Genomic DNA, 54,332 nt, shown 5'->3' with positions numbered 1-54,332 from the left:
TCCGACAAGAGCTTTGGGGGGGGGGGGGGGGGGGGGGGGGGGGGGGGGGGGGGGCCGCGCGGGGGGGGGGGGGGGGGGGGGGGGGGGGGGGGCCCCCCCCCCCCCCGCGCGCCGGCGCGGGGGGGGGGGGGGGGGGGGGGGGGGGGGGGGGGCGGCCCCCCCTTGGCCATAGGCGATGATAGTGCGGGATTCAGCGGGGAAGTGTTCGGGTTTCCGCAGGCGTTGTGCGCTGTTCCGCAGAAGCTTGCGCTACTGCGGCGCAGAACCTTTCGAGACGCCGGCGGGACAGCGCCCCCCTCTGCCCTACCGGGCATCTCCCCCACTTGGGGGGAGATCGGCTGTCGTCCCGGCTTTCGCCAATTTTCCAACATCGCAGCAGGAGCGCAGCGCCGAAACTGCCAATCTCCCCCCTCGTGGGGGAGATGCCAAGTTTTGGCAGGGAGGGCAGGACAGAGGGGGGCGCGAAGGATCGCCAGCCTTCCTGGTTCAGAGCTCGGCGTATAGCCGGGCGGCGTTTTCATAGGTGAAGCGCAAAGGCACCGAGCCCACGACCTGCCATGCATCGACCGTCTCGCCTGCCATCAATCGGCAGGCGCCGTCGGTTGTGGTGACGGCGCCGCCATAGAGCCGGTTGGCAAGGTTGAGGATGGCGGTCTGGTGCATCGCCGTGCTGCCGCTGCCGCAGGCGTCCTTGACCAGCAGCACCCGAAAGCCCGATGACACCGCATCCCTGACGGTGGCGTCGATGCAGGCCTCGGTCCATACGCCGGCAACGACCAGCCACTCGATGCCTTCGGCCTTGAGCCGGCCGGCGGCAGGGCCCGCACCGAAGGCGCTGGCCTCGGTCTTGACCAGCATCATCTCGCCGTCGACCGGCGCCACTTCCGGACAGATCGCCGTCAGCGGATCGTCCTTGTCGGAGAAGGCCGACCTGCCATTGGCATCGACCGGATGGAACCGCCGCGCCTCCCTGGTGAGATCGACGATATAGGCCGAATGGTAGAGCAGCACATCGTTGGCCCGTGCCGCCGCCTGCAGGCGCTGGACGTTGGCGAGGATGTCGGCAAAACCCTCGACCAGATAGCGCTTGTCCTGCCGGTGCTCCTCCTGGAGGTCGACGAACACCGCGGCCACCGTGCCGCGTCTGATCGAGACCGGGCCCTTCATGCAGACACCTGAACGAAAGCATGAGCGCTGCGGTTAGTCCCGACGATTTGCGATACCGCACCTCGATTGGTGGTGGATGCTGGGATCAAACTTCTTTCTCCAGAAAGTCGTCCTCATAGGGAAAGCGCGACAGAAGCTCGGTGCCGGTTTCGGTGACCAGGATCTCGTCCTCGAGCTTGACGCCCTCGCGTCCGCCTTTCTCGCCGATATAGCTCTCGACGCTGACCACCATGCCGGGCGCGACAAACCCGTCGCGGCCATAAGTCTCGTAGTCCATGGCGTGCGCGATGAACGGCGTCTCGCCATGCATGCCGACGCCGTGCATGACAGACGTGTAGCGCTGGTCGACGAAGCGGTCCGGGATCTTCCAGGCCTTTTCGGCAATTTCGCGAAACGCCATGCCCGGCCTGACGATCGAGATGTTGTGCTGAACCTGGTCGTGGGCCATGCGGTAGAGCGATTTCTGATAATCCGTCGGCTTGCCCGGCCCGCAGCGGAAGGTGCGCGAGAAGTCCGAATAGTAGCCGTAGCAGCCGATCGTATCGGTATCCAGCGCCAAAAGTTCGCCCGGCCTGATCTTGCGGCCGCTGGCTTCGTTGAACCACGGGTTGGTGCGCTGGCCCGAGGTCAAGAGCCGGGTTTCGATGAACTCACCGCCCTGGCGGATCACCTCGTGATACATGATGGCGAACAGGTCGTTCTCGGACACGCCGGGCTTGATCGCCTCGCGCACCGCATAGACGGCCGCCTCGGCGCCGGCCATCGACACCTGCAGGCATTTTACCTCTTCGGGCGTCTTGACCGCCCGCACGGCAAGAATTTCGCCCTGGCAATCCCGGACCTCGCAGCCGCGCTTTTCCAGCGCCAGCGCCTGCAGATGGCCGCAGCGGTCGAGGCCGAGCTTCATCGAGCCGCCGCCATGCGCCTTGAGCAGCTCCGTTATTTCGTCGGCGAAGGGGCCGGCGGTCTCGTCGTCGCGGCCCGACACCGAAGACCACACCAGCCTGGACGGCCGCGCCTCATCGATCGTGTCGAGCACCATCGAGACATGATAGCTCTGCGGATATTCGAACAGCACGATCGGCCCTTCGGTCGGGATGAAGAAGTAGCGGGTCGAATTGCGCAGGAAATAACCGAACATGTTGCGCGAGCCGGTGGCGTAGCGCTGGTTATAGGGATCGAACAGCACGACGCCGCCATAACCGGACTCGCGCATCCAGGCGCGCAGCTTGGCCAGCCGGCCCTTGCGCAACGCGTCCGCATCGATGAAGGACGGCTCGGTGTCGGACAGCCACATGCCGCCGGCCGGATCCGCCGCCGCCGGGTGGCGCATGCGGTCCTTGAAGTCGACGTCCTCAGTGCTGTCGGGGTCGAACACCACGATGCTCATGGGGTGCCTCCTGGAAGCGGGGAAGATGAGCCATGCACCGCGAAGAGGCTGTGCGGGATACCGCAGATATTGTGCGGGATGCCGCTTGAAGTCTTTCCGTAGCGCTCTACGGCGCCCCCCTCTGTCCTGCCGGACATCTCCCCCACTTGGGGGGAGATTGGCAGCTTCGGCGTTCCGCTCATTCCTGCAACGTTGGCGATTGGCGAAATCAGCGGTGACAGCCGATCTCCCCCCAAGTGGGGGAGATGGCCGGCAGGCCAGAGGGGGGCGCTGTCCCGCCAACGCTCGCAAGCCCTACTGCCGCCGCATCACCTTCGGCGCATGCCCATGCTCTTCCCTGAACGCCCGCGCAAAGCTCGACATCGAAGCAAAACCGCAGGCCAGCGCCACGTCGCGCACCATCAGTGTCGAATGCGCCAAAAGGTCGGCGGCGCGCTTCAGCCGCAGGCGGCGGTAATAGCCGTTGGGCGAGACGCTGAGCTCGGAGCGAAAGTTTCGTTCGAGCTTGTCGGAGGAGACGCCGAGCTTTTCCGCCAGCGCCGCCATGCCGAGCCGCTCCTCCACCGCATCCTCCATGATGGCGATGGCCGCCAGCACCAGCTCGTTCTGGACGCCGGTGCGTAAGCGCAGCGGCATCAGCTTGCGGTCGAGGCTGGAGCGCAGCGGGCTGTGCACGAACCATTCGGCGACGCCGGCCGCGAGTTCGGCGCCATAATTTGATGTGATGATCTCCAGCATCATGTCGAGGCTGCCGACGCCGCCGGCCGAGGTGAAGCGCTTGCGGTCGATGACATAGAGATCGCGCCTGAGCTCAATGTCCGGAAACGCCTCGGTGAACGCCGCCTGGCTGGTCCAGTGCAAGGTGCAGGCATGACCGTCGAGCAGGCCGGCCCGCGCCAGGAAGAAGGCAGCATCCGCCACCGCGCCGATATGGGCGCCGCCGCGCAGGCTCCTGCGGATCCAGCTCACCGCGTCCTCAGCCACGAGATGATCGGCATCGCCGCCCGAGCAGACGACGATGCGGTCGACCTTCGGCGCATCGCCGGCAAAAAAGCCGGGCTGGATAACGACGCCGTTCGAGGCCTCGACCGGGCCTGCGGCGGCGCCGACGATGATCCAGCGGTAGCAGTCCCGCTTTGCCAGGACGTTGGCCGCACGCAGCGGCTCGATCACCGAACTGAACGCCATCATCGGAAAACCGGGGAAGACCAGCACCGCGAAGGTGAGCGGGGTGTCGTTTGCCGTCGGCTGGTCTCGCTCTCGAGTGGTCATGACTTCAACCGTGCCTGTGGGCAATTGCAGGGAAGGCCACAATTCCGCCGGATGCCACTCAGGTCAACGGGCGGTGGTAGGTCAGTTTGAAAATTCCACCGCGCCTATGCGTTGTCGCCTATCGGGCTGAACTCCTAAATGCTTGCCGAAGCATTGGAGATAGTGACCGGCGCTCTGCGCGTCCCATACAAACAGCAGGTTTGGTTTAGGTAGCTACAATTAGCTTCTTGACCTGTTTACGGTCTTCCGGCGACCATTGCTTCGGGTCTTCCCCATGAGCGATCGCACCGTGAAGTTCGACATGCTTCATCACTTCCGCCTCGGTCTCTGCCGTGAACATCGCTGGACAGGCCTCGTTTCCCGGATAATCCCTGCAACGATACGAGTAAGCCATGACTTTCCCTCCAGGTTGCCCCCGATAGCAAAGCGAGGGTACGTCGCCTTTGTCAATTCACAGTTGGATGCGCCAGTCAGCCGGGAAATTTCAAACTGACGCCACTATCCAACAGGGCACGGACCCCCCTTCAACCCCCCAGCGCCTGATCCAGATCCGCGATCAAATCATCGCCGTCCTCGATCCCGGCCGACAACCGCACCAGCGAATCGGAAATCCCGATCGCAGCTCGCTTTCCCGCCGGGATCGAGCCGTGGGTCATCAGCGCCGGATGCTCGATCAGGCTTTCGACGCCGCCGAGGCTTTCGGCCAGCGTGAACAGTTGCGTGTGCTCGAGGAAGCGTTTGGTGCCGGCGAGGTCTCGGTCGAGCTCGACCGTGATCATGCCGCCGAAGGCGTGCATCTGCTTTCTGGCGATGGCGTGCTGCGGATGGCTGGGGAGACCGGGATAGATAACGCGGCGGATGTCGGTACGGCGCTCCAGCCAGTGCGCGATCTTCTGGCCGTTCGACGAATGGCGCTCCATCCTGAGCGCCAGCGTCTTGAGGCCGCGCAGCGCCAGAAAACTGTCGAACGGTCCGGAAATGGCGCCGATGGCGTTCTGCAGGAATTTCAGCCGGTCGGCGAGATCCTTGTTGTCGCCGACCACGGCGACGCCGCCGACCATGTCGGAATGGCCGTTGAGGTATTTCGTCGTCGAATGCACCGATATGTCGATGCCGAGCTCCAGCGGCCGCTGCAGGTAGGGGCTGCAAAAGGTGTTGTCGGCGACCGAGAGCACGCCTTTGCGCCTGGCCAGGGCTGCGACCGCTTCGAGATCGACGACGCGCAGCAGCGGATTTGTCGGCGTCTCGACCCAGAGCAGCTTGGTTTCCGGGCGGATCGCCGCTTCGACCGCGGCCAGATCGGTGAAGTCGACGAAGTCGACCTGCAAATTGGCCGAGCGCTTGCGCACCCGCTCCAGCAGCCGGAACGTGCCGCCATAGATATCGTCGGTGGCAACGACATGGGCTCCGGAATCGAGCAGTTCGAAGATCGTGGCGATCGCCGCCAGCCCCGAGGCGAAAGCGAAGGCGGCTGCGCCGCTTTCGAGATCGGCCACCGCGCGCTCGAAGGCAAAGCGGGTCGGGTTCTGGCTGCGGGCATATTCAAAACCCTTGTGCACGCCCGGGCTCTGCTGGCCGTAGGTCGAGGTCGCATAGATCGGCACCATCACCGCGCCGGTCGTCGGGTCGTGGCTCTGGCCGCCATGGATGGTGCGCGTCGAGAAGGCCAGGCGGTTGCTGCCCGAAACGGTGGCTTTGATGGTCATCTTGCGCGGCGCCTCAGATGGTTGATCAGGTCGATGCGGGTAATCAGGCCGATGAATTCGTCGCCGTCGAAGACAATGGCGACCTCGTTGCGGTCGAACACCGGCAGCAGCGCGTCCAGCGTCTGGCTGGCCTGCAGCGTGTGCAGATTGGAAGTCATCGCCGTGTGCACCGGGGCCTTGAAACGGTCCCAGCGGCTGTCATAGGGGCCTTCGACGTGGGCGAGGATATCGCTTTCGTCGACGATGCCGACCAGCTTGCCGTCGTCCAGCACCGGCAGCTGCGAGACATCCGAACGGCGCATGCGGCCATAGGCGTTGAGCAGGCTTTCGTCCGGGCCGACAGACACGATGTCGCCGGTGCGGTGCGTGCGCATCACCAGGTCGCGCAAATCGCCATGCTGCTCGTGCTCGGCGAGGCCCTGCTCGATCAGCCAGAAATCGTCGAACACTTTCGACAGATATTTGTTGCCGCTGTCGCAGACGAAGGTGACGACCCGCTTCGGCACGGTCTGCTCGCGGCAATAGCGCAGCGCTGTCGAAAGCAGCGTGCCGGAGGACGAGCCGGCGAGGATGCCCTCCTTGGAAAGCAGGTCGCGCACCGCCAGCATGCTCTGCTTGTCGGGGATCGAGTAGGCCTTCTTGACCAGCGACAGATCGGCATTGGGCGGGACGAAATCCTCGCCGATGCCCTCCACCGTCCAGCTGCCGGCCTCTTGCATCTTGCCGGTCTTGATCAGGGGCGCCAGCACCGAACCGACCGGATCGGCGAGAATCATCTCGGTCTTCGGCGAGGTTTTTGCGAAATAGCGGCCAAGCCCGGTCAGCGTGCCGCCCGAGCCGACGCCGACGACCACTGCATCGACGTCGCCGTCGAGTTGCGAATAGATCTCCGGACCGGTCGTGGTTTCATGGGCGTCCGGATTGGCCGGATTGGCGAACTGGTTGGCATAGAAGGCGCCGGGCAGCTCGGCGGCGATCTTTTCGGCCATGTCCTGATAGTATTCGGCGTGGCCCTTGCCGACATCGGAACGGGTCATGCGCACTTCGGCGCCGAGCGCCCGCAGATGCTGGATCTTTTCGCGCGACATCTTGTCGGGCACGACCAGGACGATGCGATAGCCTTTTGGAATGCCGACCTGGGCGAGGCCAAGGCCGGTGTTGCCGGCGGTCGCCTCGACAATGGTGCCGCCGCGCTTCAGCTTGCCCTGTTTTTCGGCGTCGGCGATCATCGACAGCGCAATGCGGTCCTTGATCGAGCCGCCGGGATTCTGGCTTTCGAGCTTGATGAACAGCCGGCACTTGCCGATGTCGAATTTGGTCAGCTCGACAACCGGCGTCTGCCCGATCAGGTCGAGAACCGATGCATAGGGCGGACGCAGGCGGGACATTGCCCTGTCCGGGAGGGCGATCTTGTGCACGCTCATGCTGATGCTCCATGGTCAAGCGACCGCCTTGGGCAGGCTGTCAGCCTATCTTCTTTTCCAGCCGTTTGCAGTCTGAAAGAAGATAGATCGTGCCAATTCATTGGCCAGACGGGGAATGGGATTCCGTAGGGCCGCTCCGTCACACCAATCACGATAGGTCGCGGGACAGCACCCCCCTCTGGCCTGCCGGCCATCTCCCCCTCAAGGGCCCCTCAAGGGGGGGTGATCGGCAGTTTCAACGTCTCACCTCTTCTTCAACGCTGGAGATAGGCGAAGGCCGATGTGAAGTCCAATCTCCCTCCTTGAGGGGGAGATGGCCGGCAGGACAGAGGGGGCGCCGTAGAGCGCCGATCTCAGCAGCCTCACCCCAGCAACCGCTTCCCCAGCCTTGCGCACTGCACGCGAATATCCGGTATGGCGTCGATCTCGAAGAAGGTGCCGCGGGTCAGCGGCCCGACCGCCAGGATCTTGGCCGAGACGGTGCCATCGCTGGCGATGACCTCGCAATTGTCCGATACGTCGAGGCCAAGCCGCAGCGGATCCGGCCGGGCCAGCCCGCGGTCGACCAGCGACCGCACCACGCTGTTCGACGTTGTCGAGATGTCCCTGGCGATGCCGGTGCAATCGTAGATGCGGGCAACGTCGAACGTCTCGATGTTTTGCGTGTGGCGCGACTGGACCTGCACGCTGAATTCGTCGCCCGCCGTGATGCCGACGACGCGCCCGGCGACAAGCCGGATGCGGCCCGACTGCACCGCCTCGGTGACACGGGCATAGACTTCCGGCGCCATGCGATGGCGGTGGATGTCCCACCACGCCTTGGTGTGCTCGACAAAGCGGCGCTTGGCCGAAGACGGCCAGTTCTGCCAGATCTTCTGGTTGAACGGCCTGAGACCGTCGACGACGTCGCGCCAGTCGATGCCGGCCTTCTGGTTTTCCCGGATCAGGTCGCGGAACCAGCCGACGAAATAGGAGAGCTGGGTGCCGAGCGGAATGTCGGCGACGTCGAGCTTGATCGGATTGCCCTTGCGGTGCGGCGAAGGCAGCAGGCCGCGCCGCGACACCGCAATAATCTCGCCGCGATGGCCGCGTTGTTCGAGCGACAGGAAGGCATCGACCATGCTCAACCCCGTGCCCAGCACCAGGACCCGGGCTTCCCCGTCGAGCCCGGTGTCGGCCTCCGATCCCATCCTGATCGTATGGCCGTGGCCGGCACCTGGCTCCTCGTCATGTCCGGTCGCCAGCACGGCAAGGTGGGCGACGACGCTGGTGCCGTTGGCCAGCGCCACCTCGACCCCGGACCCGGTCGGCGAGATCGACAGGCTCTCCTCGCGGATCAGGCGAAGACGCGCCGTCTCGCGCGCCTCGAGCTCGTCCAGCAGTTCCTTCAGATAGCGGGCGTAGACGCTGCGCGGTGCGTAGACCGGCGCCTGCTCTGGCGTTGCCAGGCCGCGCTCAAGCAGCCAGCGCCAGAAATTGCCGGGGTCGTCGGCATAGGCGCTCATGCCGGCCGCGCTGACATTCAGCACATGCGCCGACAGCAGCGTGGAATAGGCGATGCCTTGGCCGAAATGTGGACGCTTTTCGATCAGCGTGACACGAAGATCGGGATTGGGCGACTTCAACAGATGCGCGGCAAGCACGACGCCGCTGGCGCCACCGCCGACGATAATGATCGAATTCGGGAGGGTCGAATTGGCACGGCCGGTCATGCGCGCACCAAGTGCCTGAGGAGCCGTCGGTTCCGGCTCAGGCCTGGATTTTCAACGCAGCCGAAAGCTCGTCGTCGCCGGCGATATCGCGCATCTCGGCGAGGCTGCGCTGATCCAGCACCTCGGCGATCGCTTGCCGGACCTCCAGCATCAGATGTCGGACTTGGCATGTCGCCTCGTTGCAGTCTTCACAGCGCTGATACCGGGTGCGGCTGGCGCAGGGAATTGGGGCAAGCGGTCCGTCGAGCACGCGCACGACGTGGCCGATCTTGATTTCATCCGCCGGCCGCGCCAGGCGGTAACCGCCCTCCTTGCCCTTGCGGCTCTGGACGAAACCGGCATTGCGCAGTTCGCCGAGGATGGCGTCGAGAAATTTCTTCGGAATGTTGTTTCCGGTGGCGATATCGGCAACGAAGGCGAGCTGACCAACCGGCAGCCGCGCCAGATGGACGAGCGCCTTGAGGCCGTACTTGCCCTTCTTTGTGAGCATGGACCGAACGTTTCTCTGTCATGCAATGGCGCAAGGCCACCGGTTGCGAAACGCCTGGCGTACGTCCCCACCGCGTCCGCGTCCAGGCTTTCAAGAACATAAATTCTAGTGACATGATATACAAGACGGGCACCATTGATTTTGCTTGAGTTTCAAGCCGCTGCGACGACTTGCCGGACGTTTTTCCTCCTGAAGCCGCGAGGCACGCCAATGGGGGACAGCCAGCGCTCGACACTCATGCGGGTGATCGCCGCGATATGGACATCGCACATCGTTCTCCCAATTCCTGTAATGTCGATAAGACTACTATACTTAGCCCGAATACAGGAACCGGTTTTCAAATCGTCGGCCATTCGCAGCATTCATTTGCCGAAGCTGTGCGCAAAACAGAAAATGCGTGTTTGCGGCGGGCCGCGCATTCGCCGGTCGACCGAGACGCCGCCAGGGTGGTTCGAGTGTCAGGGGAGCGAACGGTTCGCCCACACCAGGCCGCCTAGGCCAACCAGCGCAGTGACGATGCCGATATAAAGCCATTGCGACTGGCCGGTCATGAAGCTGCCGCCGACGAGGCCGATGCCCTGCAGCGACCACAGCGCACCGATGGCGAGCACAATCAGCGCCAGCAGATTTTTGATCAATCTCATCATCGGGATTCCCTTCCCAAGTCGATCGTCAATTCCGCCATGGCCGCGATGGCAAGGCGAAAGGAAGCGACCCGATCGCTGTCACATCTACTTGCATGATAAAGCCGGGTCTTGCCGGAAACACCCCGGTGCTGGTGCGAAGACCACCAGACATACATCGGCGCAATCCCGACATTCCATGACAGACTGTTTCCCGCCGACTCCAAACGTGTACTGTTGTCATGGAACCGCCAGACGACTGCCGCATTTGGTGCCACATTCCATCCGTAACGGCCGGGTCTGTCAAACGGAGCCCCTTGCCACAGATGAAGAAACCCAACCGGACCGCGCTTGTCGCGGCGGCGATAGCGGCTGGCCTGATGGTCGGCGCATCCACCTCCCCTGCCGCCGCGCAATGCGGCCGCGCCTCCTGGTACGCGCTGACCTCGAAGACCGCTTCCGGCGAGCGGATGAACCCGTCGGCGCTGACCGCCGCGCACCGCACGTTGCCTTTTGGCACCAGGCTGAAGGTCACCAACCGCAAAAACGGCCGCAGCGTCGTCGTGCGCATCAACGACCGCGGCCCGTTTATCAAGGGTCGGGTGATCGACCTGTCGAAGGGCGCCGCAGGGCGGCTCGGCTTCATCAGCTCGGGCCATGCTGCTGTGTGCACCGACCGCGTGTAATGCCACGCGGCTTTGCGGATGAGGGGCAGCGCAAACCTGAAGCGATTGCCCATGCTCTCTCCGGCATCTTTCGCAGCTGCACAATAAGCCGGCTGCCGCCGTTCAAAACCGTTTTTCAACGCCTTAGACAAAAGTATAAGCATAAATCAATTCAATTGACGTATTGCATCGCAGCAGTTTGTTGTTAACCTTTGCGCGAGAGATTCAAGGCTCGGCACTGCTGTCGTCCCTTTGGTCGCAGCAGCGGAGTTCTCGATGTTCTACCAGCTCTACGAATTGAACCACGCCGCCGTTCAGCCGGCCCGCGTCTATGCCGATGCGGTGCGGATGTTCTACACCAATCCGCTCAATCCGTTTGCGCACACGTCCTGGGGCCGCTCAGTCGCGGCGACGGCCGAATTGTTCGAGCGCACGACGCGCCGCTACAGCAAGCCGCAGTTCGGCCTGACCAGGACCGTCGTCGACTGGAAAAGCGTCGCTGTCACCGAAAAGACGGTGTGGTCGCGGCCGTTCTGCAATCTGCTCCGTTTCGAGCGGGCGGTTCCCGCCGGCCGCCGGCCTGATCCGAAGCTGCTGATCGTGGCGCCGATGTCCGGCCACTACGCGACGCTGCTGCGCGGCACGGTCGAGGCGATGCTGCCGCATGCCGACGTTCACATCACCGATTGGGTCGACGCCCGCATGGTGCCGCTCAGCGAGGGCAGCTTCGACCTCGACGACTATATCGACTACATCGTCGACATGCTGCATGCGCTGGGCCCGGACACCCATGTCATGGCGGTGTGCCAGCCTTCGGTCCCGGTGCTGGCGGCGGTGGCGCTGATGGAAACGCGGGGCGACCCGTTCGTTCCCTCGACGATGACGCTGATGGGCGGGCCGATCGACACCCGCCGCAATCCGACCGCGGTCAACCTTCTGGCCGAGGAAAAGGGCACCGGCTGGTTCCGCGACAACGTCACCATGCAGGCGCCGTGGCCGGTGCCGGGCTTCGGCCGCGAGGTCTATCCCGGCTTCCTGCAGCTTTCGGGCTTCATGAGCATGAATCTCGACCGCCACATCATCGCCCACAAGGACTTCTTCATGCACCTGGTGAAGCATGACGGCGACAGTGCCGAGAAGCACCGCGACTTCTACGACGAATATATGGCGGTGATGGATCTGACAGCGGAGTTCTACCTGCAGACGGTCGACACCGTGTTCGTACGCCATGCTCTGCCCAAGGGCGAAATGATGCATCGCGGCGTCGCCATCGATCCCGCCGATATCCGCAATGTTGCGCTGTTCACGGTCGAGGGCGAGAACGACGACATTTCCGGCCTCGGCCAGACCCAGGCCGCGCACGACCTCTGCATCAACATCCCCGCGGACAGGCACGCCCACTACATGCAGCCGGCGGTCGGCCATTACGGCGTCTTCAACGGCTCGCGCTTCCGCTCCGAAATCGTGCCGCGCATCGTCGACTTCATCACCAGCTATGGCCGCCAGACCCGCGTTGCGGTGAGGCCGAAGCTGGTTCGCACCGCCAAAAAGTAAAGATGTCCCGGATGGCAGCCGCCGTTCAAGTCGACCTGTTGCACAATAGCCGCGCTTTCGGCGGCGCGGGTAACCATATCGCAAAACTGGCCGTTGGTATAATTGACAGGGACTGTAGATCGCCCTTAACGTTTCATTAACAACAAGGGACGAGGGGGACAATGATTTCCTCACCAATGGCGAGAGGGCTGCGCGTGTGCGCCCTGTTAGGGCTGGCACTTGCGACAGGCTGGTCTACGGCGGCTTCGGCAGCCGGACCAATGGCAACCGGCGGCCCGACATCGCAGCCGATCGGCCATTACGATTTCTGCAAGACCAGTCCGGCCGAATGCTCGATCCACCCGGGCAATCTCGCCCCCGCCACCATGACAGGCGCGCTCTGGCGCAAGATTCTCAGCGTCAACGCCAGGGTCAACAACGCCGTCAAGCCGATAAGCGACATCGATATTTACGGCAAGGACGAGGTCTGGGCCTACCCCGTCAGGGGCGTTGGCGACTGTGAGGACTATGTCCTGGAAAAGCGCCGCGAATTGAACCGCTTGGGCGTGTCCTATGCCAATCTTCTGATGACCGTCGTGCGCAAGCCGGACGGCGAGGGCCATGCCGTGCTGACCGTGCGCACAAGCAAGGGCGACTACGTCCTCGACAATCTCGACGGAAAGGTCCGCTCATGGGACCGGACCGGCTACCGCTTCCTCAAGCGGCAGGCGATCGACAATACCGGTCGCTGGGTGTCGATCCGTGATGGCCAGCCGGTTCTGGTCGGCGCGGTCCAGTAAGCTTGCGAACCCGTGAGGGGCTGCCGCTGTCGTCGTGGCGCAATGATGCACCGTTAAAGTCCGGGATCAAACACCTACGTCCGCCCCAGCGCGGCGCGGATCGATGCGGTGATGCGGCGAAGCTCCGCCTCGTCGAGTTTTTCGATGTTTTCCGCCAACACATTGGCAAGCTCGGTGGCGGCGGGGCTGAGGCCTGACGTGTCGAGTTTTACCCGTGGGTGCGAGGTCTCGGCCAGCCGCGCAAGTTCTTCGGCATCATCCCAGATGACATTGAAATAGCCGATGATCTTCTGGATCAGCGTCCAGGTCGGCGCGCCGCGGCGGCCGTGCTCCAGCGCCGACAGATAGGCGGCGCTGACGCCGATCGCCCTGGCCATGGCCTTTTGGCTGACGCCGCGTTCGCTGCGCAGGGCGCGAAGCTTTTCGCCGAACGGGGTCACAAGTCCATCCTCGTCGGGTGCACCCTCATGCGCGCATCCGCATCAGCGCGTGCGCCGCAGGCGGATATAGAGCGCGCCCGAGCCGCCATGCTTGCGGGCGGCGTGGTCGTGGCTGGAGACCAGCGGTCTGAATGCGGGTGTCGACAGCCAGGCCGGCACGGCGCGCCGCAAGATGCCGTCGCCGCCGGACGAGGAGCCCTTGCCGGTGATCACCAGCACATAGCGGATGCCGCCGGCATGCGCCCGATGCAGGAAGGAGAACAAAAGCGAATAGGCTTCGTCCTGGCTCAGGCCGTGCAGATCGACGCGGCCTTCGATCGGCAGCCGGCCCTTCGACAGTTTTTCCAGCGTCGGCTCGTCGAGCGCATGCGAAACATGCTGCGTCCTGGCTTTCGTGGCCGCAGCAAGAGCCATCGCCTGGTCACGCAGCATTGGCTTGGTGTCATCAGCGATGTCCGGGCCAATATCCGGGATGTCGACGGCGGCCTTGCCCTTCAGCGGCTTGGCGGTGCGCGCCACCAGGTTCCACAGGACCCGGTCGTCCTCGCTCAGCCTGTCGATGCGCCGGGTCATCGGCCCGCTCCCGGCACAAGCCGACGCGGGATCAGCGCGTAGAAATCGGCGGGGTTGCGGACAACGCCGGCGATCTCGCCGGCCGCATCTCCCGTACCAGTGAACAAATCGCCACGCGCCTGGCCGGTGATCGCCGAGCCGGTGTCCTGCGCGATCATCAGCCGCCGGAACGGCTTGTTGTCGAAAGCGGCCAGCGACGGCCCATCGATGTAGAACGGCGTGCCGAATGTATGCAGCAGACGGTCGACAGCGACGGAGCGGCCCGGCGTCAGCGGCACCTTTGCGGCAGCGATCGGCCCGAGTTCCGGGTCGTCGGCCGCCGCCGCCTCGCTGGCGGAAATCTCGCGGAAAAAAATATAGGAGCGGTTGCGCCACAGGATCTCGTCGATGCGTTGCGGATGCGCCTTGAACCAGGCGCGGACCGACTGCATGGTCACCGCTTCCAGCGGGATTTCGCCTAGCTCACTCAGGATCTTGCCCGGTCCGGTAAAGCGCTGGCCGGATTTGGCGGCATAGGTGACGCGGCAAAGCCGGCCGTCGGTCATGGTGAGCCGCGCAGAACCCTGTACGTGGACGAAGAAGGCATCGACCTTGTCGGCGAGCCAGGCGATTTCCAAACCCTTGCCAGCCAAATCCTTGACGAGCGCGCCGCGCTCGATCTCGCCGCGGTCGAAATACTCGACCGGTCCGTCCGGCGTGGCGCGGCCGAAGGCGAGATAGGGATCCATACCGACCGGCCGGTTGGCGTCGTCGATGTCGACGAGATCGGCCGGACGTGACAGCAGCGGCACCGTAAATCGTTCGGTTCGCACCGGCGAAGCGTCGACCACCGGTTCATAGAAGCCGGTGACGAGGCCGGCGCCGCCGCTTTCCGCCGCTATGTGCGCCGGGATGAAATGCCGCTCGAAGAAGGCGCGGGCTTCGCGCCGGTCGGTTGGCGACACGGTGCGGGCTGCAGCATAGGCCTCGGCGAAGGCATTGAAGTCGACACCGAGCCCGCCGGAGCGATAGGGTTTCGCCAGGACATGAAAAGCCGAACGCCGGAAAGCGGCGAACGCAGCCAAATGGTCGTCCTTGTCCCAGCCGGGCAGATCGTCAAAGGATTTTTCGCGGAACGCCTGAGAAAGCGACACGACAGACCCCGCCGTGGTCCGGGCTCAGTCTTCTTCTTCGGTGGCGACGAGCTTCCAGTTCGGGTCGCGCGAGCGCGTATCGCGGGCGAAGGTCCAGACGTCCTTGACCTCGGCGACGGTTTCGGGATCGCCGTCGATGACGGCGCCGGCCTTGTCGCGCGTTGCCGAAATCAGTTCGCTGACGATGCGCAGCGTGATATGCGCCTCGCTGCCCTTCATCTCGGCGGAAACGATGTCGGCCTTGTCGATGCCGACGAAGGAGGACTGGATCTTTTCCGACTTCGCCTCGCGGTCGCCGATCGCCGCGACAAAGCCGTCATAGACCTCGCGCGACAACAGGTTCTTCAGCGTCTTGCGATCGCCATCGGCATAGGCCATGACGATCATCTCATAGGCCATCTTGGCGCCGTCGACGAAGGTCTTGGGGTCGAATGCCGGATCATTGTCCTTGATCGTGCGCAGGCCCTTGTTGAGATCGGTGTCAGGCTTGGCGAAGGCGTCGATCGCCGCATAGGCGTCGATTGCCGGCTCTCCCGGCGCTCGCTTGCGCGGCAGCGAGACCACATTCTCGGGTTTTTGGGCGTCGTCGCGGGTGCGGCCCGCCGTATAGGGATCGAACGGCGGGCGCTCGCTGCCGGTGCGGCGGCCGAGCACATTGCGCAGCTGGAAAAAGATCACAACCGCCGCAACCAGAAAGAAAATCGTGCCGAAGTCGAAGAATCCCATATCTTCCGCCAATCAATCCCTACTCCGGCCGGACCGCCCGGCCAGGCAATGGCTGCGGTCGCATAGCGTTCAACATCCAAAGCATATAGAACGCAAGCTGCAATCATTCAAATTAAAGGCAGCCATACCTATCTAAAAGGTTCAGTGCCAGCGGCGATTGCCCGCCTGCCGGCAAAACATCGAAACGATCGGTCAAGATTTGCGCATTTCGCTGCTTCCCCTGTTCATCCTCGCGCTTCCGCTGCTGGAGATCGCCGGTTTCGTAGTTGTCGGTCGCCAGGTCGGCGCCCTGGCGACGGTCGGCCTGGTGCTGGCTTCGAGCATCGCCGGCGCGCTGTTGTTGCGATACCAGGGGTTCGGCGTCATGTCCCGGGTCCGTGCCGAAATGGACGCCGGACGTGATCCAAGCCGTCAGCTCGCGCATGGCGCCATGATCGTGCTGGTGGCGATCCTGCTCATCATTCCCGGCTTCATCACTGACATTTTAGCCATTCTGCTGCTGCTGCCGCCGGTCCGCGACCTAGCCTGGCGCCGGCTGAAAGGCCGCATCGTAATGGCCACCAGTTTCGGCACCGGCGGATTCCGGGCCCGGCAACGCGACAAGACCATCGACCTCGACGACAGCGACTATTCGCGCGGCGACGAGCACGGCCCGGATCCCAATTCCCCCTGGCGCCGCCTCAAGGACGAGTAGCCCGGCGCAGCTCTCCCTTCTCCTCTTGTGGGAGAAGGGAAAGCAAAGCGCGCAAACCTTGTCTTGTCATGCCGGCCATGGTAGCGAACGCCCGATTTCAATCCGGTCAGCAACGCTGCCGAGGCAAAAGGACAAAGGCTTATGGCCAGCAAAGACGACGCGCCGACCGGCGCGGCCAGTGGCAACGGCGACGCGACGCAGCCTTCACTCAACGTGCTTGCCCAATATGTGAAAGACCTTTCCTTCGAAAGCCCCGGCGCGCCGAATTCGCTGCGCGGCCGCGACAAGGCTCCCGGCATCGCCATCAACGTCAATGTCAACGCCAACCCGCTTTCGGACAAGCAGTTCGACGTCAATCTGACGCTGAACGCCAAGGCGTCCTTCGACAAGGAAGTGCTGTTCAACGTCGAGCTGGTCTATGGCGGCGTGTTCGCCATCAGCGGCTTCCCGCAGGAGCACATGCTGCCGTTGCTGTTCATCGAATGCCCGCGGCTGCTGTTCCCGTTCGCCAGGCAGATCATCGCCGAGGCGACGCGCAATGGCGGCTTCCCGCCGCTGATGCTCGATCCGATCGATTTCGCGCAGATGTTCCAGCAGAAGCTGGCCGAGGACCAGGCCGCCAGCAACGTCAAGGCGAGCTGAGAAGGCTGCAGAGCAGACATTGAAAAACCCGGCGCGAAGCCGGGTTTTTTTCTTTGGGACGCCGGCGGGACAGCGCCCCCGCCAAAATCGCTATGCCGCAGAACTCGCTTCCCGAGCGACGCGCAGCCAGAGCGCCTTTTCGCCTAATGTGCCAACCATGCTCGCGTGCGCGGCGCGCTCTGCTTCGGTCAGGCGAGACGGCAGCGCTATCGGCCGCGCGGCGATGCTGATGTCGATGTCGTCGACGTTTCTCCTGCCGCCGGCCGGCGCCGTGGCGCTGTCGAGGATGAGCGCCGCCTGCTTGCCGCCGATGAGCTCGATATAGACCTCGGCCAGCAATTCCGAATCGAGCAGCGCGCCGTGCTTGGTGCGGCGGGCATTGTCGATGCCGTAGCGCCGGCACAGCGCGTCCAGCGAATTGGGCCCCATCGGATGCTTGCGGCGCGCCAGCGCCAGCGTGTCGACGACAATTCCGGGGTCAACGACCGGGTGGCCAAGCCGGCCGAATTCGACATTGAGGAAGGCGATGTCGAAGGTCGCATTGTGGGCGACCAGCTTGGCGCCGTCGATGAAGGCAAGGAACTCCTCGGCGATGTCGCTGAAGGTCGGCTTGCCCATCAGGTCGGCGGCGCTGATGCCATGAACGGCCTGTGCCTCGGCATGGATCGATCGTCCCTGCGGATTGATATAGTGGTGGAAGGTGCGGCCGGTCGGGAAACGGTTGACCAGCTCGATGCAGCCAAGCTCGATGACGCGGTCGTCGCGGAAATCGAGGCCGGTGGTTTCCGTATCGAAGATGATCTCGCGCATCGAATCAGTCCGTTGGGTCCGGCGTTAGTCCAGCCGAATCATGATGGGAACAAATTGGCAACATATTACGCCGGGCGCAAGCGCCGTTAAGCAGGCTTGCCGGCTTTATCCCCGACCAGTTTCGCGACGATCGCATTGACCGCCGCGCGCGCCGCATCAAAACCTTGTCCGGTGTCGATGACGAAATCGGCGCGCTCACGCTTTTCGGCGTCGGGAACCTGCCTGGCCAGGATCGACGCCAGTTTCTCCTCGCTCATGCCCGGCCGCGCCAGCACGCGGGCGCGCTGGGTGTCGGGCGACGCGGTGACGACCACGACCTTGTCGACACGGTCGCGGCCGCCGGTTTCGAACAGCAGCGGGATGTCGAGAACGACAAGCGGCGCGCCGGCGGCCCGGTGTCTGGCCAGGAAAGCGTCGGCGTCGGCGCGGACCAGCGGGTGGATGATCGCTTCCAGCCGTTTCAGTGCGGCTGCATCGCCGAGCACCCGCTCGGCCAGCCTGGTGCGATCGACCGAGCCGGAATTCGTCGTTCCGGGAAACGCCGCCTCGACCAGCGGAGCCGCCTTGCCGGCGTAGAGGCGATGCACCGCCTCGTCCGAATCGTGGACAGGCACGCCGGCCTCGGCAAACATCTTGGCCGTCGTCGACTTGCCCATGCCGATCGATCCGGTGAGGCCGAGCACGATCATGTTTTTTACTCCCTGGCGCCGAGATCGGCGACGATCATCTGCCGCAATTCGGCAGTGACCTCGGGCCTGATGCCGAACCAGCGCTCGAAGCCGGGCACCGCCTGGTGCAGCAGCATGCCGAGCCCGTCGACGGCTTTCAGGCCGCGCGCCTTGGCGGCGGCCAGCAACGGCGTTTCCAGCGGCACATAGACAATGTCGGTGACGATGGCATGGTCCGGCAACCTGGCCGGATCGGCGGACAGGCCTTCATTGCCGTGCATGCCGAGCGCTGACGTGTTGACCAGCAGGCCGGCATCGGCAAGCAGGTCGTCGGTCGCCGCCGTGCCGTGGGCCGAGACCCCGGCGCCGAAGCGGTGGCGCAGCTCCTCGGCTCGGGCGAGCGTCCGGTTGACGATGCGGATGTCACTGATGCCGCGCTGCTTGAGCGCATGGATGACCGCGCGGGCGGCGCCGCCGGCGCCAAGCACCACCGCTGGGCCGTTTGCGGCCCAGCCCGTCGCATGCTCGTCGAGATTGGCGGAAAAGCCATGGGCGTCGGTGTTGCCGCCGTACAAAATTCCGCCCTCGAGCCACAGCGTGTTGACGGCGCCGATCTGTTCGGCCGCGTCGTCGCGGCGCGCCGCCAGCGCGAAGGCGGCCTCCTTGTGCGGGATGGTGACGTTGCCGCCACGATAGCCATTCGCCTCAAGTGTTTCGACGAATTCGGCAAAAGCCTCCGGCGCAACGTCGATCGCCCGGTAGCTGCCGTCGATGCCGTATTTCGCCAGCCAGTAGGCGTGGATCTTCGGCGACCGCGAATGCGCGACCGGATGACCGGTGACGAAGGCCATTTTCGCGGCCTCAGCCATCGATGGCTCCGAACTCGCGCAGCTTGGCCAGGACAGGCAGAAGCGGCAGGCCAACAATGGTGAAATAGTCGCCCTCTACTCTTTCGAACAGCTGGATGCCCTCGCCTTCGATCTGGTAGGCGCCGACGCTGGACAGCGCCTTGGCGCCGACCCGCGCCAGATGGCGGCCGATGAAGGCCGGATCGAGCTTTCGCATGGTCAGGCTGGCGACGCCGACATGCCGCCACAGAACTGCGCCGTCGCGGGCCAGCACCACGGCGCTGTTGAGTTGATGGGTCCTGCCCGACAGCGCCAGGAGATGGCGGCGGGCGGCTTCCATGTCGGCCGGCTTATGAAACACTTCGTCGCCGAGCGACAGCGTCTGGTCGCAGCCGAGCACCAGGGCGCCGGGCTTTCGTTCGCTGACTTTGGTGGCCTTGGCCTCGGCCAGCACCAGGGCGACGTCCTCTGGCGAGATACCGCTGCCCTGCAAGGGTGCTTCGAGGGCGCGCTCGTCGACTGCCGCCGGAACCGCCTCGACCGGCACGCCGGCATGGACAAGCAACGCCTTGCGGAACGGGCTGCCCGAGGCAAGGATGATTTTTTCGGTCATTTTTATCGCCTGATCTTTCCTTCTCCCCTTGTGGGAGAAGGTGGATTGGCGCGCAGCGCCAAGACGGTTGAGGGGTGTTGGAAGGATCGCCGTCGGTGCCAAGCTGGAACACCCCTCATCCGACCTCGCTTCGCGAGGCCACCTTCTCCCACAAGGAGGGTTTTGCACAGAGATTCTGTTCACGAGACGTCTCAGAATCAGACGCGAACAAACCAGAATCGAAGACGGAACCTTGTTCTTCTGTGCAAAGCCCTCACAAGGGGAGAAGGAAAGGACCGCCCACAGCACAATCGCCCGAAGCCTAGCGCGTCTTTCCGCGCAGGGCAACGATCGCCGCCGCCGTCTCCTCGATCGAGCGGCGGCTGACGTCGATCATCGGCCAGCCGTGCCGGGTGCAGATCTGGCGGGCGTAGGCGAGTTCCTCGCTGATCGCCGCGCGGTCGACATAGTCGGTCGGCTCGTAGGCGCTGGTGTTGCCGAGGATGCGGTTCTGGCGCACCTGCGAGATGCGCTCGGCGGTGGCGATCAGCCCGACGATCAGCGGCTTCGTGGCGTTGACCAGGCTTTCCGGCACCGGCACGCCGATCACGATCGGGATGTTGGCGGTCTTGATGCCGCGATTGGCGAGATAGATGCTGGTCGGCGTCTTCGAGGTGCGCGAAATGCCGACCAGCACAATGTCGGCATCATCCATATTGGCAGGCAGCTGGCCGTCATCATGCTCCATGGTGAAGTTGAGTGCGTCGATGCGGCGGAAATATTCGGCGTCCAGCACATGCTGGGCGCCGACGCGGCGGCCGGCCGGCGTGCCGAGATAGGACTGGAACACGGTCAGCACCGGTTCCAGCACGGAGACGCAAGGCAGGCCCATGGCGGCGCAGCGTTCGTCAATGCCGCGGGCGAGCTTCTGGTCGACGACCGTATAAAGGATGATGCCCGGCTCCTCCTCGATGTCCTCGAACACTTTCGTCACCTGCTTTTCGGTGCGGATGAGTGGGTAGATATGCTCGATGGCGCGCGCATCCTTGTATTGCGCCGAAGCCGCGCGCCCGGCCGCCAGCAGCGTTTCACCGGTGGCATCGGAAATCAGGTGAAGGTGAAAGAAGCTCTGGGGTTTGTTCACAGGGGTACGTTCCAACTTGTGGGCCGATGTGGATAAGGTCGGTCGGAAAGATCGGCCGGTTCGGGGCGACTGTATCAGATGCCGGTTTGTCCACAATTCGATGCGCTGCCGGCTTCGTCGGGCGGCTGGGGACAAGTCCGGGGACGGCCTTTTTTGACTCGGTCTCATCCACAGGGCCATTTTCTCCAGGCGGACGGTAACGCATTGTTCCCAGTCGGGAATTTCCAACTGTCCCCAAACTCCTCCTATCCGGCAGAAGAAGCACGCGACAATATGCTGGCTGGCTTTTTCCGGGGCAAGGCGGGACAGCAGACAACCACCGATACCAACAGACTCTTAGAATCATAAGATTCCTAGAAATAGAATATTTAATTATAGAGAAGCCTGGAGAGGCGAGCGCTGAATGCCCGAAAACCGCATCATGCTGGACGTGTTGAGAGGCAAGACGGTATCTCCGCCGCCGCTCTGGATGATGCGGCAGGCCGGCCGCTATCTGCCGGAGTATCGCGAGACACGCAGGCGGGCCGGATCGTTCCTCGACCTTTGCTATAATCCCGATCTTGCCGTGGAAGTGACACTGCAACCGATCGAGCGTTTCGGCTTCGATGCTTCGATCCTGTTTTCCGATATCCTTGTCGTGCCGCATGCGCTGGGCCGCGACGTGCGCTTCGAGGAGGGCCGTGGGCCGCTGTTGACGCCGATCTCGGCGACGGAGATTGCAGCTCTCGACGGCGAAACGTTTCACGTGAATCTCGAACCGGTCTATGAGACGGTCAGGCGATTGCGGACAAAACTGCCGGATCAAACGACGCTGATCGGCTTCTGCGGCGCGCCGTGGACGGTGGCGACCTATATGATCGCCGGCCACGGCACCTCGGACCAGGCGCCAGCACGGCTGTTTGCCTATCGCGAGCCGGCGGCTTTCCTGCAATTGCTGAAAGTGCTTGCCGATCACTCGGCTGCCTATCTGATCCGACAGATCGAAGCCGGCGCCGATGTGGTGCAGATCTTTGACTCGTGGTCCGGCGTGCTCGACGAAGTTTCTTTCGAGGCGTTTTGCGCCAGGCCGGTGGCGGAGATCGTCAGGCAGGTCCGGGCCGTCCATCCCGACATTCCGATCATCGGCTTTCCCAAGGGCGCCGGCGCCCATTACCGCAGCTATCGCCAAAAAACCGGCGTGACCGGGCTGGGGCTCGACTGGACCGTGCCGTTGACGACGGCGAAGGAACTGCAGCGCGACGGCGCTGTGCAGGGCAATCTCGATCCGTTGCGGCTGGTGGCCGGCGGCAAGGCGCTTTCTGACGGTGTCGACGCAATCCTGGAAGCACTGGGCGATCGACCGCTAATCTTCAATCTCGGCCATGGCATCACGCCGGAAACGCCGATCGCGCATGTCGAGGCGATGGTGAAACTGGTGCGGGCGCATCGATGACCGACATGAACAACGCCAACAGTGGTGCGGGCAGCAGCGGTGGTGCAGCGATGCGTCGAGCAGCGATCGCCATCGTCATCTTCCTCGTCCTGGCGGCGCTTCTGTTCCAGTTCGGGCCGGATGATTTCTATCCCTGGGCAAAGGCGATCCATGTCATCGCCGTCATCTCCTGGATGGCGGGCATGCTCTATCTGCCGCGGCTGCTGGTTTATCATGCCGATGCGGAAAAGGGCTCCGTCCAGTCGGAGACCTTCAAGGTGATGGAGCGCCGGCTGCTGCGCGGCATCATCAATCCGGCCATGATCATCACCTGGGCGTTCGGCCTCTGGCTGGCCTGGAAAGGCTTTGGTTTTCAGGGTGGCTGGCTGCATGCCAAGATCGCCGCGGTGCTCGGGCTCTCGGCGGTTCATGGCTATCTGGCCGGCGCGGTACGCAGATTCGCCGAGGACCGCAACGAAAAGCCGGCTCGGCACTGGCGGCTCGTCAATGAGATCCCCACATTGCTGATGATCGTCATCGTCGTGCTGGTCATCGTGAAGCCATTTTGACGATTTGTGTCTGTTTCGGGCGTTTGCGCTGCCCCTCACCTGCCTGCCGGCATTCTCTCCCCGTATAGTGACGGGGAGAAGGTCCCGGCAGGGGGTTGAGGGGCGGTCCCGAGATTCGCAATTGATCGCTTCCAAGCGGCTTGCTCTTTCAGTCGACCAACGATAAAAGACGGGTCTTCCTTCCCGTCATGCGCCGCCCCATTCATCGCTTCGGCCGCGCCCGGCATTTGTCGCATCCCGCCGATATTTTCCCCATACTTACTCACTCAGAGTCCGTCTAATGATGCAAGAAATGAAACTCACAGAGTTCAAGAACAAGAAACCGCCAGAGCTGATCGCTTATGCCGAATCGCTCGAGGTCGAGAACGCCAGTGTGATGCGCAAGCAGGAGCTGATGTTCGCGATCCTGAAGCGGCTGGCGACCCAGGATATCGAGATCATCGGTGACGGGGTCGTCGAAGTGCTGCAGGACGGTTTTGGCTTCCTGCGCTCGGCCAATGCCAATTATCTACCGGGTCCGGACGATATCTACATCTCGCCGTCGCAGATCCGCCGGTTCTCGCTGAAGACCGGCGACACCGTCGAAGGCCCGATCCGCAGCCCGAAGGAGGGCGAGCGCTATTTCGCGCTGCTCAAGGTCAACACGATCAATTTCGACGACCCGGAAAAGATCCGCCACAAGATCCATTTCGACAATCTGACGCCGCTTTACCCGACCTCGCGGCTGAAGATGGAAATGGACGTTCCGACCTCGAAGGACATCTCGGCCCGCGTCATCGACCTGGTGGCGCCGCTCGGCAAGGGCCAGCGCGCCCTGATCGTTGCGCAGCCGCGCACCGGCAAGACGGTGCTGTTGCAGAACATTGCCCATTCGATCACCACGAATCATCCCGAATGCTACCTGATCGTGCTGTTGATCGACGAGCGGCCGGAAGAAGTCACCGACATGCAGCGCTCGGTGAAGGGCGAGGTCGTCTCCTCGACCTTCGACGAGCCGGCGGTGCGCCACGTCCAGGTCGCCGAAATGGTGATCGAGAAGGCCAAGCGCCTGGTCGAGCACGGGCGCGACGTCGTCATCCTGCTGGATTCGATCACCCGCCTCGGCCGCGCCTACAACACCGTGGTGCCGTCGTCCGGCAAGGTGCTGACCGGCGGCGTCGACGCCAATGCGCTGCAGCGGCCGAAGCGCTTCTTCGGCGCCGCCCGCAACATCGAGGAAGGCGGCTCGCTGACCATCATCGCCACCGCGCTGATCGACACCGGCAGCCGCATGGACGAGGTCATCTTCGAAGAGTTCAAGGGCACCGGCAACTCGGAAATCGTGCTCGACCGCAAGGTGGCGGACAAGCGCATCTATCCGGCCATGGACATCCTCAAGTCCGGCACCCGCAAGGAAGATCTTTTGGTCGCCCGCCAGGACCTACAAAAAATCTTCGTGCTGCGCCGCATCCTGGCGCCGATGGGCACCACCGACGCCATCGAGTTCCTCATCGACAAGCTCAAGCAGACCAAGACCAACGCGGATTTCTTCGATTCGATGAATACGTAAGGGGCTGGCGCCTCTTGCCTTCTCGCCCTGTGGGAGAAGGTGGATCGGCGCAGCATCCCTCTCCTATCCGCGCCGCAACCGACGCTCGAGTTCCTCGGCGTCAGTTATCACCGGCAAGCAGGCCTGCCCCGTGCACAGCCAGGCGCCGGGCTTGCTCGTTGGCGGCAGAACGCCGCCTGGCAGCATCGGCAGGTTTGTCGCCGATCCGACCGGCACGATCGTGTCGATCCGACGCGGGTCAGGATTTCGATTCGCAACCGGAACAAGCCCCGGATTCTCTGGGCTATCCACCAGCACCAGCTTCAACGGCTCGAGCGCCAAGGCACAGGCGTTGACGATTCCCGCCTGGCCATAGGCTTGACGCGCCGCCCGGCCGGCCGCGTGTTCGGCGATCCTCCAGGTCTTTTCCTGCAATTCGAGATCGCCGGAAAGCGACGACAATCGAACCATGGCCTCGATGACCTGGCCGGTGGCTGAAGGAATGGCCTCGTCGGCATCGCCCCTGATGCGGATCGGCACGTCGCTGCTGTCCGACGCGGTCAGGTAGTAGCCGGTGTTGTTCTCATCGCTATGCCATTGGTCGAACTGCGCGATGAATTGGCCAGCCAGTTCGGCATAAGTCGATGTGCCGGTGGCCTCGAATAGCGAGATCGCGGCGTTGGCCATGGCGGCGTAGTCGCTCGACAGCGCCGGAAACAGCTTCCTTGCGCCAAGCATCGAATGCGGCAGGCGGCCGTCTCGGCCAGCGCTGGCAATGGCAGCAAAGGCCTGTTCCGCCGCCTCGCGATCCGTTTCAGGGCGCGCCCGGCTTCGGCGAGAGCCGCGATCACCAGACCGTTCCAGTCGGTCAGGATTTTTCCGTCACGCCCGGGCCTGACGCGCTGCTCCCTGGCCGCCAGCAGTTTTTCTGTGAGCGGAATGAGCCGGTCGCGATCGGCGACGCTTTGTGTTTGCTGGGCCGCAGTCTGGTGGATGATCGGCTTGCCCTCCCAGCCGTGCGGGCTGGAAAGCGTGACGTATTGGAAAAACAACGCCGATTCGTCACCGAGAGCAGTTTCGATCTCATCCCTGCTCCAGGTGTAGAACAGCCCCTCCTCACCCTGGCTGTCGGCGTCGAGGCTGGCGGCGAAAGCACCGCCATCGATGCGCATCTCGCGCAGCAGCCAGTCGATGATCTCTTCGATTCGTATCCGGAACAATTCATTGCCGGTCGCCGCAAAAGCCCAGTTGCACAGCCGGATGAGCTGCGCGTTGTCGTAGAGCATCTTTTCGAAATGCGGCACCAGCCACTCGGCATCGGTCGAATAGCGGCTAAGACCGCCGCCGACATGGTCATAGATGCCGCCCGCCAGCATCTTTTCGAGGCTGAGCAGGACAGCGTCGCGGTGGGCTGTGGCGCCGTCGCGCAGCCAGGACAGCCACAGCGTCTGCATGAACGGCGCATTGGGGAATTTGGGCGCGCCGCGCAGACCGCCCAGATCCCTGTCGATCATGCCGTCGACGCCGTTGGCGAGTGTCGCGAGCGTGTCGCGGTCGAGCACCGCCTTGGCATGGCTGCCGGCCAGCCGCGCCTCGACATGCGTGGTCAGGCCGGCGGCGCTTTGGTTAACGCTTTCTTTCTTCTCCCGCCACGCCTTGTCGACCGCCTCCAGCACCTGGACGAAACCCGGGCGGCCGTAGCGGGCCTCGCGCGGAAAATAGGTGCCGCCCCAAAAAGGTTTTCCGTCCGGCGTCAAAAACATGGTCAGCGGCCATCCGCCCTGCTCGCCCATCGCCGACAATGCCGCCATATAGATCTGGTCGATGTCCGGCCGCTCTTCGCGATCGACCTTGATATTGACGAACAGACGGTTCATGACGGCGGCGACGTCGCCGTTCTCAAAACTTTCGTGCGCCATGACATGGCACCAGTGGCAGGCGGCGTAGCCGACCGAGAGCAGGATCGGCCGCTCGAGCGCCCTTGCTTCGGCGAGCGATGCCGGCGACCACGCCCGCCAATGCACGGGGTTGCCGCTGTGCTGCTGCAGATAGGGGCTGGCCTCTTCGGCAAGCAGGTTTTTCGCGGGCAACGTCACTGTTGATAACTCGGCAATCTGTTGGTGAACAAGCGAAGCTAGGGCGGTTGTGCTGGGTCGGCAAATGATTTCAGGTAATTCCATTGTTGCCCTGTCGAGCGGCCGCCTGCCCGCCGGGGTTGCCGTGATCCGCATTTCCGGCCCGCAAAGTCGATTCGTCGTAGAAACGATTGCTGGCCCCAAGGTCAAGAACCGTGTTGCCGCCTATCGCCAGTTCAGGGCGCCGGACGGATCGGTGCTCGACAGCGGGCTGGTCGTTTTCTTTGCCGGCCCAAACAGCTTTACCGGCGAGGATGTCGCCGAATTCCACGTCCATGGCGGGCGGGCCGTGGTGGCGAAGATGCTGGAGGTAATCGCCGGCTTCGACGGCGTCAGACATGCAGAGCCGGGCGAGTTCACCCGCCGCGCCTTTCTCAATGGCAAGGTCGATCTGGTCGAGACCGAGGCGCTGGCCGATCTCGTCAATGCCGAAACCGAGGCTCAGCGGCGCTTTGCCGTGCAGAATGCCGAAGGCGCGCAGAGCGAGCTCTACCTCGCCTGGCGCCGTCGGCTGATTCATGCGCGGGCGATGATCGAGGCGGAAATCGATTTTGCTGACGAAGACGATGTGCCCGGTTCCGTTGCAGAGACGGTCTGGTCCGACGTCCGCGACATGACCGGCGAGATCGAGCGTCATGTCCAAGGCTTCCGGGCGGCCGAAATCATCCGTGACGGCTTCGAGGTCGTCATTCTTGGTGCGCCGAATGCCGGCAAATCAAGCCTGTTCAACGCACTGACCCGGCGCGATGCGGCGATCGTCACCGAGGAGCCGGGCACCACCCGCGATCTGCTCGAGGTGGTGCTGGACCTGGAGGGGATGCGCATAAGAGTGACCGATACTGCCGGCCTGCGCGATACGCCCGGCAGAATTGAGGCGATCGGCATCGAAAGGGCGAGGAGCAAGGCCGGCACTGCCGATCTGTTGCTGGTGCTGGAGGATATGGCGGAGCCGGTGCCGATCGGCGCAATACCACCTGATGTCCCGGCCTTGAGGATCGGGACGAAGGCCGATTTGCTGCGGGATGAATCGCTTGTGGCGCGCTACGACGCGGTTATCTCGACCAAGGATGGCACCGGGCTGGCGGAATTGCTGGCCGAGATCGGCCGTCGCGCCGCAGCGCAGGTCGGCCAGGCCGGCGATATCCTGCCGTCGCGGCTGCGGCACGTCGAACTGCTCAACGAGACGAAGTGCTTCTTGCTGGCGGCAGCGGCAGAGGATGGGCGCGGGCAGGAATTGCGGGCAGAGGAATTGCGGCTGGCGGCGGATCGGCTTGGCCGCATTGTTGGAGCGGTCGATGTCGAGGACATGCTGGACGTCATCTTTGCGCAGTTCTGCATCGGCAAATGACTCACGTGAAACATTGCGGGCTGGCCGGCTTTGGATGATTCACGTGAAACACCACGCGATTAGCTCGAAGGCATTGTTTCACGTGAAACGATCCACGGTCCCCGAGACGGGATAGAATTTCAGACTTAGCGCTGCCACTCATTGCCCTGCCGGGCATTTCTCCTCGTATAGTGACGGGAGAAAGACACAACCGTCGACGGTTTCGTTGCAAAAGATCCGTCGTTGATGCGGCTAGCCCGCTTTCTTCCCGTCACTATACGGGGAGCAGGTGCCGGCTTGACACCACGTCCTGACGGGGACATGTGTCGGTCAACCAGAATCTGGAACACTAAAAATGTCCGATCACTATGATGTGGTTGTGGTGGGCGGCGGCCATGCTGGTTGCGAGGCGGCCAGTGCTGCCGCGCGCGCTGGCGCGAAGACTGCCCTGGTGACGCTGCGCTTCGAGACAATCGGCGTCATGTCGTGCAATCCGGCGATCGGTGGCCTCGGCAAGGGCCATCTGGTCCGCGAGATCGACGCCATGGACGGGCTGATGGGGCGCGTCGCCGATGCGGCCGGCATCCAGTTCCGTCTGCTCAACCGCCGCAAGGGCCCGGCAGTTCGTGGGCCGCGCACGCAAGCCGACAGAAAATTCTATCGGCTCGCCATGCAAGCGGCGATTCGCGAACAGGCGGGCCTCGACGTGGTCGAGGGCGAGGTCCTGGATTTCGAGATCGCCAATGAGCGCCTGGCGGCGGTGCTGCTGGCGGATGGCCGCCGGTTTGGCTGCGGAGCCTTGGTGCTGACCACCGGCACTTTCCTGCGCGGGCTGATCCATATCGGCGAGAAGAAGATCGTTGCCGGCCGCATGAACGAGCAGGCCAGCCTCGGCCTGTCGGCGACGATGAGCCGCGCCGGCTTCAGGCTCGGACGGCTGAAGACTGGCACGCCGCCGCGGCTGGACGGACGCACGATCGATTGGGCGTCGCTGGAGAGCCAGGCGGCGGATGATGAGCCGGTGCCGTTCTCGCTGATGACCGACCGCATCGACAATCCGCAGATCCATTGCGGCATCACGCGCACGACGGCAGCGACGCACGAGCTGATCCGCGCCAATCTGGGCCGGTCGGCGATGTATTCCGGTTCGATCGAAGGGGTGGGGCCGCGTTACTGCCCGTCGATCGAGGACAAGATCGTCAAATTCGGCGATCGCGAAGGCCACCAGATTTTCCTCGAGCCGGAAGGGCTGGACGACGATACCGTCTACCCGAACGGTATTTCGACCTCGCTGCCGCAGGACGTGCAGCTCGACATTCTAAAAACCATTCCGGGCCTTGAACGCGCCACCATGCTGCAGCCCGGCTATGCCATCGAGTACGACCATGTCGACCCGCGCGAGCTCAAGCCGACGCTCGAAACCAAGCGGATCGCCGGTCTTTTCCTGGCCGGGCAGATCAACGGCACCACCGGTTACGAGGAGGCCGGGGCGCAGGGGTTGTTGGCCGGCATCAACGCCGCGCGCAAAACGTCGGCAAGCGATCAGATCGTGCTCAGCCGCACCGAGGCCTATATCGGGGTGATGGTCGACGACCTGACCAGCCGCGGCATCGCCGAACCGTATCGGATGTTCACTTCGCGGGCCGAGTTCCGGCTGTCGCTGCGCGCCGACAATGCCGATGAGCGGCTGACGCCGTTGGCGATGAAGCTCGGGATTGCCTCGCAGGAGCGGATGCAACGGTTTAGCGATATCGTGCAGAACCTTGAAAAGGCGAGGGACCTTGCGCTTGGCTTCACCATGACCCCCAATGAAGCGGCGCGTCATGGGCTGGTGATCAACCGGGACGGGGTACGCCGCTCGGCCTATGAGTTGCTGGCCTATCCCGGCGTCGACGTCGCCTGGCTGGCCAGAATCGCCCCGCAGTTTGCGGGCATTGACAGCAAAACGGCTGAACGCCTTGAAACGGAAGCGAAATATTCGGTCTATCTCGATCGCCAGCAAGCTGACGTCACGCAGATCAGGCATGAAGAGAGCCGATTAATCCCGGCGTCGCTCGATTTTGCTTCCGTTCCGGGCCTGTCCAACGAACTGAAGCAAAAGATCCTGGCGCGCCAGCCGCGCTCGATCGCCGACGCACAGCGTATGGAAGGCATGACGCCGGCGGCACTGGCAATCATTGTCGCGCATGTCCGCAACGCCGAGGCTGCCACGCGAAGGAATGTTGCGTGAGCGCTGCCTCATGGGCGGGCCTGCAATCGGCTGCCGGTCCGGTTTCACGTGAAACATTCGAACGCCTGGTAGAGTTCGAGACGGTCTTTCAGAAATGGAACCGCCGGATAAACCTGGCGGCGCAGTCGACGCAGGGCGACGTCTGGCGCCGCCACATCCTCGACAGCGCGCAGCTGGCACGAATCAAACCAGAGGCGACGCGCTGGCTCGATCTCGGCTCCGGTGGCGGTTTTCCCGGCCTGGTGCTGGCGTTCCTGCTTACCGAGCGCGACGGCGCCAGCATCGACCTGGTTGAAAGCAATCGGAAGAAGGCATCGTTCCTGCAAGCGGTCGTCGGCCAATTCAACCTGCCGGCCAGGGTCGTCGCGCGGCGCATCGACGACGCGTATCCGTTTGTTTCAACACCTCAAATCGTTACCGCCAGAGCGCTGGCGTCACTTCCGGTGTTGCTCGAACTGGCGGCGCCGTGGCTGACGGCTGGCGCCTATGGCCTGTTCCACAAAGGCCGGGATTACCGCACCGAAGTGGCAGAAAGCGCTCAACGATGGTCGTTCGATCTGGTAGAACATGCCAGCGCGACCGACGCTCATGGCGTCATCCTCGAACTGTCTGATTTGCGCCAACTGACTTAGATCGGCGACCTCGGCATGAATTTCTGGCATAGACCCATGATGAAGAATGGCCCCCGAATCATCACCGTAGCCAACCAGAAGGGCGGCGTCGGCAAGACGACGACGGCCATCAATCTGGCGACGGCGCTGGCGGCGATCGGCGAGCGGGTGCTGATCGTCGATCTCGACCCGCAAGGCAATGCCAGCACCGGTCTCGGCATCGACCGGCGCGACCGCACCGTTTCCTCCTATGACGTGCTGACCGGCGAGCTCGATCTGGAGGCGGCGGCGATCCCGACGGCGGTGCCGGGACTGTCGATCGTGCCGTCGACGCTCGACCTGCTCGGCATCGAAATGGAGATCGCCTCGGCGCCGGACCGGGTGCTGCGGCTGCGCAACGCCTTGCGTGCCTCGGCCGAGCGCTCGGCGAATTTTGGCTATGTGCTGATCGATTGCCCGCCGTCGCTCAATCTGCTGACGCTGAACTCGATGGCGGCAGCCGATTCGGTGCTGGTGCCGCTGCAATGCGAGTTCTTTGCGCTCGAGGGCCTGAGCCAGCTTTTGGAGACGGTCGAGCAGGTCCGCCGCTCGATCAATCCTGAGCTGACCATCCAGGGCATCGTGCTGACCATGTTCGACGGGCGCAACAACCTCGCCAACCAGGTGGTGCAGGACGTGCGGGCGCATATGGGCGACAAGGTCTATGAAACCGTCATCCCGCGCAATGTGCGCGTCTCCGAGGCGCCGTCCTACGGCAAGCCGGCGATCCTCTACGACCTCAAATGCTCCGGCAGCCAGGCCTATCTGCAGCTTGCCTCCGAGGTGATCCGCCGCGAGCGCAAACTGCGCGCCGCTTAGAAGCCGAATTGATACCGAAACGATCTGGACAGACGATGAGCGAAGACCTTTCGAGAAAAAGACTGGGCCGGGGACTGGCGGCGCTGATCGGCGAAATCGATCGTCCGGCAGCAGTGGAAAAGCCGGGCATGAATGCCGACGGCAAGGTGCCGATCGAGTTCCTGAGCCCGAACCCAAAGAATCCACGCCGGCATTTCGGCGACGCCGACCTGACCGATCTTGCCCAGTCGATCCGCGAACATGGCGTGGTGCAGCCGGTGGTGGCGCGGCCATCGCCGACGCAAGCTGGCCGCTACGAGATCATCGCCGGCGAGCGGCGCTGGCGCGCGGCGCAGCGCGCCGGGCTGAGCGAGATCCCGATCATCGTGCGCGATGTCAACGATCGCACCGCGCTCGAGCTGGCGATCATCGAAAACGTCCAGCGCACCGACCTCAATCCGGTCGAGGAGGCGATGGGCTACCAGCAGCTGATCGACGATCACGGCTACACCCAGGCCGATCTCGGCCAGGTGATCGGCAAGAGCCGCAGCCATGTCGCCAACACGCTGCGGCTGTTGAAGCTGCCGGACGTGATCCGTGACATGCTGGTCGACGGCGCGCTGTCGGCCGGCCATGCCCGTACATTGGTGACGGCGCAGGATCCGGCGGGCCTGGCCAAGCGCATCGTCGAGGACGGGCTTTCGGTGCGCCAGGCCGAAGCGCTGGCGCAGATGCCGGCGGGTGCGCCGACGGTGAAGCGACAGCCTGCAGCAGCACCGGCACAGAAGGATGTCGATACCCTCGCGCTGGAGAAGCTGATGACCGGCACGCTCGGCATGTTCGTCACGATCGAGCACAACGAGCGCGGCGGCGTGATCAGCGTCGCCTATCGGACGCTGGAGCAGCTCGACGAGCTTTGCCGGCGGCTGAAGAACGAGGGTTGATTAGCCGGCAAAGGGCACCCTATTTGGCAGCGCTTCTGAGCCAATGAATCTTGGCTCGCGCGGGCTTGCCGCTTGTCCTGCAGCGTCTGGCGCCGCGCGCAACCTTGCCTTCTCCCCTTGTGGGAGAAGGTGGATCGGCGCGCAGCGCCGAGACGGATGAGGGGTGTTGGACGGAACTCTGCCGGTGCCAAACTGGAACCCCCCTCATCCGTCGCCTTCGGCGACACCTTCTCCCACAAGGGGAGAAGGGAAGACCCGCCTACCTTTGCGCCAGCCTTGCGCTCTCCACGGCAATGCCGAGCAGCGCCTGTCGGGCCAGCGCGACCGCGAGGTCCGGCCGGCGCCGGGTCTGCAGCACCGCCGTCTGCAGGCGGTTGAGCGCGCGGGCGAGCGCCTGGCTGCTCCAGCGTTCGAGGGCTTTTTCGACCAGCTTGCGCCGCGTGAAAAAAACCGGCGGGCGCGCCGCGGCAACCACCGAAGCGGCGTTGCGGCCGCCGGCGTCCATCAGGCCGCGCATTGCCTGGATCGCCTGCAGCTGCCGCATCGCCGACGACAGCACCAGAAAAGCCTGGCCGCCGGACTGGCAGTGACGGGTGAAGGCTATGTCGAAGTCACCGACCTTACCGTCGAGCAAGGCATCGACGGCGTCATCGAAGGACAGGCCAGAGACGTCGCCCGACGTCGCCTTGACGTCATCGAGGCCGATTTCGCTCTGGCCGTGGGCATAGAGCACCAGCTTTTCGATCTCGCCGCGCGAGGCCAGCCGGTCACCACCGAGGTTGCGGCGCAGCGCCTGGCGGGCTTCCAGCGTCATCGACATGCCGGCCTTGCGCAATTCGTCGTCGATGACCGTATCGATGTCCCGCGCCTCGTCGGCGTAGCACGGCAGCGCCATGGCAATGTCCGCCGCCTCGACAATGGCGCGCAGCCCGACGCCCTTCTTCAGGTCGCCGGCCTCGATCAGGATGATGGCGTCACGCGGCGGCTCCGCGGTCAGCGCCTTGACGTCGTCGGCAAGCGCCTTCTGGCCGGACGCATTGCGCACCCAGAGCAGGCGCCGGTCCGAAAACATCGGCACGGTGCGGGCCTCATCGAGCAGGCGGCCCTCGTCGCGATCGACTTCCGACCCGTCCAGCCTGACCACAGAGAACGGATCGTCGAGCGGCAGGCCGGTCTTGCCGGCAAAGGCGCGGGCGCGCTCGGCGACCAGCCCGCGGTCGGGCCCGTAGAGCAGGACGATCGAGACACGCGGGTCCGGCCGCGCCAACCACGAATCGACCTCGTAACCTTTCTTCTGTGCCATGGGCTATGGGTTAGCATGATGCGGGCGCGGGGTGAACGGTGGTCGCCCCTTTCCTTCTCCCCTTGTGGGGCCCGAAGGGCGGGCGAGGCCCGAGATTCGCCCCGGGGGGTGGATTGGCGCGCAGCGCCAAGACGGGAGAGGGGTGTTGGACGGAGTGCCGTCGGTGCCAGGCTGGAACACCCCTCATCCGACCGATTCGCGGCCACCTTCTCCCACAAGGGGAGAAGGAAAGGCCGCCGCGCGTAGCCTCAATCCGACGCATTGTCCAATCTGGCGGGAAACCCGGCGCAATCATGCGCCAAATTGCGCGCAGAGCCGGAAGATCGACAAGAAATTTCGCTGACATATCTTCATCCTGACAGGTGCTGCTGGCGGCGCGGTGGTTGGCCGGAAGCCTTGCCCGACGAATTGGCACTGGCCTGCCGGTGTGCAAGTATCTTGGCCGGGCAACATGGGAGGACGAAGGTCATGGCCGATGCGGGAATGTTGCGCTTCCATGTGCCGGAGCCCGAGGTGCGGCCGGGCGGGACGCCGGATTTTTCTGATGTGACCATCCCCAAGGCCGGCTCGGTGCCGCGTCCCGAGATCGATGTCGATCCGCGTGATATCCGCGACCTGGCGTTTTCGATCATCCGCGTGCTCAACCGCGCCGGCGAGGCCGTCGGGCCGTGGGCCGGGCTGCTTTCCGACGACGAGTTGCTGGAAGGCCTGCGCCACATGATGACGCTTCGCAGCTTCGACGCGCGCATGCAGATGGCGCAGCGCCAGGGCAAGACCTCCTTTTACATGCAGCACCTCGGCGAAGAGGCGGTGAGCTGCGCCTTTCGCAAGGCGCTGGCGCCGGGCGACATGAACTTTCCGACCTATCGGCAGGCCGGCCTGCTCATCGCCGACGGCTACCCGATGGTCACGATGATGAACCAGATCTATTCGAACGAGGCCGATCCGCTGAAGGGCCGGCAGCTGCCGATCATGTATTCGTCGAAGGAGCACGGGTTCTTCTCGATCTCCGGCAATCTGGCGACGCAATATATCCAGGCGGTCGGCTGGGCGATGGCTTCGGCGATCAGCAATGATTCGAAGATCGCCGCCGCCTGGATCGGCGACGGTTCGACGGCCGAGTCCGACTTTCATTCGGCGCTGGTGTTCGCCTCGACCTACAAGGCGCCGGTCGTGCTCAACGTCGTCAACAACCAGTGGGCGATCTCGACCTTCCAGGGCATCGCCCGCGGCGGCTCCGGCACATTTGCCGCCCGCGGCCTCGGCTTTGGCATTCCGTCGCTTCGGGTCGACGGCAACGATTATCTCGCCGTCCACGCGGTGGCCAAATGGGCGGCGGAGCGGGCGCGGAAAAATCTTGGGCCGACGCTGGTCGAATATGTCACCTATCGCGTCGGGGCGCATTCAAGCTCCGACGATCCGTCGGCCTATCGGCCGAAGGCCGAATCCGACGCCTGGCCGCTCGGCGACCCGATCGTCAGGCTGAAGAACCATCTCATCCAGCGCGGCGTCTGGTCGGACGAGCGCCACACCCAGGCCGAGGCGGAAATCCTCGAAACGGTGATCGCGGCGCAAAGGGAGGCCGAGCGCCACGGCACGCTGCACGCCGGCGGCAAGCCTTCGACGCGCGACATGTTCGAAGGCGTCTATGGTGAGATGCCGCCGCATCTCAGACGCCAGCGCCAGCAGGCGGGGGTCTGACCATGCCAAGACGGACCATGATCGAGGCGATCCGCGACGCCATGGACGTCTCGATGGGGCGCGACGAACGCGTCATTGTGTTCGGCGAGGATGTCGGTTTTTTCGGCGGCGTGTTTCGCTGCACGCAAGGCCTGCAGGCGAAATACGGCAAGAGCCGCTGCTTCGACACGCCGATCAGCGAAGCCGGCATCGTCGGCTCGGCCATCGGCATGGCCGCCTACGGCCTGAAACCCTGCGTCGAGGTGCAATTTGCCGACTATGTTTATCCGGCCTATGACCAGATCGTCTCGGAGGCGGCGCGGCTGCGTTATCGCTCGAACGGCGATTTCACCTGCCCGATCGTGGTGCGGATGCCGACCGGCGGCGGCATTTTTGGTGGCCAGACCCACAGCCAGAGCCCGGAGGCGCTGTTCACCCATGTCTCCGGCCTGAAGGTCGTCGTGCCGTCCAATCCGCATGACGCCAAGGGTCTTCTGATCGCGGCGATAGAGGATCCCGATCCAGTGATCTTCCTGGAGCCGAAGCGGCTCTACAACGGTCCGTTCGATGGCCATCACGAGCGCCCGGTGACGCCATGGTCGAAGCACGAACTCGGCGAGGTCGCCGACGGGCATTACACGGTCCCGCTCGGCAGGGCGGTGATCCGTCGGCCCGGCGCCGCGGTCACCGTGCTGGCCTACGGCACGATGGTCTATGTCGCGCAGGCGGCGGCCGAGGAGACCGGCATCGACGCCGAGATCATCGATCTGAGGACGCTGCTGCCGCTCGATCTCGAGACGATCGTCGACTCGGTCAACAGGACAGGCCGCTGCGTGATCGTGCACGAGGCGACGCTGACATCAGGCTTCGGCGCCGAGCTGTCGGCGCTGATGCAGGAAAACTGCTTCTACCATCTCGAAGCGCCGGTAGTGCGGGTCGCCGGCTGGGACACGCCCTATCCGCATGCGCAGGAATGGGACTATTTTCCCGGTCCGGCCAGGCTCGGCCGCGCGCTCGTCGAAACGATGGAGGCCTGACGATGGCAGGTAGAGCCTCGGACCAATTGCCAGTGGTGGCACCGCCCCTCATCCGCCTGCCGGCACCTTCTCCCCGTGAAGAACGGGGAGAAGGGACTGGCCGCCACGCCGGCGATCCCGCTCTCCCCGTTTTTCGCGGGGGTCCGAAGGACGGGCGAGACAAGCGGCTCGCCCTGGAATGGGCAAGGGTGAGGGGCAGCGCAAACGCCTCGGTAAGGGGGACCTGACGATGGGCGAGTATGTGATCAAGCTGCCCGATGTCGGCGAAGGCGTCGCCGAGGCCGAGCTGGTCGAGTGGCAGGTCAAGGTCGGCGATCTCGTGCGCGAGGACGCGGTGCTTGCCGCCGTCATGACCGACAAGGCGACGGTCGAGATTCCTTCGCCAGTCGACGGCGAGATCGTCTGGCTGGGTGCGGAGATCGGCGACACGGTGGCGATCGGCTCGCCCATTGTACGCTTGAAGGTGGCCGGCGAGGGCAATGTGAAGGCAGCTGCGGAGCCGGGCGGCGAGGCGGGCGCCAAGATTACCGACCGCAGTACCCCCACCCCTGGCCCTTCCCCACAAGGGGGAGGGGGACGCGCTTCGGCCGCCGAAGCCAGTGCCAAAGCGGCACCGCACCCGTCCCCGCCCGGAAAAATCACTGAGCATGAGGTTGCATCGGCGACGGAATCCCCCTCCCCCTTGTGGGGAGGGGTTTGGGGTGGGGGTCCTGCGCCCGTCGCCGCGCCGCGTCCCGAAGGTGAAAGGCCGCTGGCGTCGCCGGCCGTCCGCCTCAGGGCAAAGGAGGCCGGCGTCGATCTCCGACAGGTCAGGGGAAGCGGCCCGGCCGGCCGCATTCTCCACGAGGACATCGACGCCTTCCTGGCGCGCGGACCGCAGCTTGCGAAGGTCGCCGGCCTCGCCCGCAACGAGGCCGTCGAGGACATCAAGATCATCGGGCTCAGGCGCAAGATCGCCGAGAAGATGGCGCTGGCCAAGTCGCGCATCCCGCACATCACCTATGTCGAGGAGATCGACGTCACGGCATTGGAGGATTTGCGCGCGGCGCTCAACAAGGAGAAGCGCGGCGGCGTCGAGCGGCCGAAGCTGACGCTGCTGCCGTTCCTGATGCGGGCGATGGTCAAGGCGATCGCCGACCAGCCCAAAATCAACGCGCTGTTCGACGACGAGGCCGGCATCGTCCACCAGCATGGCGGCGTCCATATCGGCATTGCCGCGCAGACGCCTTCGGGGCTGGTGGTGCCGGTGGTCAAGCACGCCGAGGCACGCGACATCTGGGACTGCGCCGCCGAGGTTTTCAGGCTCGCCGAGGCGGCCAGGTCAGGCACGGCGGCGCGCGACGAACTGTCGGGATCGACGATCACCATCACCTCGCTCGGCGCCATGGGCGGCGTGGCGACGACGCCGGTGATCAATCATCCGGAAGTGGCGATCCTCGGCGTCAACAAGATGATGGTGCGGCCGGTGTGGGACGGCACCCAGTTCATGCCGCGCAAGATGATGAACCTGTCCTCCAGCTTCGATCACCGCGTCATCGACGGCTGGGACGCCGCGGTGTTTATCCAGCGGATCAAGACGCTGCTGGAAACCCCGGCGCTGATTTTCGTGGATTGATGAGATGAGAACGGTCGCAAAGGCCCCCTCACCCGGCCTCCGCTTCGCTACGGCCACCCTCTCCCCGAGGGGAGAGGAGGTCTCCAACGCTGGTGCAAGCCTCTTCTCCCCGGCGGGGAGAAGGTGGCCGCGCAGCGGTCGGATGAGGGGGCCCTTCTTCGCCAAAAAGAGCGTGTCGACATGAAGGAAATATCCTGCAAGCTGCTCGTCATCGGCGCCGGTCCGGGCGGCTATGTCTGCGCCATCCGTGCCGGCCAGCTCGGCATCGACACGGTTATCGTCGAGTTCGGCAAGCCGGGCGGCACCTGCCTCAATGTCGGCTGCATTCCGTCCAAGGCGCTGATCCATGCGGCCGAGGAGTTCGAGAAAATCTCGCACATGGCGAGCGGCAAGAGCCCGCTCGGCATTTCAATCGCCACACCGTCGATTGATCTCGAAGCGACCATCGCCTGGAAGGACGGTATAGTTAGCCGGCTTAACAGCGGCGTTGCCGGCCTGCTCAAGAAGGCCGGGGTCAAGACCGTGCATGGCTGGGCGAAATTCCGCGACGGCAAGACCGTCGAGGTCCAGACCGAGACCGGCATGCAGGTCGTCCGCGCCGAGATGGTGGTGATCGCGACCGGCTCGGCGCCGGTCGAGCTGCCGTTCCTGCCGTTTGGCGGTGCGGTGATCTCGTCGACCGAAGCGCTGGCGCTGAGCGAAGTGCCGGAAAGGCTTGCCGTCGTCGGCGGCGGCTATATCGGGCTCGAGCTCGGCATCGCCTTCGCCAAACTGGGCGCCAAGGTGAGCGTGGTCGAGGCCTTGCCGCGCGTGCTGGCGCAATATGATGCCGAGCTGACCCGGCCGGTGGTGAAGCGGCTCACCGAGCTCGGCATCGAGGTGCTTGTCGGCGCCAAGGCCAAGGGCCTGTCGAGCAAGGGCGATGCTCTGCTGGTCGAAACGGCGACCGGCAAGAATAGCAAGATCGCTGCCGACAGGATCCTGGTCACCGTCGGGCGCAGGCCGGTGGTCGAAGACTGGGGGCTGGAGCAGATCGACCTCGATATGGCGGGTAAATTCATCCGCATCGACGACCAGTGCCGCACCTCGATGCGCGGCATCTTTGCCATTGGCGACGTCACCGGCGAGCCGATGCTGGCGCACCGGGCGATGGCGCAAGGCGAAATGGTCGCCGAGATCGTCGCCGGCCACAAGCGCAGCTGGGACAAGCGCTCAATTCCCGCCATCTGCTTCACCGATCCGGAGCTGGTCACCGCCGGCCTGTCGCCGGACGAGGCCAAGAGGCTTGGCGGCGAGATCAAAGTCGGGCTGTTTCCGTTCGCCGCCAACGGCCGCGCGATGACCAAGCTGAGTGAGGATGGCTTCGTCCGAGTTGTCGCCCGCGCCGACAACCATTTGGTGCTCGGCATCCAGGCGGTCGGCCAGGGCGTGTCTGAACTGTCGACGGCGTTTGGCCTGGCGCTGGAAATGGGCGCGCGGCTGGAGGATATCGCCGGCACCATCCATGCCCATCCGACACAAGGCGAGGGTTTTCAGGAGGCGGCGCTGAAGGCGATGGGGCATGCGCTGCATGTTTGAGAGCTGCTAGCGCGATCTTCCTTCTCCCCTTGTGGGAGAAGGTGTCGCCGAAGGCGACGGATGAGGGGTGTTCCAGCTTGGCAATGACGGCATTCCGTCCAACACCCCTCATCCGTCTTGGCGCCGCGCGCCAATCCACCTTCTCCCACAAGGGGAGAAGGAAAGTGGCCACTCACCCCGCAAGCCGGCTAACCATCTCGTGCTGCGCGTAGGCGCTGCCAAAGCGGTTGGCGAGGAACGCGTCGAGCGCGATGTCTTCCTGCTTGATAAAACCCTGCGCCGGCAAGCTGCCGTCGGCCAGCATGTCGAGCACCGCGCAGATGGCGGAGGCGGTGGTGATCTGGATGGCGCTGCGCACCTTGTCGCCGACGCGCTTGGCGTAGATCTTGTTGGCGTAGGTTTCCTGCAGCAGGCGGCCGTTCTTGCGGCCGCTGACGGTGACGAAGACGATGACGACGTCCTGCAGCGTCGCCGGCAGGGCGCTCTCAAAAATGTCTTTCAGCACGTCGCGGCGGTGGCGCAGGCCGAGATCGTTGAGCAGCGCCTTCATGATCGCGGCGTGGCCGGGGTAGCGGATGGTACGATAGTTCAGCGTGCGCACCTTGCCCTTCAGGGTTTCGGCCAGTGTGCCGAGCCCGCCCGAGGTGTTGAACGCCTCGTAGGTGACGCCGTCGAGCGAGAATTCCTCGCGCTCCTCCAGCGGCGGTACCTCGATCAGTTCGCCTTCGACGATCGCCTCGCAAGGCTCGCAATATTCGTTGATGACGCCGTCCGTGCTCCAGGTCAGATTGTAGTTCAGCGCATTCGACGGGTATTGCGGCAGTGCGCCGACCCGCATGCGCACGCTCTCCAGCGTGTCGAAGCGGCTGGCGAGATCATTGGCGACGATCGAGATGAAGCCCGGCGCCAGCCCGCATTGCGGGATGAAGGCGCTGTTGGCGGTACGCGCCAATTGCCTGACGCGCCGGGTCGCGACGACGTCCTCGGTCAGGTCGAGATAATGCACTCCGGCGCTGGCCGCCGCTTCGGCGATGCGCGTGGTCAGGTGGAAGGGCGCGGCGCTGAGCACCGCGAACTTGCCGGCCAGGGCCGCTTCGAGCGTGCCGGCGGCTTCGATGTCGAGTTCCAGCGTCTCGACCGTTTCAGGCAGTTCGGCCGCGCCGAGCTGTGCGGCCGAACGGTCGACGAGGGTTATGTGATAGTCGCCGGTGGAAACCAGCATCTCGGCGATGGTCGAGCCGATCTTGCCGGCGCCGACAATTATGACGTTCTTCATGACAGTTCCCTCGCCTTGCCTTTCACAGAGCGGACAGAATCGCAGCTTGCCTGTCGAAAGGAAGTGTTGAACTGTTCAAAACGAAGTGCCAAATTGGACAGTATGCCGATAAGGTTCGTCGAAAGTGCTTAGCAACGCCGAACAGGCCCTGCTCTCCCTGCTGCGCGCGAATGCGCGCGCCTCGACGGCCGAACTGGCGCGGCGGCTCGGCGTGTCGCGCACGACGGTACAGAGCCGGATCGAGCGGCTGGAACAGCGCGGCATCATCACCGGCTATGGCGTCCGACTTTCACCCGACTACGAACAGGGACTGGTGCGGGCGCATGTCCTGCTCACCGTCACGCCCAAGCTTGCTGACAAGGTGGTGCGCAGCCTGCAGGCGCTGGCGCCGGTGCGGACGCTGCATTCGGTGAGTGGCAATTTCGACATGATCGTCATCGTCGACGCGCCCTCGATCAAGGACCTCGACACGCTTCTCGATGAGATCGGCGCGATGGACGGGGTCGAGCGGACATCGTCGTCGATCATCCTGTCGACGCGGATCGACCGGTGAGTGGCTGGCGGAGCATGGCGCCGCTCCCCTCCTTCCAGAATGCTGCTGCCGGGCAGAACCTTGCGGAAAGTCGGCGGGACAGCGCCCCCCTCCGTCCTGCCCTCTTTGCCAAAACTTGGCATCTCCCCCACTTGGGGGGAGATCGGCAATTTTTGATGCTTCGCCATCGCCTGCGAGGTGCCTGTAATAAAGCAACATTAAGTCCAAAAAAATGTTGCTTTCCAACATGGCCTATATGAGAATTGCGCGGACAGGCCGGTTGAACGAGTGACAGGAGCCGGACACCGATGCAATTTGATCTCCTGCTGAAGGGCGGCCGCCTCATCGATCCGGCATCCGGCCTCGATGCGCAACGCGATCTGGCCATCGCCAACGGCCGCATCGCCGCGATCGATCCCGACATTCCCTTCGAGCGCGCCGCGCGCGTCATCGATGCGACAGGGTCCATCGTCGCACCCGGCCTCATCGACCTGCATAGCCACGTCTATTGGGGCGGCACATCGCTCGGCGTCGACGCCGACCACCTCGCCGCAAAAAGCGGCACCACAACCTTCATCGACGCCGGAAGCGCTGGCGCCGGCAACTTCCTCGGCTTTCGCCGCCACGTCATCGAGCGCTCGAAGGTCCGCATCCTGGCCTATGTCAACATTTCCTTTGCCGGCATTTTCGGCTTCTCGCAGACCGTTTCGGTTGGCGAGTGCAGCGATCTGCGGCTCTGCGAACCGAGCGAGACGGTGGCGGCGGTGCGCGAGCACGCAGACGTGGTCGTCGGCGTAAAAGTACGCTCGGGTCGCCATGCCGGCGGCAGCAGCGGCATCGCGCCGGTCGATCTGGCGCTCGAGGCTGCCGACCAGGCCGGCCTGCCGCTGATGGCGCATATCGACGAGCCGCCGCCAGGCCGTTCGGAAGTGCTGCCGCGGCTGCGCAAGGGCGACATCCTCACCCACTGCTTCCGGCCGTTTCCCAACGCGCCGGTCTTCGCCTCGGGCGCGGTCCGGCCCGACATTTGGCTGGCGCGCGAGCGCGGCGTCATCTTCGACATCGGCCACGGCATGGGCTCGTTCGATTTCTCGGTTGCCAGGGCGATGCTCAGCGAAGGGCTGGCGCCTGACGTGATCAGCAGCGACGTGCATCTCTACTGCGTTGACGGTCCGGCCTTCGACATTCTGGTGTGCATGTCGAAATTGCTGGCGCTCGGCATGCCGCTGGTCGAGGTGCTGCGCGCGGCGACACAACGGCCGGCCGAGACGATCGCAAGGCCCGAGCTTGGCACGCTTAAGGTCGGTGCAGTCGGCGACATCGCGGTGCTGCGGCTGCGTCCGGGCCGTTTTACCTTTGTCGACGCGGTCGGCGCGTCGCTGGTCGCCGAGCAGCGGCTGGTCTCGGACGGCATCGTGATCGGCGGCACCTGGTGGCCGAACGAAGCGGCTAACGATTTTGGCGATACCGACCGCTACGAAGCGCATGCGCATGAGACGCATGTCGATGTGGTGAGCCGGCATTTCGGGCGTGGGTGAAGGCTGGGCGGCTCTTCCTTCTCCCTTGTGGGAGAAGGTGGCCGAGCGAAGTTCGGTCGGATGAGGGGGTGCTCCAGAGAACACCAACGCCTCACTCCGTCCAACACCCCTCATCCGTCTTGGCGCTGCGCGCCAATCCACCGCCCGGGGCGAGTCACGGGCCTCGCCCGCCCTTCGGGCCCCACAAGGGGAGAAGGAGAGGAGCGCTGCTATCCATAGACCGGCGTCGCCATCCCTTCCATCCGCGCCTTGATCTGAAGCGCCACATATTTCGAGTAAAAGCGCGACAGCGCCAGATTGCCGCCGTGGAACCACAGCGCTTCCTGCGCCGTCGGCTTCCACATGTTGCGCAATTCGCCTTGCCATGGTCCCGGGTCGCCTTTCACGCCCGAGCCAATCCCCCAGCACGGCCCGACCTCGTCGGCGACGTCGCGCGAGACGATCGCCGCCACGGTCTCGTTCATCGACTGGTAGCCGGTGCAGGAGATGATTGCGTCGGCCGCCAGTTCGCTGCCGTCGTCGAACAGGATTCCGGTTGGCGTCAGCGACTTGATCTCGACGCCGCTGCGGATGCCGATCGCGCCGTCGATGATCAAATCGGACGCGCCGACGTCGATATAGTAACCCGAGCCGGTGCGGTAGGCCTTCATCAGCAGCCCGGTCTCGTCGTCGCCGAAATCGATGGCGAATCCGGCGCCGCGCAAGCGGTCGTAGAAGGCCGCGTCGCGCGCCTTGATGATGTCGTACAGCGCCCGCTGGGTTTGCGGCAGCAGCGCGAACGGCGTCGAGGCGACGATCATGTCGGCCTTTTCGGTGGTGATGCCGCGGGCCAGCGCATCTTCAGAAAAAATCTCGAAGCCGACCTCCATCAGCGTGTCTGACTTCACCACCGTCGTCGGCGAGCGCTGGATCATGGTCACCGCAGCGCCGCTCTCCCAGAGGTCGACGGCGACATCGTGCCCCGAACTCGCCGCGCCGATGACCGCGACGCGTCTGTCGCGGAATGTCTCGCCGCTAAAATACTGGCTGGAATGCAGGATTTCGCCCTGGAACGCAGCGGCGCCCGGCAGGTCGATCCGCCGCGGCGGGCCATAGGCGCCGGTCGCAAAGACGATGTGTTTTGGCATCAGCGAGATGCGCTCGCCGGCGCGATCGACCTCGACCGTCCAGATTTTTTTGGTTTCGTCGTAGGACGCGCTGATGCATTCTGTGGAGGTCCAGTAATTGAGCTCCATGACGCGCGTGTACATTTCCAGCCAGTCGCCCATCTTGTCCTTGGGCGTGAACACCGGCCAGTTCTCCGGAAACGGGATGTAGGGCAGATGGTCGTACCAGACCGGATCGTGCAGCACGAGCGAGCGATAGCGGTTGCGCCAGGAATCGCCGGCCTGCGCATTCTTCTCGATGACGATGGCCGGCACGCCGAGTTGCCGCAGCCGCGCGCCCAGCATGATGCCGCCCTGGCCGCCGCCGATGACCAGGCAATAGGGCTGCTCACTGGCACCGAGATCACGCGCCTCGCGCGCCCTCGCCTCGGCCCAGGTCTCGCGGTCCGGGTCGGCCTTGTGGCGGACACCCAGCGGCCGCGCCGGTCCCTTGCGCTCCTCAAAACCCTTGAGGTCGCTCATCGCCGTGAACAGCGTCCGGCACCTGCCGTCCTGCAGTCGCATGTTGCCATGGCCCCACGCCGACGACGTCTCGAAGCTGAACCAGGCCTCTATCGTGCCTTCGTGCGAGCTTGCCTCGCCACTGAGCTGCCAGGCGGTCGGCCTGGTCCCCGCCAGAGTGGCGTCCAGCATGTCGCGGATCGCCGCACGGCCTTCCATCGTCTTGATGTTCCAGGTGAAGGTCAGCAGGTCACGCCAGTAGCAATCCTCGACGAACAGATCGGTCGCGGCCGCGGCGTCCCCCGCCTCGAGGGCGCGGGAGAGAGAGGAAAGCCAGCTGGCCGCCTGTTTTGAGGGTGCCATGTCGAGCATGTGTTGTCCTTCTTCCTTTTCAAGTCGGCGCTGCCCCCTCACCCAGCCTCCGCTTCGCTCGGCTGGCCTCTCCCCGAGGGGAGAGGAGGCTGTCGACGCCGGCGCCAACCCTCTTCTCCCCGACGGGGAGAAGGTGGCCGCGAAGCGGCCGGATGAGGGGGGCTTCAATCTCCCAGCGGCTCCATCTCCTTGCCCGTCCTGTGGATCTGGGCGTTGTATTTGATGCGGCGGACGGTTTCGCGGGCCGAGCCGTCGAGCTTGTAGGCTGCCGCCACCGCCATCAGGTCGATCGCGGCCAAAAAGGCGAAGCGCGAGGCGGTCGGCTTCAGCGTGTCGGGATATTCGGGCACCGCCACCGTCAGCCTAACGTCACAGGCGCGCGCAAGCTCGGTATCGGGCGCGGTCACCCCGATCGCATTGGCGCGGTAATGCTTGGCCAGTTCGACGGCCTCGATCACTTCGCGGGTGCGTCCGGTCGCCGAAATGGCGATCACCAGGTCGCCGGGCTTCAGGGTCGAGGCGGTCATCCGCATCAGATAGGGGTCGCATTGGGCGACGACAGTGATGCCGTAGCGGAACAGCCGGTACTGGGTTTCCTGCGCCAGCGCCGAAGAGCTGCCGCCGAGGCCGAACACCGTGACCTGGCGCGCCTTGGCGATGAGCTCGGCGGCCTTCACCAGCTGCGCCGGATCAAGCTGCCGTTCGGCTTCCTGCAGCGCCCGGCGCGCCTCGCCGAACACGGCATTCCAGAACGGCATGCCATTGTCGCCGCTCAGCGGCGGCGGCCTGCTCAGATAGAGCGCGCCGACGACCAGGCTCTGCGCCAGCTTCAGCTTGAAATCGCGCACCCCCTCGCAGCCGATGGCGCGGCAGAACCGGGTCACGGTGGGTTCGCTGACCTCGGCGCGCTGGGCAAGTGCAGCGTTGGAAGCGCCGACCGCGAATTTGACATCGTCGAGCACGACATCGGCGACGCGCCGCTCCGCCGGGCGCAATTCACCGTAAGAATCCTTGACCAGCGAAATGATGTCGGGGATGCGCCTGATATGATCGCGTCCATCCGGGTCGCCGTCCGAGGTCAATCGTGCATGGCCTTCAGCTTCGGTCATGACTCATCCCGCCGTTTGTGGAGCTCGATCTCTATCATGTTTGCGCGGTCGGTTTGCGAAGTATGTAGGAAAGCAACAAGCTTTTCAAGAAATAGAAAAGCTAATTCAAACAACACTGTAGTCGCGATGCAAACGATCCCGATGACTAGAGCCGTGGTCGCCGTTCGACCACAAGTTGGATAGTTACGGGACGCGCGCCTCCCCTTCTCCCACAACAAGGGGAGAAGGAAAGCGTAGCGATGCCCCCCTCAGCCCGTGCGTCGATGCTGATCCGATCCGCTATCCAGCCACGCAATGTCGTCGGGCGAAAGCGCGATGTCGAGGGCCTGCAGGCTGTCCTCCAGTTCGTCGAGCGTGCGTGGTCCGATCAGCGGGACGGACGGGAACGGCTGGGCCAGGACGTAGGCGAGCGCGACATGGATCGGGCTCTTGCCCAGCCGGTTGGCGAGCTCGATCGCCCGGTCGCGGCGGCCGAAATTCTTCTCGGAGTACCAGACACGGACCAGCTCTTCATTGTCACGCTGGTCACGCCCGGCGCGGCCGGTGAAGAAACCCCGGCCCTGGCTCGACCAGGCGAAATTGGGCATCTGCCGGGCGGTCAGCCAGGCTTTCCAGTCATCGCTCGACGAGGTGACGCAACCCGGCCAGATCGGCACCAGCATCTCGGCCAGCGAAAAATTGTTCGAAAGCGCGCCAGGCTTCTGCTTGCCGGTCCGCTCGGCATAGGCAATCGCCTCGTCCATGCGTTCCCTCGTCCAGTTCGAGCCGCCGAACGGACCGCGGATGCGGCCAGCCCTGACCTCCCGGTCCATCGCATCGACGAATTCGTCGACCGGCACGTCGGGATCGTCGCGGTGCATGAAATAGACGTCGACATGATCGGTCTGCAGCCGGTCGAGCGACTGGGTGAGCTGCTTGCCGATCACATCGGGATAGCAGAGCGGGGTGTGCGCGCCCTTGCCGATGACCACCGCTTGCTCACGCACGCCGCGGCTCTTCAACCATTGGCCGAGCAGCGTTTCGGTGTAGCCGCTGCCATAGATGAAGGCGGTGTCGAAGACGTTGCCGCCGGCTTCGAAATAGGCATCGAGCAGGATCATGCCGGAGGAGAAGGTGCGAAAATCCTCGAAGCCGAGCGCCAGGCACGAGGCCGGCCGCGGCAGGCCCGGAATTTCACGCTTCGGGATGGTGGTGCCACCGGAGCGCAGCCGCCGGCCGGAAATGGTGTCGACGCGTTTTTCGGGTTTTTCGATCTCGTATTCGAGCCCGATGGCGGCACGCCATTTGTCGAGCACACGCAGATTGCCGAGACTGTCGGCCCAGCCCATGCCCGGCCAGGCAAACTCCTGCTTTCCGGCCAGGATCGCCTCGCCGGCGGCGTCGACCTCGAAAGCGTAGAGCCAGCGGTCTTCCCTGACCTCGACCACCTCCTCACCGCCTGAACGGATGATGCGGATCTCGCCGGTGCCGCCTTCCCTGCCGCTCGCATACCAGAAATCCGCGACCTCGATGCGGCCTTTGGTACCAAGGATGCGCAGGACATTGTCCTGGGCGAGCGAGATCCCGCAGGAGACTTCCGCGACGATGCCGTTGGGAAAATGCAGCAGCGCCGAAGCCCATTCGTCGACGCCGGACTGGCCGAGATGCGCCGCACCCGCCACCTTGTCCGGCTCGGCGAAAAGCTTTCCCGATGCGGCCCCGGCAATCAGCCGCGCCATCGAAACGGGGTAGCCGCCGACGTCGAGAATGCCGCCGCCGGCGAGATCGTTGGCATAAAGCCGGTGCTCCGGCATGAAGCCAGGCATGGCGAAGCCGAAGCTCGATTTCACCATGCGCACCTCGCCGATTGCGCCGGACCTGACGAGGTCGACCAGCTTTGCCGTCTGCGGATGCAGCCGGTACATGAAGGCCTCGCCGAGAAAGGTGCCGGCCCTGCGCGCTGCATGGATCATCGCGTCGGCCTCGAAAGCGGTGAGCCCCATCGGCTTTTCGCAAAGCACATGTTTTCCGGCCTCGGCCGCCCTGATCGCCCATTCGGCGTGGCTGGGGTGCGGCGTCGAAATGTAGACCGCATCGACGTCCGGATCGGCGAGCAAAGCCTCGTAGCCGTCGAGGATGCGGGCACCAGGGAAGTTTTCAGCGAGGCCTGGTTTGCCGGGATTGCGCGCACCAATGGCGACCAATGTGCCGGTGCGCGAATGGGCGACGCCGCCGGCAAAGGCCTTGGCGATGGTGCCGGGCCCGAGAATGCCCCAGCGGATCTTTTGTGGTTCGGACGTCATTCCTGGATCTCCTTGGGGTCGCCTCGGCGTCGCGAGTTGGTGAAAGAAAAATTGCGAGTCTTGGTGTGCATGGCGTTGTCCCAAACCGCTGCGCAGTTCACGCCCGAGGGCATGCTTTTGGCACTAGCGAATGCGAGCACCTGACTTGTCGAAGAGAAGCGATTGGCCAGCCTTGATCGACACCACCATGTGGTCGCCAGTCGCCCGCTGCCGCGACGCCTCGCGCTCGATGATCAGTTCCTCTGGTCCGGCATTGGCCCCCGGGGCGGCCCCGGCATTGGCATAGACGTAGCTCACCGATCCGAGGTGCTCGGCGACATCGGCCTTGACGGCGATGTCGCAGTCGCCTTCGCCGGCCTCGAAGAAATGCTCCGGCCGCACCCCGAGCACGACCTCGGCGCCGACCGCAGGCGGGGCGCCCGACAGTGGTTTCCGCAGCCGAGCGCCGCCATGGTTGGCGAGTTCGATGACCGTCGCATTGCCGTCGTTGCCGACCACTTGTGCCGCCAAAAAATTCATCTTCGGCGAACCGACGAAGCCGGCGACGAAGCGGTTGGCGGGGTCGTCATAGAGATCGAGCGGCGCGCCGATCTGCTCGATATTGCCGGCGTTGAGCACGACGATTCTGTCGGCCAGCGTCATTGCTTCGGTCTGGTCGTGCGTCACATAGATCATGGTGACGCCGAGCTCCTTGTGCAGGCGCGAGATCTCGACCCGCATCTGCACCCTGAGCTCGGCGTCGAGATTGCTCAGCGGTTCGTCGAACAGGAACACTTGCGGCTCGCGCACGATGGCGCGGCCGATGGCGACGCGCTGGCGCTGGCCGCCCGACAATTGCCGCGGGCGCCGCTTCATCAGCTCGGCGATGCGCAGGATCTCGGCGGCCCGCTTCACCCGCCGCTCGGTGTCGGCTTTCGGGTTGCCGTTCATCCTCAGCCCAAAGCTCAGATTCTGCTCGACGCTCATATGCGGATAGAGCGCGTAGGACTGGAACACCATGGCGATGCCGCGGTCGGCCGGCTCGACATTGTTCACTAGCTTGCCGCCGATGGCGATCTCGCCGCCGCTGATGTCCTCGAGCCCGGCGATCATCCTGAGCAGCGTGGACTTGCCGCAGCCGGAGGGGCCGACGAAGACGACGAATTCGCCGTCATCGACGTCGATGTTCGCGCCGTGAACGATCTCGAAAACGCCGAAGCGCTTGACGACATTTTTGAGTGTGACCGCTGCCATGCTGATCCTATTTGATGGCGCCGGCGGCAATGCCGGCGACGAAATGGCGCTGCAAGAGCACGAACACGACGAGCATCGGCACGGTGAGCATCACGGCGCCCGCCATGATGCCGCCCCACGACACTTTGGTGAGGCCGATCAGTGTGCCGAGCGCCACCGGCGCCGTCATCGCGCCGGGCTTGGAATTGATCAGCAGCGGCCAGAGATAATTGTTCCAGGAGGCAAGGAACAGGATGATGGCGAGCGCCGCCAGCATCGGCCGCGCCAGCGGCAGCGCTACGAACAGGAAGATCCGCCATTCCTTGACCCCCTCGACGCGTGCGGCATCGAACAGATCGCCCGGCATCATCGAGAAGCTCTGCCGCATGAACAGCACGCCGAGCGAATTGAACAGCGGCGGCACGATCAGCGCCACCCAGGTGTTGGCGAGCTTGAAGTCGCGCGCCACCATGATGAATTGCGGGATCAGCACGACAGCATAGGGCAGCGTGATGGTGCCGAGGATGATCGCGACGACGACGCCCTTGCCGAAGAACTGGTAGCGCGCCAGCGCCCAGCCGGCCATCGAGGTGAGCAGCACCGACAGGAACGTATAGGTCACCGCCACCGAGACCGAGATGCCGATGGCGCCGATGAAATTGGTGTCGCGCTGCAGATTGTTGACATTGTCGAGGAAGCTGCCGTGCGGCAAGAGCTCGATGCTGGGGCTGAAAATGCCCCTATCGGGCATGGTCGAGAAGATCACCATCATCCACAGCGGAAACAGCCAGATCAGCGCCAGCGGCGTCAGGAAGAGATGCAGCGCGATGCTGCGTCCCAATCTGGAGGAGGAGCGGCTGGAGGAGGAACGGCTCGAAGCGGAACGTGAGCTCATTTCGGCTCCCTCGTCAGCCACAGTTGCACCAGCGAGATGGCGATCGCCAGCCCGGCCATGGTGTAGGCGATGGCCGAGGCGTAGCCGAAATTGAGCGACCTGAAACCCTGGCGGTAAAGCAGCAGCCCGAGCGTTTCGGTGCCGCCGCCCGGCCCGCCGCGCTCGGTGATCAGGAACGGTTCGGTGAACAGCTGCATGGTGCCGATGATCGACAGCACGGCGCAGAACACGATGATCGGCTTGAGCAGCGGCAGGGTGATGTAGAAGAACTGCTTGAGCTTGCTGACGCGGTCCAGCGTCGCCGCCTCATAGACATCCTGGGGGATGGACTGCAAGCCGGCGAGCAGGATGATGGCGTTGTAGCCGGCCCAGCGCCAGGTCACCGCGATCATGATCACCGCCATCGCCGGGGTGACGTTGGAAAACCAGTCGATACGCGGCAGGCCGACGCTGTTCAGCAGCTTGTTGATGATGCCGTAGTCGAGATTGAACATCAGCCGGAACACCGCCGAATAGGCGACTTCGCCGACCACGACCGGGGCGAAAAAGGCGAAGCGGAACAGGCCACGGGCCTTGAGCAGCGACGAATTGAGCAGCACCGCCATGACGATCGCCAAAGTGATCATCACCGGCACCTGGATGACGAGGATGAGCAGCGTGTTCTTCAAGGCGTTGAAAAAGGCCGGGTCGCCGATCAGCCGGCCCCAGTTGAAGGTCGGCGCGAACCGCCACGGCACGGTGCGCGTCGCCTGGAAGGAGATCAGGAAGGAGTTGATGATCGGCCACAGCCAGAAGATCGAGAAGATCAGCAGATAGGGCGCGAGGAAGCGGTACGCCGTGGCGTTCTGATAGCGCATTCTTTCTCCTTCCTGTCTCGCGCTGGAACGCGGGGTTAATGATGCGGCTGCAAACGGCGGTTCATGAACTTCCGGTGAGGACCAATTGTCGAAATCAGCGCTGCCCCTCATCGCCCTGCCGGGCACTTCTCCCCGTATAGTGACGGGGAGAAGGGGCTGGCCGCAATCTGGGCGTGCAATCTGCAACGCTGGTGATTGGCGAAACCGTCGATGACAGCGCCCCTCTCCCCGTCACTATACGGGGAGAGGATGCCGGCAGGCAGGTGAGGGGCAGCGAAACGGTCACAGGAAGGGGCCGAATTCGAACCCGCCCTCGCCCTCTTCGGCCAAACTCCATCTCACTCCTCGACCGGCAGGCCGGTCGCCGAGGCGATCTGGCTTGCGGCATCGTCGAGCGCCGCCTTGGCGTCGGGGTAGCCGCCGCCGAGATATTTGGTCTGCACTGCGCGGACGATGATTTCCGCGTCGCTCTGGAACGGCGTGCCGCGGCTGGGGACGACTTTCGGCAAGGTGCCAAGAATGTCCTTCCACACCGCCTGGCCGCCCCAATAGGGCTGTCCTTCGGAGACATAGGGGTCGTCGAGCGCCGAGATCAGCGACGGCACCAGGCCAAAACCCTTCAGCATCGCTATCTGGCCCTCGTTGGTCGCGAGGGAGTATTTCAGGTAGGCGTAGGCGGCTTCCTTGTTGTTCGACACCGAAGTGATGGCGAGCGAGGAACCGCCGAGATTGGCGGCGCGCGGGCCGTCGGCGGTGAGGCTCGGCATCAGGTAGACGCCCCATTTGCCGCTGCCGTCGGGCGACTCGGTGCGTATGGTGCCCTCGTACCAGCCGCCATACATCTGGCTGGCGACCTTGTCGGCGGTGTTGTTGGTGATCTTGGTGCCCCAATCGGCCGAGGTGATGATGCCGGCGTCCTTCATCTCCTTGATCTTGGTCATCGACGCCACGCAGCCCGGCTGGTTGACGGTGATCGACTGCCCGTCGGCGGCGAAATAGGCGCAGCCCTGCTCGTTGGCGATCATGCGGAAGAATTCGGAGTCGCCGTTGAAATCGGCGTTGGTCATCGTCACGCCGGGATTGGCCTCCTGGATCTTCTTGCCGGCGGCAATGAAATCGTCCCAGGTCTTGATCGAGGTCGGGTCGACGCCGGCCTTCTCATAGAAGTCGCGGCGATAGTACATCGCCACCGGGCCGGAATCCCACGGCATCGCATAGGCCTTGTCTTCCACTTCGAGTTCGGTGCGCTTGAAATCGGGGAATTTTGCCTGGTCTTCGGCGGTATAGCCGAGCGTATGGAGGTCGACGAAGCAGTCCGGGAACTGGCTCCAGTAGTTCTCGGCCTCACCGTTCTCGATCGTTACGATGTCCGGCAGCCCCTCGCCGCCGGCGGCGCAGCCGGCGATCGACTTGTCATAGGTCGGCTGGTTGCCGAGATCCTGGACCGTGACCTTGATGTCGGGGAACTGCTTGTTAAAACCTTCTATGGTGGCCTTCAGCGACGAAGCGGCGACGTTCCAGCTCCAGATCGTGATTTCGCCGGATTGCGCAAAGGCCGGGGCTGAGCCCAGGGCAAGCGCGAACGCGGCGCAGGTCAGTGTGATGCGCATTGAAATCCTCCCATTTCATTTGCTCTCTCTTCGCGAGCATGGCTAGACTAGGCGCTGGCGAAGGCTTGTCCGCGACAAAGGGAATAAAGAATGGGCGGAAAGTAAGATGCCGGAAAGGCCGTTTTACCAGCCCGGCGCCAGCAGCGTGGAGGGTCTGCCGCTGCTGCTGCAGATGTTTCACACCCAGCCCCTGGTGATGCTGAAGCCGCATTGGCATGCCCAGGTCGAGGTGAATTTCATCGTCCGCGGCGCCGTGCACTACCGCATGGACGAGCACGAGATCGCGCTTTCGGCCGGCGACATGTGCCTGTTCTGGGGCGGCCTGCCGCACCAGATGGACGATGCGTCGGACGATGCCGTCTATGCCGGCGCGCATCTGCCGCTGGTGCACTTCTTCCGGCTGCACCTGCCCGCCGACGTCCGCAACCGACTGATGACCGGCGCGACCTTGGTGACCAATGCCACCGACCGGTCGGACAGCGACAATTTCGAGCGCTGGAACCGCTACGTCCGCTCGGGCGATGCGGGCAAGGCCGAGCACGCCGTCAACGAGCTCTTGCTGCGGCTGGAGCGGGTGCGGTTCGAGCCTTACCGGCTGGTGCCCGAAACGCCGATCGAGCAGGAAGCAGGCAGCCCCTTCGACCAGCAATCGCTGCGCAATGTCGGGCGCATGTGCGACTTCATCGCCGAGAATTTCCTCTACGACATCGACTGCGTCGACATCGCGGCGGCGGCCGACATCCATCCCAAATACGCCATGAGCGTTTTCAAGAAGTCGACCGGCATGACGCTCAACGAGTATGTCAATCTGTTGCGGCTCAGCTACGCCCAGGCGCTGCTGATGCACCAGGACGCCAACGTGCTGCGCGTCGCCATGGACTCCGGCTTCGGCTCGCTCAGCGCCTTCAACAAGTCGTTCCGCAAGCTGGCCGGCATGTCGCCGTCGGATTTTCGCAGAGGCGCGGGCGCCCGATAGTCGATGCACAGGACATGACTGGGACCCGGGCGCCGAACACCAAGGCGGTCACGGTTTGGTTTGGCGCCCACGCAACAATGCACCACCGGCCCTGAGGCCGGTGGTGCTCTCTGGACCGTCTGTAGGGGCAGGACCGTTCCAGGGGATCCCTTAGGATCGGACTCGAATGTCGGCCTTTTCTTGACCCACAGCATCGGCCGAACAGATGA

General features: G+C 64.1%; 47 protein-coding genes and 1 pseudogene. 20 read left to right on the top strand and 28 right to left on the bottom strand.

Annotated features, from left to right (window positions below; all coding sequences use genetic code 11):
* Positions 1 to 486 precede the first annotated feature (486 nt).
* The 9 genes from AC0L2A_RS17335 to AC0L2A_RS17295 form a co-directional block, all read right to left on the bottom strand.
* Entirely contained in the window at positions 487 to 1,167 is a 681-nt protein-coding gene (locus AC0L2A_RS17335; protein WP_287065718.1) for an isochorismatase family protein, read from the bottom strand.
* 85 nt (positions 1,168 to 1,252) lie between these two features.
* The gene (locus AC0L2A_RS17330) at positions 1,253 to 2,557 is read right to left on the bottom strand and encodes a M24 family metallopeptidase (RefSeq protein WP_473482360.1); all 1,305 of its coding nucleotides are present in this window, start codon (positions 2,555 to 2,557) and stop codon (positions 1,253 to 1,255) included.
* A 294-nt stretch (positions 2,558 to 2,851) separates the two neighbouring features.
* Positions 2,852 to 3,829 (bottom strand): GlxA family transcriptional regulator, encoded by a 978-nt coding sequence (locus AC0L2A_RS17325; protein ID WP_473609811.1) that lies wholly within the window; start codon positions 3,827 to 3,829, stop codon positions 2,852 to 2,854.
* A 205-nt stretch (positions 3,830 to 4,034) separates the two neighbouring features.
* Positions 4,035 to 4,223 (bottom strand): DUF1059 domain-containing protein, encoded by a 189-nt coding sequence (locus AC0L2A_RS17320; protein ID WP_473609809.1) that lies wholly within the window; start codon positions 4,221 to 4,223, stop codon positions 4,035 to 4,037.
* Positions 4,224 to 4,353: 130 nt separating this feature from the next.
* Complete coding sequence (locus tag AC0L2A_RS17315) at positions 4,354 to 5,535, bottom strand: cystathionine gamma-synthase (RefSeq protein ID WP_473609808.1); 1,182 nt, start codon at positions 5,533 to 5,535, stop codon at positions 4,354 to 4,356.
* Complete coding sequence (locus tag AC0L2A_RS17310) at positions 5,532 to 6,959, bottom strand: pyridoxal-phosphate dependent enzyme (RefSeq protein ID WP_473609807.1); 1,428 nt, start codon at positions 6,957 to 6,959, stop codon at positions 5,532 to 5,534. The genes AC0L2A_RS17315 and AC0L2A_RS17310 overlap by 4 nt, the downstream gene beginning before the upstream one ends.
* A gap of 362 nt (positions 6,960 to 7,321) precedes the next feature.
* Positions 7,322 to 8,671 carry an FAD/NAD(P)-binding protein gene (locus AC0L2A_RS17305; protein WP_473609806.1) on the bottom strand — a complete coding sequence of 450 codons (1,350 nt, stop codon included), beginning with the start codon at positions 8,669 to 8,671 and terminating at the stop codon, positions 7,322 to 7,324.
* A gap of 37 nt (positions 8,672 to 8,708) precedes the next feature.
* The gene (locus tag AC0L2A_RS17300) at positions 8,709 to 9,161 is read right to left on the bottom strand and encodes an RrF2 family transcriptional regulator (RefSeq protein WP_128176593.1); all 453 of its coding nucleotides are present in this window, start codon (positions 9,159 to 9,161) and stop codon (positions 8,709 to 8,711) included.
* Between the two features lie 458 nt (positions 9,162 to 9,619).
* Entirely contained in the window at positions 9,620 to 9,805 is a 186-nt protein-coding gene (locus tag AC0L2A_RS17295; RefSeq protein WP_023802672.1) for a hypothetical protein, read from the bottom strand.
* 305 nt (positions 9,806 to 10,110) lie between these two features.
* Between AC0L2A_RS17295 and AC0L2A_RS17290 the strand changes: the two genes are divergently transcribed.
* The 3 genes from AC0L2A_RS17290 (at position 10,111) to AC0L2A_RS17280 (ending at position 12,782) form a co-directional block, all read left to right on the top strand.
* Positions 10,111 to 10,470: a septal ring lytic transglycosylase RlpA family protein gene (locus tag AC0L2A_RS17290; RefSeq protein WP_023802673.1), complete on the top strand. Its 360-nt coding sequence runs from the start codon at positions 10,111 to 10,113 to the stop codon at positions 10,468 to 10,470.
* 255 nt (positions 10,471 to 10,725) lie between these two features.
* Positions 10,726 to 12,003, top strand: coding sequence for a polyhydroxyalkanoate depolymerase (locus tag AC0L2A_RS17285; protein ID WP_473609804.1), 1,278 nt, complete (start codon positions 10,726 to 10,728; stop codon positions 12,001 to 12,003).
* Positions 12,004 to 12,164: 161 nt separating this feature from the next.
* On the top strand, positions 12,165 to 12,782 hold the full coding sequence (locus AC0L2A_RS17280) for a transglutaminase-like cysteine peptidase (RefSeq protein WP_091592049.1): 618 nt from the start codon (positions 12,165 to 12,167) through the stop codon (positions 12,780 to 12,782).
* Positions 12,783 to 12,856: 74 nt separating this feature from the next.
* On the opposite strand, the gene AC0L2A_RS17275 is transcribed toward AC0L2A_RS17280, so the two are convergent.
* Genes AC0L2A_RS17275 through AC0L2A_RS17260 form a run of 4 tightly spaced genes read right to left on the bottom strand, consistent with a single transcriptional unit; the run spans position 12,857 to position 15,654 of the window.
* The gene (locus tag AC0L2A_RS17275; protein WP_023802676.1) at positions 12,857 to 13,222 is read right to left on the bottom strand and encodes a helix-turn-helix domain-containing protein; all 366 of its coding nucleotides are present in this window, start codon (positions 13,220 to 13,222) and stop codon (positions 12,857 to 12,859) included.
* 42 nt (positions 13,223 to 13,264) lie between these two features.
* Positions 13,265 to 13,795, bottom strand: coding sequence for a Smr/MutS family protein (locus AC0L2A_RS17270; protein ID WP_473609803.1), 531 nt, complete (start codon positions 13,793 to 13,795; stop codon positions 13,265 to 13,267).
* The gene (mltA, locus tag AC0L2A_RS17265) at positions 13,792 to 14,928 is read right to left on the bottom strand and encodes a murein transglycosylase A (protein WP_473609801.1); all 1,137 of its coding nucleotides are present in this window, start codon (positions 14,926 to 14,928) and stop codon (positions 13,792 to 13,794) included. Before mltA ends, AC0L2A_RS17270 begins: the two co-directional genes overlap by 4 nt.
* Before the next feature lie 24 nt (positions 14,929 to 14,952).
* Positions 14,953 to 15,654 (bottom strand): Tim44/TimA family putative adaptor protein, encoded by a 702-nt coding sequence (locus AC0L2A_RS17260; RefSeq protein WP_473511822.1) that lies wholly within the window; start codon positions 15,652 to 15,654, stop codon positions 14,953 to 14,955.
* Positions 15,655 to 15,853: 199 nt separating this feature from the next.
* On the opposite strand from AC0L2A_RS17260, the gene AC0L2A_RS17255 reads away from it, so the two are divergent.
* Both AC0L2A_RS17255 and secB read left to right on the top strand, forming a co-directional pair.
* Positions 15,854 to 16,348: an FxsA family protein gene (locus AC0L2A_RS17255; RefSeq protein ID WP_473609800.1), complete on the top strand. Its 495-nt coding sequence runs from the start codon at positions 15,854 to 15,856 to the stop codon at positions 16,346 to 16,348.
* A 141-nt stretch (positions 16,349 to 16,489) separates the two neighbouring features.
* Complete coding sequence (gene secB, locus AC0L2A_RS17250) at positions 16,490 to 16,990, top strand: protein-export chaperone SecB (protein WP_473609799.1); 501 nt, start codon at positions 16,490 to 16,492, stop codon at positions 16,988 to 16,990.
* A gap of 90 nt (positions 16,991 to 17,080) precedes the next feature.
* Here secB and dnaQ read toward each other — a convergent pair whose 3' ends face one another.
* The 5 genes from dnaQ to AC0L2A_RS17225 form a co-directional block, all read right to left on the bottom strand.
* Positions 17,081 to 17,800 carry a DNA polymerase III subunit epsilon gene (gene dnaQ / locus AC0L2A_RS17245; protein ID WP_473609797.1) on the bottom strand — a complete coding sequence of 240 codons (720 nt, stop codon included), beginning with the start codon at positions 17,798 to 17,800 and terminating at the stop codon, positions 17,081 to 17,083.
* An 86-nt stretch (positions 17,801 to 17,886) separates the two neighbouring features.
* The gene (gene coaE / locus AC0L2A_RS17240) at positions 17,887 to 18,489 is read right to left on the bottom strand and encodes a dephospho-CoA kinase (protein WP_473609796.1); all 603 of its coding nucleotides are present in this window, start codon (positions 18,487 to 18,489) and stop codon (positions 17,887 to 17,889) included.
* Positions 18,490 to 18,494: 5 nt separating this feature from the next.
* Positions 18,495 to 19,337 carry a shikimate dehydrogenase gene (locus AC0L2A_RS17235; RefSeq protein WP_473609795.1) on the bottom strand — a complete coding sequence of 281 codons (843 nt, stop codon included), beginning with the start codon at positions 19,335 to 19,337 and terminating at the stop codon, positions 18,495 to 18,497.
* A complete protein-coding gene (locus tag AC0L2A_RS17230; protein WP_473609793.1) occupies positions 19,330 to 19,929 on the bottom strand; it encodes a Maf-like protein in 600 nt (199 codons plus the stop codon). The genes AC0L2A_RS17235 and AC0L2A_RS17230 overlap by 8 nt, the downstream gene beginning before the upstream one ends.
* A 301-nt stretch (positions 19,930 to 20,230) precedes the next feature.
* Complete coding sequence (locus tag AC0L2A_RS17225; protein WP_023802686.1) at positions 20,231 to 21,052, bottom strand: pyruvate, water dikinase regulatory protein; 822 nt, start codon at positions 21,050 to 21,052, stop codon at positions 20,231 to 20,233.
* Between the two features lie 403 nt (positions 21,053 to 21,455).
* On the opposite strand from AC0L2A_RS17225, the gene hemE reads away from it, so the two are divergent.
* From hemE to rho, 3 genes are all read left to right on the top strand, one after another.
* A complete protein-coding gene (hemE, locus tag AC0L2A_RS17220) occupies positions 21,456 to 22,484 on the top strand; it encodes a uroporphyrinogen decarboxylase (RefSeq protein WP_473609792.1) in 1,029 nt (342 codons plus the stop codon).
* On the top strand, positions 22,481 to 23,032 hold the full coding sequence (hemJ, locus tag AC0L2A_RS17215; protein WP_473609791.1) for a protoporphyrinogen oxidase HemJ: 552 nt from the start codon (positions 22,481 to 22,483) through the stop codon (positions 23,030 to 23,032). The genes hemE and hemJ overlap by 4 nt, the downstream gene beginning before the upstream one ends.
* Before the next feature lie 283 nt (positions 23,033 to 23,315).
* The gene (gene rho / locus AC0L2A_RS17210) at positions 23,316 to 24,581 is read left to right on the top strand and encodes a transcription termination factor Rho (RefSeq protein WP_027153631.1); all 1,266 of its coding nucleotides are present in this window, start codon (positions 23,316 to 23,318) and stop codon (positions 24,579 to 24,581) included.
* Positions 24,582 to 24,644: 63 nt separating this feature from the next.
* Here rho and AC0L2A_RS17205 read toward each other — a convergent pair.
* Positions 24,645 to 26,656, bottom strand: a pseudogene (locus AC0L2A_RS17205) (thioredoxin domain-containing protein).
* Positions 26,657 to 26,720: 64 nt separating this feature from the next.
* On the opposite strand from AC0L2A_RS17205, the gene mnmE reads away from it, so the two are divergent.
* The 5 genes from mnmE (at position 26,721) to AC0L2A_RS17180 (ending at position 32,644) form a co-directional block, all read left to right on the top strand.
* Complete coding sequence (gene mnmE, locus AC0L2A_RS17200; RefSeq protein WP_473609789.1) at positions 26,721 to 28,043, top strand: tRNA uridine-5-carboxymethylaminomethyl(34) synthesis GTPase MnmE; 1,323 nt, start codon at positions 26,721 to 26,723, stop codon at positions 28,041 to 28,043.
* Between the two features lie 334 nt (positions 28,044 to 28,377).
* Positions 28,378 to 30,252 (top strand): tRNA uridine-5-carboxymethylaminomethyl(34) synthesis enzyme MnmG, encoded by a 1,875-nt coding sequence (gene mnmG / locus AC0L2A_RS17195; protein ID WP_473609788.1) that lies wholly within the window; start codon positions 28,378 to 28,380, stop codon positions 30,250 to 30,252.
* Positions 30,249 to 30,884 carry a 16S rRNA (guanine(527)-N(7))-methyltransferase RsmG gene (gene rsmG, locus AC0L2A_RS17190; RefSeq protein WP_473609786.1) on the top strand — a complete coding sequence of 212 codons (636 nt, stop codon included), beginning with the start codon at positions 30,249 to 30,251 and terminating at the stop codon, positions 30,882 to 30,884. The genes mnmG and rsmG overlap by 4 nt, the downstream gene beginning before the upstream one ends.
* A 36-nt stretch (positions 30,885 to 30,920) precedes the next feature.
* Positions 30,921 to 31,721: a ParA family protein gene (locus AC0L2A_RS17185; RefSeq protein WP_084646769.1), complete on the top strand. Its 801-nt coding sequence runs from the start codon at positions 30,921 to 30,923 to the stop codon at positions 31,719 to 31,721.
* Between the two features lie 35 nt (positions 31,722 to 31,756).
* Complete coding sequence (locus AC0L2A_RS17180) at positions 31,757 to 32,644, top strand: ParB/RepB/Spo0J family partition protein (protein WP_091592076.1); 888 nt, start codon at positions 31,757 to 31,759, stop codon at positions 32,642 to 32,644.
* 259 nt (positions 32,645 to 32,903) lie between these two features.
* Here the strand turns inward: AC0L2A_RS17180 and holA are convergent, their stop codons facing one another.
* Complete coding sequence (gene holA, locus AC0L2A_RS17175) at positions 32,904 to 33,947, bottom strand: DNA polymerase III subunit delta (protein ID WP_473609785.1); 1,044 nt, start codon at positions 33,945 to 33,947, stop codon at positions 32,904 to 32,906.
* A gap of 468 nt (positions 33,948 to 34,415) precedes the next feature.
* On the opposite strand from holA, the gene AC0L2A_RS17170 reads away from it, so the two are divergent.
* From AC0L2A_RS17170 to lpdA, 4 genes are all read left to right on the top strand, one after another.
* Complete coding sequence (locus AC0L2A_RS17170) at positions 34,416 to 35,648, top strand: 3-methyl-2-oxobutanoate dehydrogenase (2-methylpropanoyl-transferring) subunit alpha (protein ID WP_128176560.1); 1,233 nt, start codon at positions 34,416 to 34,418, stop codon at positions 35,646 to 35,648.
* A gap of 2 nt (positions 35,649 to 35,650) precedes the next feature.
* Complete coding sequence (locus tag AC0L2A_RS17165) at positions 35,651 to 36,664, top strand: alpha-ketoacid dehydrogenase subunit beta (RefSeq protein WP_473609784.1); 1,014 nt, start codon at positions 35,651 to 35,653, stop codon at positions 36,662 to 36,664.
* Positions 36,665 to 36,893: 229 nt separating this feature from the next.
* On the top strand, positions 36,894 to 38,279 hold the full coding sequence (locus tag AC0L2A_RS17160) for a dihydrolipoamide acetyltransferase family protein (RefSeq protein WP_473609782.1): 1,386 nt from the start codon (positions 36,894 to 36,896) through the stop codon (positions 38,277 to 38,279).
* Between the two features lie 180 nt (positions 38,280 to 38,459).
* Complete coding sequence (gene lpdA, locus AC0L2A_RS17155) at positions 38,460 to 39,857, top strand: dihydrolipoyl dehydrogenase (protein WP_473609781.1); 1,398 nt, start codon at positions 38,460 to 38,462, stop codon at positions 39,855 to 39,857.
* Positions 39,858 to 40,029: 172 nt separating this feature from the next.
* On the opposite strand, the gene AC0L2A_RS17150 is transcribed toward lpdA, so the two are convergent.
* Complete coding sequence (locus AC0L2A_RS17150) at positions 40,030 to 41,133, bottom strand: saccharopine dehydrogenase family protein (RefSeq protein ID WP_473609780.1); 1,104 nt, start codon at positions 41,131 to 41,133, stop codon at positions 40,030 to 40,032.
* Between the two features lie 124 nt (positions 41,134 to 41,257).
* On the opposite strand from AC0L2A_RS17150, the gene AC0L2A_RS17145 reads away from it, so the two are divergent.
* On the top strand, positions 41,258 to 41,686 hold the full coding sequence (locus AC0L2A_RS17145) for an Lrp/AsnC family transcriptional regulator (RefSeq protein WP_091592090.1): 429 nt from the start codon (positions 41,258 to 41,260) through the stop codon (positions 41,684 to 41,686).
* Between the two features lie 287 nt (positions 41,687 to 41,973).
* Entirely contained in the window at positions 41,974 to 43,203 is a 1,230-nt protein-coding gene (locus AC0L2A_RS17140) for an amidohydrolase/deacetylase family metallohydrolase (RefSeq protein ID WP_473609778.1), read from the top strand.
* Positions 43,204 to 43,412: 209 nt separating this feature from the next.
* Here the strand turns inward: AC0L2A_RS17140 and AC0L2A_RS17135 are convergent, their stop codons facing one another.
* From AC0L2A_RS17135 to AC0L2A_RS17105, 7 genes are all read right to left on the bottom strand, one after another.
* The gene (locus AC0L2A_RS17135; RefSeq protein ID WP_473609777.1) at positions 43,413 to 45,182 is read right to left on the bottom strand and encodes a flavin-containing monooxygenase; all 1,770 of its coding nucleotides are present in this window, start codon (positions 45,180 to 45,182) and stop codon (positions 43,413 to 43,415) included.
* A gap of 164 nt (positions 45,183 to 45,346) precedes the next feature.
* Positions 45,347 to 46,291 (bottom strand): MurR/RpiR family transcriptional regulator, encoded by a 945-nt coding sequence (locus tag AC0L2A_RS17130; protein ID WP_473609776.1) that lies wholly within the window; start codon positions 46,289 to 46,291, stop codon positions 45,347 to 45,349.
* Positions 46,292 to 46,539: 248 nt separating this feature from the next.
* On the bottom strand, positions 46,540 to 48,573 hold the full coding sequence (locus AC0L2A_RS17125) for an aldo/keto reductase (protein WP_473609774.1): 2,034 nt from the start codon (positions 48,571 to 48,573) through the stop codon (positions 46,540 to 46,542).
* Between the two features lie 123 nt (positions 48,574 to 48,696).
* On the bottom strand, positions 48,697 to 49,806 hold the full coding sequence (locus tag AC0L2A_RS17120) for an ABC transporter ATP-binding protein (RefSeq protein WP_473609773.1): 1,110 nt from the start codon (positions 49,804 to 49,806) through the stop codon (positions 48,697 to 48,699).
* A gap of 7 nt (positions 49,807 to 49,813) precedes the next feature.
* Complete coding sequence (locus AC0L2A_RS17115) at positions 49,814 to 50,680, bottom strand: carbohydrate ABC transporter permease (RefSeq protein WP_023802708.1); 867 nt, start codon at positions 50,678 to 50,680, stop codon at positions 49,814 to 49,816.
* On the bottom strand, positions 50,677 to 51,537 hold the full coding sequence (locus AC0L2A_RS17110) for a carbohydrate ABC transporter permease (RefSeq protein ID WP_473609772.1): 861 nt from the start codon (positions 51,535 to 51,537) through the stop codon (positions 50,677 to 50,679). The genes AC0L2A_RS17115 and AC0L2A_RS17110 overlap by 4 nt, the downstream gene beginning before the upstream one ends.
* Before the next feature lie 338 nt (positions 51,538 to 51,875).
* On the bottom strand, positions 51,876 to 53,147 hold the full coding sequence (locus tag AC0L2A_RS17105; RefSeq protein WP_287377750.1) for an ABC transporter substrate-binding protein: 1,272 nt from the start codon (positions 53,145 to 53,147) through the stop codon (positions 51,876 to 51,878).
* 106 nt (positions 53,148 to 53,253) lie between these two features.
* On the opposite strand from AC0L2A_RS17105, the gene AC0L2A_RS17100 reads away from it, so the two are divergent.
* Positions 53,254 to 54,123 (top strand): helix-turn-helix domain-containing protein, encoded by an 870-nt coding sequence (locus AC0L2A_RS17100; RefSeq protein WP_027153653.1) that lies wholly within the window; start codon positions 53,254 to 53,256, stop codon positions 54,121 to 54,123.
* The last annotated feature ends 209 nt before the right edge of the window (positions 54,124 to 54,332 follow it).

It is taken from the genome of Mesorhizobium sp. WSM4844 (assembly GCF_055811775.1).
Note: the sequence above shows the minus strand (reverse complement) of the source record. Positions and strands in the feature narration are given on the sequence as shown.

What these genes read in the sequence shown, in the direction of transcription:
- AC0L2A_RS17185 (WP_084646769.1), top strand. Translation starts at nt 30,921, where the DNA reads ATGATGAAGAATGGCCCCCGAATCATCACCGTAGCCAACCAGAAGGGC.
- hemE (WP_473609792.1), top strand. Translation starts at nt 21,456, where the DNA reads ATGCCCGAAAACCGCATCATGCTGGACGTGTTGAGAGGCAAGACGGTA.
- dnaQ (WP_473609797.1), bottom strand. Translation starts at nt 17,800, where the DNA reads ATGCGCGAGATCATCTTCGATACGGAAACCACCGGCCTCGATTTCCGC.
- AC0L2A_RS17325 (WP_473609811.1), bottom strand. Translation starts at nt 3,829, where the DNA reads ATGACCACTCGAGAGCGAGACCAGCCGACGGCAAACGACACCCCGCTC.
- AC0L2A_RS17310 (WP_473609807.1), bottom strand. Translation starts at nt 6,959, where the DNA reads ATGAGCGTGCACAAGATCGCCCTCCCGGACAGGGCAATGTCCCGCCTG.
- AC0L2A_RS17295 (WP_023802672.1), bottom strand. Translation starts at nt 9,805, where the DNA reads ATGAGATTGATCAAAAATCTGCTGGCGCTGATTGTGCTCGCCATCGGT.
- AC0L2A_RS17260 (WP_473511822.1), bottom strand. Translation starts at nt 15,654, where the DNA reads ATGGGATTCTTCGACTTCGGCACGATTTTCTTTCTGGTTGCGGCGGTT.
- AC0L2A_RS17100 (WP_027153653.1), top strand. Translation starts at nt 53,254, where the DNA reads ATGCCGGAAAGGCCGTTTTACCAGCCCGGCGCCAGCAGCGTGGAGGGT.
- AC0L2A_RS17160 (WP_473609782.1), top strand. Translation starts at nt 36,894, where the DNA reads ATGGGCGAGTATGTGATCAAGCTGCCCGATGTCGGCGAAGGCGTCGCC.
- holA (WP_473609785.1), bottom strand. Translation starts at nt 33,947, where the DNA reads ATGGCACAGAAGAAAGGTTACGAGGTCGATTCGTGGTTGGCGCGGCCG.
- mnmE (WP_473609789.1), top strand. Translation starts at nt 26,721, where the DNA reads ATGATTTCAGGTAATTCCATTGTTGCCCTGTCGAGCGGCCGCCTGCCC.
- AC0L2A_RS17235 (WP_473609795.1), bottom strand. Translation starts at nt 19,337, where the DNA reads ATGGCTGAGGCCGCGAAAATGGCCTTCGTCACCGGTCATCCGGTCGCG.
- AC0L2A_RS17115 (WP_023802708.1), bottom strand. Translation starts at nt 50,680, where the DNA reads ATGAGCTCACGTTCCGCTTCGAGCCGTTCCTCCTCCAGCCGCTCCTCC.
- mnmG (WP_473609788.1), top strand. Translation starts at nt 28,378, where the DNA reads ATGTCCGATCACTATGATGTGGTTGTGGTGGGCGGCGGCCATGCTGGT.
- AC0L2A_RS17230 (WP_473609793.1), bottom strand. Translation starts at nt 19,929, where the DNA reads ATGACCGAAAAAATCATCCTTGCCTCGGGCAGCCCGTTCCGCAAGGCG.
- lpdA (WP_473609781.1), top strand. Translation starts at nt 38,460, where the DNA reads ATGAAGGAAATATCCTGCAAGCTGCTCGTCATCGGCGCCGGTCCGGGC.
- coaE (WP_473609796.1), bottom strand. Translation starts at nt 18,489, where the DNA reads ATGATCGTGCTCGGCCTCACCGGATCGATCGGCATGGGCAAGTCGACG.
- AC0L2A_RS17140 (WP_473609778.1), top strand. Translation starts at nt 41,974, where the DNA reads ATGCAATTTGATCTCCTGCTGAAGGGCGGCCGCCTCATCGATCCGGCA.
- AC0L2A_RS17165 (WP_473609784.1), top strand. Translation starts at nt 35,651, where the DNA reads ATGCCAAGACGGACCATGATCGAGGCGATCCGCGACGCCATGGACGTC.
- AC0L2A_RS17105 (WP_287377750.1), bottom strand. Translation starts at nt 53,147, where the DNA reads ATGCGCATCACACTGACCTGCGCCGCGTTCGCGCTTGCCCTGGGCTCA.
- AC0L2A_RS17135 (WP_473609777.1), bottom strand. Translation starts at nt 45,182, where the DNA reads ATGCTCGACATGGCACCCTCAAAACAGGCGGCCAGCTGGCTTTCCTCT.
- AC0L2A_RS17335 (WP_287065718.1), bottom strand. Translation starts at nt 1,167, where the DNA reads ATGAAGGGCCCGGTCTCGATCAGACGCGGCACGGTGGCCGCGGTGTTC.
- AC0L2A_RS17300 (WP_128176593.1), bottom strand. Translation starts at nt 9,161, where the DNA reads ATGCTCACAAAGAAGGGCAAGTACGGCCTCAAGGCGCTCGTCCATCTG.
- AC0L2A_RS17120 (WP_473609773.1), bottom strand. Translation starts at nt 49,806, where the DNA reads ATGGCAGCGGTCACACTCAAAAATGTCGTCAAGCGCTTCGGCGTTTTC.
- AC0L2A_RS17180 (WP_091592076.1), top strand. Translation starts at nt 31,757, where the DNA reads ATGAGCGAAGACCTTTCGAGAAAAAGACTGGGCCGGGGACTGGCGGCG.
- AC0L2A_RS17125 (WP_473609774.1), bottom strand. Translation starts at nt 48,573, where the DNA reads ATGACGTCCGAACCACAAAAGATCCGCTGGGGCATTCTCGGGCCCGGC.
- AC0L2A_RS17330 (WP_473482360.1), bottom strand. Translation starts at nt 2,557, where the DNA reads ATGAGCATCGTGGTGTTCGACCCCGACAGCACTGAGGACGTCGACTTC.
- AC0L2A_RS17150 (WP_473609780.1), bottom strand. Translation starts at nt 41,133, where the DNA reads ATGAAGAACGTCATAATTGTCGGCGCCGGCAAGATCGGCTCGACCATC.
- AC0L2A_RS17320 (WP_473609809.1), bottom strand. Translation starts at nt 4,223, where the DNA reads ATGGCTTACTCGTATCGTTGCAGGGATTATCCGGGAAACGAGGCCTGT.
- AC0L2A_RS17285 (WP_473609804.1), top strand. Translation starts at nt 10,726, where the DNA reads ATGTTCTACCAGCTCTACGAATTGAACCACGCCGCCGTTCAGCCGGCC.
- secB (WP_473609799.1), top strand. Translation starts at nt 16,490, where the DNA reads ATGGCCAGCAAAGACGACGCGCCGACCGGCGCGGCCAGTGGCAACGGC.
- AC0L2A_RS17110 (WP_473609772.1), bottom strand. Translation starts at nt 51,537, where the DNA reads ATGCGCTATCAGAACGCCACGGCGTACCGCTTCCTCGCGCCCTATCTG.
- AC0L2A_RS17290 (WP_023802673.1), top strand. Translation starts at nt 10,111, where the DNA reads ATGAAGAAACCCAACCGGACCGCGCTTGTCGCGGCGGCGATAGCGGCT.
- rho (WP_027153631.1), top strand. Translation starts at nt 23,316, where the DNA reads ATGCAAGAAATGAAACTCACAGAGTTCAAGAACAAGAAACCGCCAGAG.
- AC0L2A_RS17170 (WP_128176560.1), top strand. Translation starts at nt 34,416, where the DNA reads ATGGCCGATGCGGGAATGTTGCGCTTCCATGTGCCGGAGCCCGAGGTG.
- AC0L2A_RS17315 (WP_473609808.1), bottom strand. Translation starts at nt 5,535, where the DNA reads ATGACCATCAAAGCCACCGTTTCGGGCAGCAACCGCCTGGCCTTCTCG.
- hemJ (WP_473609791.1), top strand. Translation starts at nt 22,481, where the DNA reads ATGACCGACATGAACAACGCCAACAGTGGTGCGGGCAGCAGCGGTGGT.
- AC0L2A_RS17280 (WP_091592049.1), top strand. Translation starts at nt 12,165, where the DNA reads ATGATTTCCTCACCAATGGCGAGAGGGCTGCGCGTGTGCGCCCTGTTA.
- AC0L2A_RS17130 (WP_473609776.1), bottom strand. Translation starts at nt 46,291, where the DNA reads ATGACCGAAGCTGAAGGCCATGCACGATTGACCTCGGACGGCGACCCG.
- AC0L2A_RS17305 (WP_473609806.1), bottom strand. Translation starts at nt 8,671, where the DNA reads ATGACCGGCCGTGCCAATTCGACCCTCCCGAATTCGATCATTATCGTC.
- AC0L2A_RS17270 (WP_473609803.1), bottom strand. Translation starts at nt 13,795, where the DNA reads ATGACCCGGCGCATCGACAGGCTGAGCGAGGACGACCGGGTCCTGTGG.